Raw genomic sequence first — 57,671 nt, 5'->3', positions numbered from 1 at the left:
ACCCCTTCGGAGATCAGTGCGATGCTCGTCGGGGTGAAGCGGGATGAGTTCGACCCCCTGATCGTCTGAAATTGGCCGCTACAGGCTTGCGGCCGCCCTGGCGGGGTCTCAATCTGAGATCCTTACGTTAACAACGTCGGTTGGCCAGGGAGTTGCGGTTGTCAGGCGGTCAAGTCCTTTGGGCTGTCGGAGGCGGAGAGGACTCGGGTAGTCATCTGGCCGGCGCGGGAAGGGTGGTGGGTGCCCACCTGCGCCGGCTCCGCAAGGAGCGGGGGCTGCGCCTGGTGGACGTGGTGGAGGCGGGCCTGGTCGGTTCCGCTCCGACTCTCAGCCGTCTTGAGAACGGCGAATCTCCCCTGAAGCCGGACCGGCTGCTTTCCCTGGCGCGGTTCTACGGCGTCACTGATGCCGCGGAGCTGGAGTCTCTGGAGCGTCTGGCGAGCCGGTCGCAGGACACCCATTGGTGGGAGGAGTTCCGGGACGCGATCCCGGGCTGGCTGGAGCGGCTGATCAGTGTGGAGGCGTCGGCCCAGGAGATCCGCACCTACGAAGTGCAGTACGTCCCGGGTCTCCTGCAGAGGCCCGAGTACGCCCGGGCGCTGATGAAGCACGGCCTGCCGGACACTTCCGTCGAGGATGCCGAGAGGCAGCTCGCCAAGCGTGACCGTGCGGTGCGCGTGCGACAGACCAGACGGGATGTGCTGTCCGACGCCGGGGCGCCGGACTACTACGCCTTGGTGGACGAGGCTGTTCTGGCGCGGCCGGTAGGCGGGGCTTCTGTGATGCGCATGCAGTTGCGCGAGCTGTACAACCTGGAAGAGAACATGGACAAGATCCATATCCGGGTACTGCCGTTCAGTGCCGGTGACGAAGCGATGGCTCCCGCCCCGTCCATCACCTATCTGTCGTTCCCCGCGCACCGGGAGGTGGACATGGTCTACCTGGAGGTCCGCAACGGCGGCAGCTACCTCACCAACCCTGAGGACGTGGACAGGTACCGTCTGGTCCTGACGTCTTTGTGGTCCAGGGCTATGGACCGTACCCAGACGCTGGAGCTGCTGGACAGCTACATCGCCAAGCTCTCCGACTGAGAGCTGCTCGGGTTCATCTCTTGCGGGCGACGCCGCCGTAGACGGTCCAGGTCCGGTCGGCGGGCCGCAGGCTGAGGCCGGCCGCCGGCCGCCAGCGCGCAACGTCGCCAATCGGGCCCCCGAGGGGCTCGAGGCCGTCGAAGAACCGTGCGACGTCGGCGAAGGAACGGATCTGGGCCCACTGCTGCCCGGTGAGTTCCCGCATGAGCTCAGACGCTTCCTCGTTTGATGCGTGGTCCTCACCCGCGAGATGGCTCAGGACCAGCACGCTGCCCGAAGGGAGCTGGTTGATCAGTTCCCTCACATGCCGCCAGGGATTGCGCGTATCGGCGATGCAGTGGAGGACGGAAGTGAACAGCACCGCCACGGGTGCGGCTCGATCGAGCATCCCGGCCCGCTCGCTGCGGTCGAGGATGGTGCTGAAGTCGAGCAGATCGGCATCGAGAATCAGGGTGGAGTCCCCGTCGAGCATCATGCGCGCGTGGGCCAGGACGACGGGATCATTGTCGATGTAGACGACGCGGGCGTCTGTGCCCGCGCGGCGGGCGATCTGGTGGACATTCTCGCGGGTCGGCAGGCCACATCCATGGTCCAGGAACTGGCCGATCCCGCATTGAGCGCTCAGATATCGGACGGCCCGCTCAAGGAACTCACGGTTGATACGCGCCAGTTGAGGCGTGTTCGGCGCCAGGCCCATCAGGCGTCTGACGGCATCCCGGTCGGACTCGTAGTGGTCGTGTCCGCCGAGCAGGAAATTGTGGATGCGAGCATCTCTGGCCTGGGTTACATCAATCACCGTCGCGCGCCCCCGATTGCCATCACCCGTCACACACCTGTCCGGCAGATGTCTGCCCGGCAGGCTCAGGTCAAGGCCCCATGCTAGGAGTTACGCACCCCGCGATCCACCCCGAACCGTCAGATTCATATGCCTCTCAGGAGTGAAATAGCGGTTCGGTGCGCGGTGCGGCTGCGCGGGCGCACGATCAGCTCAGGACTTCGCGGGCCCTGGGCTCGAGGGCGGCTGTGCCGGCTCGCAGGGCCTGTTTCAGCAGCCATGTGAATTCTGCCGCCTTGCGGCCCATCACCTCGGCAGCCTGTTCGACCGGCAGCCCGAGCCGGTAGTGCAGGAGCACCGCGTCTGCCTGAGTCGCGGGCAGGACCCGGTAGGGGCCGGCCGATGCCGAGTCACGGCCCGCCCGGCTGGAGAGCAGGCGCCAGGCCAGGGCGGACGGTGAGGGACTTTGCAGGACCTCCATCCAGGTCATGGCCAGATCTCCCAGTACCGCGCCGACCAGGGCGTTCGCTGTGTGCGGGTCACCGGTGCGCACGATGGCGTAGCGGGTGTACGTGTCCATGTGGCGCATGCAGAACGCGGCGAACGCGGCCGGCAGGCCGATCTCCAGCGCTTGTTGGCTGCCCGTGAGGCCTGTCGCCGTGGTCTCGCGGGGCTGCGGGACTTTCACGTAGGTCCTGCCCGCCCCGGCTGGGTATGCGAGGGGGCGTGTGGAGTCGGGCCCGTGAAGGTCAGATGAGGTGTTCTGCACCGGTCACCTCCTGTGAGGAAAGGAAGGCGCTGGCGACCAGGAAGCTGCGGCGGACGTCCTCCCACAGGTCTTTGACTTGATCAGGGTCGCCTTTGAGTTCGTGCACGATCTTCCGTGTCGCCGCCCAGTCGGGCACCAGCCCATCGTCGAGTACGGCGGCGAGGGCGCCGTGGTCGTCCAGGATGCCGCCGGTGGCCTCTTGTCCGGCGGCCCACTGCAGGCCGCGCAGAGCATGGTGAAAGCGGGCCAGGGACGCGGCTGCGGAACGTCTGGGCGACCGCTGGATCTTGCGGGCCCATTCCCACAGGATGCGGAACTCCTCGGGCCGCCCGCCTGCCGCCGTGACCACGGTGAAGACCACAGGCCAGTCCGGCACGCGATGCCCGGTCACCAGCCGCAGGACGCACGCGGAGGACAGGTCCGCCTTTGTGGCCGTCTCCTGCACGGTGACGCCGCGGGTGCGTAGCAGGGCGGAGACGGCGGCGCCAAGGCGACCGCTGTCTGCGGCGGGCGCCGTCCTAGTCTCACTCTCTGCGGGTGCGGCGGTCTGCGCCTCGCAGAGGTGGTCCTGACCATTCGTCGCCGGCGGCGGTGTCCGGCTCCACATGGCCCGTGCGGCTGCTTCACCGACGTGCACCTGGCGGGCCACTTCGCTCCAGCCCATGCCTTTGGCGCGGGCGTCTTGAACAGCCGCACCCAGGTAGCGGGCGGCTTCTGCGCTCAGCGCCAGAGCCAGCCCGGCCAGTTCTTCAAAGTCGCTGCCCCGTCGCTCTGCTTCGGCCAGCTCTCCTGCCAGAGCCTGCAGGCTCAGCGCCACCCCGGCTCCCCGCCGCAGCGTGTGCGCCAGAGGCGCTTCCGTTGTGCGCCGGTGGCTGCGCACGCGCTGCGCACGGCGACGGCATGCGTCCTGGCAGTACCGCCGCGGCCTTCCCGGTCCTTTGAGCCGCCGGAAGCGGCGTCCGCACAGCGAGAAGGCGCACCGGCTGTACTCGTAGCGCTCGCCTTGTCCTGCGCGCGCCGAACTCTTCGTCATGTGTCTTGTCCGTCCGCTGCGTCTGTGGTGCCCCGGCCCGGGGGCAGGCATGAGCGCCCCCGGGCCCGGGCCGAACCGGCAGAGCGGGAAGGGACTTTGGGTAGGTGGGTCCTCTTCCCGCTTGTCTCAGCGGCGGCGGTAGCGCTGGTAGCTGATGACCGATCCGTCGATGGCCGTGCCGGCCACGACGGCCCACCACATCTCGTCCGGTACGACAGGGCCGTGGATGACCGTGAGCGCGGCGAGGGTGGTCATGGCGAAGGCGCTCCAGCGCAGATTTACGGCCAGGCAACTCAGCGAATGCGTTTCAGCCGTGAAAACGAGCGGAATGCTAGTTTCGGTTGAAGCCGGAAGCAGCCTGGCTAGCCTCTGGCGGATGTGAATCATGGCGTGCCCTCCTAGGGGTTCGATACAGGCATGGTTCTCGTCGGGGCCCCTCTTCCCAGGGGTCCCGACCCATGTCCGCGGAACGTTATAGGCCTGGCCGGAGCGAGTCACGCGCCGCATGAGCTGTGAAAACGGAATGCTGGTGCGCCTGTTGACGCCTGAAGGCGCCCGCGCGACGCGAGGGCGAACATTCCTGCGCAAAGCCTGGCGTATTTCTGTTCACATGTGCCCGGAAGGCTGTTCAGGGCCTTCCGTACTAGGCGGGCGGGCGCGTTCATCGGACTCTCGGAGGAGTAGCCCGATCGAGTGAACTGGAGCGCACGGTTTCCGGGCTCCATGAAAACGGACAAGGACACAGAAGCGCGTAATAGCACTCAAAATGATGGCGGGCTGGCCGGTACATGCGCGGCCGGGCTTCTCGGACACGATCGGAGTGCGGCCGGCCCGGAACAGGCCTGTCACCTCTCCTCCGTTACGACGATCTGGTGATCTTCGCCCGCGCGCCCGGTACCGTGATCGGCTGGCCGGGGCAGGCTCCCGCAGTTCGGTCGGCCAGAGCTTCGCGTGGACCGCTCCTACGACGACGGCCCGAATCCTGCCCGCCAGCGCGACAACGGCCGCGACCGGCAACCGTCAGGGCTGCAGGCGAGTCCTCTGGATTACTGGCATCCCGGTCAGCAGCGAGGAGCGCGCCGTGTCGAACGGACTCCCCCGTCCCTGCGCAGGCACCCGAGCGATGCCCGCCGCTCTGACCGCAAGGCCCCGCGTCCACGCAGCGAGCGGCCGCTGGGACATCGGCAGGCATGCGGTTCAACGACCTCACCGGTCGGACCGGCCGCGGGCACGCCCATCATCGCCGACTGTCCACAGAAGGCGATCAGCCCAGCATTCAAAGGACCGCATCCGTACCCGCAAGACCTCCACCGTGTGGGGACACCGCCTGTGCGGACGCGTGCGCTGAGGAAGCCCCCTCATGCCGGTCACGCAGCAAGGAGCGGCTTGTCCGCGGTGAAGTCTCGGCGGAACAGGTCCGGAGCCTTGGCTGCAGCCGGATCGGGGACGGTGGTGCGGCGCCGGCAGCGCAACCGGATCCCTTCGATCCCGAACGCCCCGCATGATCCTGGCGACCCGCTTGTGGTTGACCGCCTCGCCGCTCGTCTCACGGAGTTCGGTGGTGATTCCGGGGCTCCGTAGGTACCGTCCGATTCCTTGTGCACCGCATGTATCTGGGCGGCCGATTGCGCGTCGGCCGCCTGCCGGGCGGCCCGGTCGACAGGTGTCCGGCGCCAATAGTAGAAGCTCGAGCGGGAGGACAATGGACCAGCATGTCTCGGCTGCCTGTCGAAGGCGCGAACCGGGGCCGGGACTCCAGGGCGACTGCGTGCAGTGGACAGCGGTTCAGGGGTGTCCAGAATCTGGATGTTGTCGGATTCAACCATAAATGGAATCAGGACAGTTGGGGTCATTCAGGCTTCCGAATATGCTGCAAGCTCAAGCTTCGCTCAGAACATGCAGCTTGTTCTGTCGGCTACACCTCGTCAGCGCTAGCGTTCAGTGCGTCACCTGATACTCGCAAGAACGTTCGAATCTTGCGGCGCCCACCATCAAGCGTTGGGGGAAGTAATGAACGTGAAGTCGGGGCTTCGGTCCCTGGGGGCAAGGCGTGCTGTCGCAGCTGCCGCGGTCGCCATCGCGGCGGTCGGAGCGGTGCCCAGCGCCGCCTATGCACTGAACAACGTCCGCACATGGAACGCCTCGGCAACCCCGCTCGTCGTGAACGGGTATGGCAGCACGGGCAAGGCGTACGGGACCTGGAAGCTGTACAACGGCTCCAACGGCACCCGCTCGCACGCCTCCGCGAACACGAAGCTGTCCAACGCGGACAACCACAAGGTGTACATCGAGCTGAACACCCAGGTGAACGCCGGGTACTGCACGACGTACAGCAAGTTCCTGTCGTGCACCCAGCAGTACTGGTCGCACGCCAGTGACGAGTCGGACCACCACAGCAGCAAGTCGTACAAGTACAACCCGGCATCGACCGGCGTATCGGGCGACGCGGACTACGCCCGAGGCCGGGTGAAGGCGTTCCTCGACATTCCGTGGCGTGACGACCCGGAGACCGGCTGGTCCTACGCCGAAGGCGCGGACAACTACTGAGCTTCTTCGGCGGCCACCCTGGGGAGCGAACGCCGCTCTTCAATTGACCGGCCTCTGAGCTGCGACAGCAGTCGACGTGGCAAGGCGCAGCCGTCACCCGATCGTGGCCGTTCTGAAGAGGCTCACCGATCGAGCCTGAGTTAGCGTTCCGGGTTGCCGACGCTGCCAGCCTCGGCAACCCGGAGCACGGCCTCCCTGACCAAGAGAGCAACATCAGTGGATCATCTTCTGCGCTGCCACGAAGTCACCAAGGACCACGGGGGAAGCTTCCGGCTCGGGCCGGTGTCCTTGGAGATCGCCAGTGGTGTCACCTGCCTCGTGGGCCCCAACGGGGCTGGCAAGTCAACATTCTTCAGGCTCGCCGCCGGCCTGGAGAAGCCCACATCCGGAAGCCTCGCCCTCGACGGCGGCGGACCCGGCAGAGCGCCGATCGGGTACCTGCCGCAGGATCCGGAACTGCCGCGCGGCGCCACCTGTGAGGAGTTCCTGCACTACGTGGCATGGGTGCACAAGGTGCCCGCCGCTGAGAGGGCCGCAGCCGTATCCGATGCCCTTACTCTCACCAACCTGACAGATCGCCGCACCACCAAGGCCAGGACGCTCTCCGGCGGTATGACCCGCCGGCTGGGCATCGCGCAGGCCCTGATCCACGACCCCTCGCTGATACTGCTGGACGAACCCACGGTGGGGCTCGACCCCCGCCAGCGAATTTCTTTGCGCGAAACGATCGCCAAGGCCGCGCTCGGGCGCATCGTCATCGTCTCGACCCACCTGGTGGAAGACATCCGTGGCCTGGCCGATCGGGTCATCGTTCTCAGCGCAGGCCGTGTCGTCTTCGACGGAGACGTTCCCGCCCTGGAAGAGTGCGCCCAGCCCGACGCGCCCGGTGACACCGACCTCGAGCGGGCCCTCGCCACCCTGATGGGAGAAGCAGAGTGAACGTCCACTCCCTCAGGTACGCGGCCCGCACCCTCATCGGCCCCTGGGTCGCCCTGCCCGCAACGGTGCTGGAAGTGCTCAACTTCTTCCAGCGTGGCATGCCGTGGCGCGGCGAGACGCTGTGGACGGTGGACTGGTTCGCCATCTCGCTGTTCATCATCGGCCCGCTCATCGCCGGAGCAGCGGCCGTGGACGCCTCACGGCTGACCAGGCCAGGCAACATCCATCTTGTCGTGGGTGTCAGCCGACCGCACCGGCCCTACCTCCGCGCAGCTGCGTGGTGCGCCGGCCCCGTTGCCGCCGTTCATCTTCTCGCGATTCTGGCCGGCCTCGCCCTCGGAGGATTCTCCAGCAGCACCGCATGGTTCCTCATCCTCACCGCGATCCTCGTGCAGATCCTGGCCATTGGCTGGTACGTGGCCATTGGATCAGCGATCGGTCGCTTCGCCAGCCCGCTCATCGCAGGAGCCGGCGCCGCCCTCGGATCCTTCACCCTGATCTACCTGCTCGGTGAAGGCGGAAAAGAAGTCTTCGAACCCCTCGCTCTCGGAGGCGCCACCGTCTCCCGGCTCGGCTACGAATACGACCCTGGCTACCTGCTTGCCCAGGTGGCCGTCTTCGGCGGAACTGGCATTCTGCTGCTCATCCTGCCCATCCGGATGCGCTCAGGCGTCCGTGTCCCGACCGCGGTCGGCCTGTCCCTCGCGCTGGCGGTCGCTGGCGTCATCGCCGCAGGCCCGTACACATTCCCTTCCGACCGCCTCACCGCGAGCCCGAAGGCTCCGACCCGCTGCACCGGTGCAGAGCCGACCATCTGCCTCTACCCGGAGCACGAACGCTTCGAGGCACAACTCGTGGGCCACATCCAAACCCTCTCGGGCGCGGCCAAGGCCAAGGGATACCCATACTTCGTACCCAACCGGGTCGAAGAGATCAGCCGTACCTACCGCGTGAACGGCAAGGGCACTCTCGGCCTGGACATCCAGGCGGACGCCTACGCCACCGGCACGATCGATATCGCCGACGTAGCCGTCGAACTCGTGCGCCCCCTGCACTGCGAACAGCTCTACACCGGGGCGCCTCCCGGCGAGGCGTACTGGCAGCGCGAAATGTCCCTGCACGCGACACTGCTCAGCCTCGCTGGACTCAAGGTCAACGAGGAGGACTACCCCCAGCAGATCAAAATCCTCAGCCCCGAGCAGGTACGCGCCATCTTCGCCGACTACGACCGCTGCGACCTGGAGGGCGCGTGAGGTCCGGCCTTCACACCGCCCGGGCATGGATCGGCGTCCACTCCGCAACACCGGCCCTCCTACTCCTGGCGGCCAGCGCTGCTCTGTCACTCATCGGCGCCAAGGCCATGCTCGACAGCCTGGGCTTCATGGTCTTCGAGACGCCCGTCTCGCTGCTCCTGCTGATTCCCACGCTCGCCGGCGTGGCCGTAGCGGTGGGCACTGACAACACCGCCCGGATTCCTCTTCCAGAGCCTCCGCGGCTCATCGGTACCCGGCTTGCCTGGGTGTCGATTCTCACCATAGCTGCGGCCGTGGCAGCGAACCTGGGCCAGTTGATCGGCCCTGCCGTCCCGTGGCAGGCCGGGCTCCGCAACACCCTGGTGCATGTCTCATTGGCGGTAGTGACTTCCGCCGTGGGGTATATCTCCGTTGCCTGGCTTCCGCCAGTCGGCCTCACCCTGGCCAGCATGTTGTTCGGCTACCCGCCGTCTGAGCCCCGGTACTACTGGTGGGCGGTCATCATGGAAAAGGACGTGACGCCCGGCCAGTGGGCCGTCGTGATCGGAGCTTTCACGGTAGCGGCCAGCATCTACGCCCTAGCCCCTGCACGAAAGCTCCACCTAGGAAAGCACCCGTTCACCGCCACCCCCGAACGACAGACACCCCCGCTCGTCCGGACCAAACCGTGACCGGCCAGGATCCGTACCCCAGAAGGAGACACCCGTGGAACTCGTCATGTGGGTCGTAGGAGCATTCATCGTCGTGAGCTTGGTCGGCTTCATCCTCAGCCAGGTTTTCGTGGCGCTCAAAAGGAACCGCGCACGGCGTAACGGTTGACCTCGTTTGACGACCGGGGCTTTGCCGGCGATTTCCGGGTTCTGGCACACATTGAGCGACTCTGTCGGGGATCTTGAGGTTTCAGGGACAGGGCTGTTGGGGGTTCGGGACACTTTGGATGGTTCGTTGCAATCCTCTCTTCCTGGGGTGACCAGTGTCCGTTCGTCCCCTGTCCGGTGTGGTGGTGCCAGAGCTCACGGTTCGGATGGCGAGGGCCAGCAATCCTCGTGGGACTACGGCCATGTGGGTGCGTGACCAGCTCGACGGGCTCTGGGGCGACGAGGACTTCGTCTGCTGGTATCCGCGCGATGGCCGCCCTGGCCTCTCGCCGGCTCAGCTGGCGACCGTGTGCGTGCTGCAGTTCCTGCTCAACCTCTCGGACCGGCAAGCAGCCGAGGCCATCCGGTACCGCATCGACTTCACGTACGCCCTGGCCATGGAGCTGGACGATCCCGGCTTTCACCACAGCGTGCTGACCGACTTCCGGGACCGGCTGTCCCAGGACAACCGCGCGGACCAGCTGCTGTCCCTGGCCCCGGACCGGATGCGGCGGGCCGGTCTGGTCAAGGAACGCGGAAGACAACGAACCGACTCCACCCAGGTCCTTGCCGCAGCGCGGGAACTCACCCGCCTGGAACTCGTCCTCGAAGCGGTACGCGCCGCGCTGGAAGAAGCCGCCACTCGCGCCCCCGAGATCCTGGACGAGCTGGTGGCGTACGAGGCCGGGACAGACGCCCGTCGGCTCCTCGAATCACCTGCCACCCCACCAGCGCGGCCATCGGCAAGGCCGCGGGCCGGGACGGACTGAATCAGCGGCTTGCCGACTACTGAGGTTCCCCCGCAGCGCGGGAGTGGCTGACTAGCTGGTCAGAGCAGGTTGACGTGGTTTCAGGTTCACTTGTTCGGTCGCTGCCTGGTCGGCGTAGTGCTTCTCCTCGAACTCGATCGGGCTGAGGTATCCGAGCCGTTTCTGGATGCGGCGGGGATTGTAGAAGCCGTCGATGTACTCGAAGAGCGCGAGGTTCGCCTCGGCACGTGTGGCGAAGACGCGGCCGTGGATGCACTCGGTCTTGATGACCATCCACAGGTTTTCCGCCAGGGCATTGTCGACGAGTCGCCGACCGAGCCCATGGACGCCTGGATACCGGCCCTGACCAGGCGTGTTGTGAGCTTCACGGACGTGTATTGACAGCCGTGGTCCGCGTGGTGAATGAGTTCACCCGGCGCGACTTCGCGGCTGGCCAGGGCATACTCCAGCGAGGTCAGGACCAGGTCCGCGTCCGCACGGGCGGAGGTCTCCCAGTCCACCACCCGGCGGGAGAACGCGTCGCGGATCGCGGACAGCCACAACGGCCCCTCCTCGGTGGGGATCATGGTCAGGTCCGTGGCCCACAGCCGGTTCGGCCCGCTCGCGGTGAAGTCGCGCCCGACCAGGTCAGGGGCCAGATCGGCGTCCGAGTCACGCCGGGTGAAACCCTTGCCCTTCCGGGGGCTGATCCCGGCGAGGCCGGCCTGGCGCATGAGCCGCTCGACGCGCTTGCGGCCGACATGGACGCCCTCACGCTTGAGGACGGCGTGCACGCGGGGTGAGCCGTAGATCCCGCCGGACTCGTCGTGGACCTGCCGGATCCTGCTGGCCAGCTCGGCGTCCCGGCGGCGCCGTTCGCACGGCTCGGTCTCTGCCTGGCGCCACCGGTAGTAGGTGGAAGAGGGGATGTTCAGTTCCCGGAGTACGGGCTCGACCCCCAGATGCGGGTGCTCGTTAACGAGCGCCGTCACCTGGGCCGGGTCGGGTCGAGCTGCGCCGCGAAAAAAGCCGAGGCCGTCCGCAGGACCTCATTCGCCCGCTTGAGCTGTGCATTCTCCTTGCGCAGGGCGGCAAGCTCCTCCCGCTCTGCGGTGGTGAGCATGTCGTCGCGTTCGCCGGCGTCAGCCTCGGCCTGCCGGATCCAATTGCGCAGGGCCTCGTGGTGCACGCCGAGCTCCTCGGCCATACGGCGGATCACGGGCTTCGGCTCGGCGGTCCGGTACATCCGTACCACACGCTCACGCAACTCCAGCGGGTACTTCCTCGGCGCAGGCATCGTCTGGGCTCCTCTCATGAGACCCATCTGACCCTCTGTCACCCATCCCCGCATCTCGGGGGAACCTCAACGGCGCCTGGGATCTTGTGGTTGAACGGAGGATTGATCGTGTGGCGGGGCGGCGCGCTGAGGCCCACATCCAGGCTGGAGGCGGCGGCTACGAAGGCGAGGTTGATGTCGATGCCGACGACGTAGGGGTAGGCCGTGGCCTCGTGGTCGGTGGGGGGCCGGTTCCAGTCCCAGGCTTCCTCGTTCATCGCGTCTTCAGGCTGTCGGCCTTGGGCGAGGGGGTGGGCGTCGTGGGCCTCGGGTGGTGCCGGGTCGAGGGGTTTGACGAGTGCGTTGGCGTTCTCGGCGGAGACCCAGCGGCCGGCGGCGGGTGAGTAGTCCGCACGTGTGGCGGGGCGCAGTGCTGTCATGAGTTCCTGGCCGCACACGGCTGTGGAGCCGGTGGGTGTGATGACGCGGTCTGTGTAGGTGCCGAGGAGTGCGGCGAGCGGGCCGGGCCTCAGGTCGGGCAGGTTCCAGCCGTCGCGGTCGGACAGGGCTCCCCACCCGGTCAGGGCGAGTTGGACGCAGGATCGTTTGCCGTTCTCGACGGGCAGATAGACGCGTGCCCAGGGACCGAATCCGCTGCGGGTGAGGCGGAAGCCGGCGTCTCGCAGGCGTCTGATCTCAGGGTGGCTATCGGGCAGCCTCAGTTGGTTGCGGTTGTCCAGGGCGGGGGCAGGCCGAGGTACTGCATGGCCGGCGGTGTCAGGACGAGGAGGGGGTCGGCGTCGTTCCTGGCGTTCTTGTGCAGGCGGGCGCGTCCGATTCCTGCGTTGAGCGCCCAGTAAACCAGGTCGAGGAGATGGTCTGCGCCAGTGTCGGTGCCTGTCTGGTCGGCGAAGTGCGCGATGAGGCCTTCACCCTCCAGGTCGATGACGGCAAGCGGTCCGCGCGGGAACGAGGAGTGCGGTGCTGTGTCGCGTGAGGTGACCACGGGGCGGGGGCGGCTCGGGGGGCGGGAGGGTGGGGGCGGCGGTGCGCTGCTGATCGCGGTGGGCTGCTGGTGGGGTTGTTCGGTGATGGCCTGGAGGCCGCTGAGGAGGCGGGCGTAGGCGGCCCGCTGCATGCCGTGAGGTTCGCGGCTGCCTGATTCCCATTCCTCGACGTCGTGAGGATCGCACTGCAAGGCATCGGCCAAAACCTGCAGGGAGAGGTTGGCGCTGTTTCTGAGACGGGCGCGTTCGGGGTGGTCGGGCAGCGGGGTCCTGAGTGATTCGAGGAGAGCGTCGACGCGGGGAAACAGGGCGTCTTCGGAGTCGTTTTGCACAGCACCGGAATCTTGCAGGCGTGTCCACTTGGCATGCGAGTTCGCGCCATCGTGGAAACGCCTGACCGGTGCGGTGGGACAAGCATGTAAATGCACAGACCTGCACTGTCTCCGTGAGACTACCCAGCCCCAACTGTGCTTATTTTGACGGGATTTATTCTACACCCGTGAGGTCCTACCTCAGTGTTCGAGTATCGCGTGAAAGTTCGCGGTGCTGTGCGTGCACAACGGCACGGGAAGGGCGGGGATAAGTGTCGCGGGGTCTGCAGGTCGTCCGTCGTGACGAGCGGGGGCGGGAAGTCACGATGCCTGCCGCCTGGGCGGCAGGCATCGAGGTGGTGGGCGCAGAGCCGGTCTGGGTTCCTCTGCGGCATCCGTCCGAGCGGAGCATTGTGACGTACTGGTGGTCGGCGACGACGGGCAGACATGTGGGCTGCCGGTCGCTTGAGCGCCTGTCGGTGGCCATGCTGCTGGACTTCCATCCGACCGTGGCCGATTTCTCTGCCTGGACGGCCCGTCTGGAATGGCGCGAGCAGGGCCGCGTCCAGCGTTTCGTGCCAGACTTCTTCGTACGCACAGCAGCGGGTGAGACGGTGGTGGTGGCCTGTCCGCCGGCTAAGGGCCCCAGCGCGAGGTGGCAGCGGCAGCAGGATGTGCTCAAGGAGGCATGCTCCGAGGCGGGATGGCAGCTGGGGTCGCCTCGGCTGCCTCGGCCTGTGGCCATGGCCAACTTGCGCTGGATCTCCCGCTACCGGCATCCCCGCTACGCCGATGCGGCGATGGAGCGGGCGCTGCTCGATGCGTTCAAGGCACCAGCTGGGCTCCTGGAGGGAATTGAGAATGCGGGGCTGCCTCCCCTCCAGGCACTGCCTCGTCTGTATCACCTGATGTGGCGCCGTGAGCTGAGGATGGACTGGAGTATTTCTCTGGGGCCGGCCACGGTGGTCCGCCGTGGCGCGGGTGCCGTGACGTCGATGCGGCCGTTCCGGGTCGCAGAGCCGTCGTGATGGCGAAGGCGGCTACGGCCGAGCAGGTGTCGCGTGCGCATCATGGCCTGCTGTCGTGCGGGGACATGGTGCGCTGGCGGGGCGAGCGGTACTCGGTGGTGATGCTGGACGGGGTGATGGTGCATCTGGCGCCGCGGCCGGGAAGCGGCCTTCCTCTGGTGGCTCTTCCGGTCGGGCTTCTGGCTTCGGCCCGTGACTTCGCTGTCCTGGACGCCGAGGGCCGGCCGGTCACGCACGCTCCGATCGCCGACTTCGGTCTCATGGAGGGAATCAGTCCCCAGGCCGACCGTGAGGCCCGTATCTGGGAGCGGCACGTCATCGAGGTGGCGACCGGACTGCTGCCCGGGCAGGCCGAGGATGCCACGCCCCGGCCGGGCTACGCGCCAGGTGAGTTCACGCTGATCGAGCGGTACAAGACGAAGGCGGCCGAGCTCAACGCGGTGCTGGACTTCAACGTGTCGTGGCACACCGTTCAGCGCAAGCGACTGCAGTACGAGAAGAGCGGTGTGTGGGGGCTGGTCGACAAGCGGCGCACCCGGATGCCGTCCCTGTACGGGCGGTGCGATCCGCGCATGGTCGATGTGCTGCTGCAGCTGGTCCGGGAGCGGGAGGGCAAGGTTGCGATCACCGGGTCGGCGCTGTTCACGCTGGTGCGCCGCACGGTGCGCCGCGAGTACGGGCCCACGATGAAGGTGCCGCCGGACACCACGCTGTACAAGCTGCTGGACCGGCTCGGGATCAGGGTGACGGATTTGCGGTCTGCCTCGCGCCGGAAACCGGGGGCAGGCAACACGCCCGGGCCGCCGTTCGGGACGACGACCGCGGTGGCGCCGGGTGAGCTGGTGCAGATCGATTCCACGGACCTGGATGTGAAGGTCCTGGGCGATGACGGGCTGCCGACCTCGGTCGAGCTGACGGTGATGGTGGATGTCGCCACCCGCAGCATCCTGGCGGCGGTCCTGCGGCCCAAGACCTCCCGGCACCGGCGGGCACGCAAGGGCTCGCAGCGGCTGGGGCTGGTGGCCTCTCGCAAGAGTCCTGGGCGTGCCACGAAAGCGGTGGACGCCACGCTGCTGCTGGCGCAGGCCCTGGTTCCGCTGCCGATGCGGCCGGGTTTCTCCGCGGCCGCGCACGCGTCGGCGTCTGATCTTCCCTATGAGGAGCTGGTGGCCGCGGACGAACGCATGCTGCGGGCGGCGAGCCGGCCGGTGATCTTCCCGGATCTGATCGTGATCGACCACGGGTCGGTCTTCACGGGAACGGCGTTCTTCGACGCCTGCGCCTACCTGGGTATCTCGGTGCGTCCCGCCCGCGTCCGCACGCCGACCGACAAGGCGATCATCGAGCGGACGAACGGTTCCATCAAGTCGCTGTTCAGCCAGTACGTGAACACCTACACCGGCAACAGGCCCGGCTACCGGGCGAAGACCGTGGACGGCGAGACGCTGTTCACGCTCGCCCAGCTCGACGACCTCCTGCAGGAGTGGATCGTCCTGGGCTGGCAGAACCGTGTCCACGACGAGCTACGCAACCCCTACGACCCGAAGCTTCCTGCGCTCACCCCGAACCAGATGTACGCGGCCACGGTGCGGGCGGCCGGATATATCCCGGTCCCCCTGGGCCGGGACGACTATCTGAGGCTGCTGCCCACCGCCTGGGTCGGGGTCAGCGACGAGGGCATCCGGTTCATGAACCGCGTCTATGAGAACCCCGAGGGCGGGCTCGACCCGTACCGCAACCGCCGGTCGGGACTCGGCGGCAAACGCCGCGGCGGCTGGCAGCTGCGCTACAACCCCTATGCCCCCGAGCATGTGTGGCTGTACGACCACGAAAAGACGCAGTGGGTCGAGGCATCGTTCCGGCATCAGCATCTGATCGGCGCGCCGTGGACGCAGTACCTGTGGGACATCGCGACGACCGAGCACCTGGCGCGTGGGGGCCGCAAGGACGATGACGATGCCATCGCCCAGGCGCTGGCTGAGCTTCTGGAGCGTGCCGGGCAAGGCCCGCAGGAGATGACCGCGGCCGTAGTTCCGGACGGTTGGGGGCCGCAGTTCCCTCCGCCGGCCCCGGCGCCCGTGTTCGACCCCTACGCCGCGGCGGACACCTCCGCTGCGGGCCAGGATTGGGGGGAGCTGGATCTGCCCGACGACGGGATGTACGGGCTGCCCGGGCCGGCCGATCTGTCACGGCGCGCCCTGGACGGCGGTGACCCGCTGTTCTTGAGCACTGCCTCGCAAGGCAGCGCCTGGAGCGCCGAGGCGATGGCCGCTTTCAAGGACAGCTACTTCGACGGTCTGCCGCCGCTGGACCCCGACGGTGCCGCTCTCGCCAAGCCGTCCGATGAGCCTGGGCTGCCGGGTCCTGAAGGCGATCTGTTCGATCTTTCCGGCCCTGACCTGGAGAACTAATGATGAAGCGGCCGAGTATCGGTGACGAGGAACTGCGCGACCTGGTCGACGGGCCGGATCAGCTGCGCCCGCCCGCGCCGGAGTGGTGCGACACCCTGACGAACTGGCGCGCCTCGGTCGACCGCGTCCTTGATCCGCCGAATCTGGCCGACTGCGCTCCGCTGGGTACCGAGGTCAGCCCGGACGACCCCCGGCTGGTGTTCCACGGCAGCATGCGGCCGGTGGAGACCCCGGCCATCAAGACCGCCAGGCTGGTGGTAACGCGTCAGCTCTATGCCAATGCCAAGAGGACATCGGGTCGGCTCGGTGTCATCGTCCAGGGTCCGTCCGGTACCGGGAAGACCTCGCTGGTGCGGTACGTGGGCCGAGATCTGGAGGTGCGGCTGAACGAGCGCTACGGCCGTAACGACGACCGGATCCCGGTCGTCGCGCTCAGCGTGCCGGACAAGGGCCGCGGAGGAACACGGAACTGGAGCGGCGCCTTCGCCCGCTTCCTCGGGCTGGAAGGATCGCTGGGCAGCGATCCGACCGATTCGATCTGCTACGTGATGCGCCACTGCCACACCCAGCTCGTCCTCATCGACGGCATCCATCGGCTGCAGCACGGCGCCGATGTGAAGCAGACCTTCGCCTACCTCGAGTACATCAGCGATGAGACCGGGGCAACGTTCGTCTACTGCGGCCGCAACAGCCGCGCCATCGTCGACCCCTACCTGCGCGACAGCGAAACACCACGGGACAAGAACGAAGAACCCTGGGGCGACCACCCCGTCCTGATGACCAGCCGCCTGGGCTACGACAAGGAAGGCAAGGACCGCTTCCGCCGCATCGTCAACGAATTCGACAAGGACCTGCGGCTCTACCATCACCAAGCCGGGGACCTGACCGGCCTCTCCCCCGCCCTGCACCTGCGCAGCAAGGGCTACCTGCGGGCCCTGTCCCAGATCATCTGCCAGGCGGCCCAGCACGCCATGCTGTCCGGCGAGGAACGCATCAGCGAAGAGCTGCTCGACACCCTCACGGTCGGACGAGTCGTCCACATCTGACCACCCGCTCCGGTCCGGTCCCGCTGGTGGCGTGTCGGCGCCGGCGGGCCCGGACGGTGCCCGCCGGCACGGCACGCGGGCGGGCGCGCCGCCCGCGGATGAGAGGTCAGGACCGGCCGGGCGTTGTGCTGATGAGGTCCGCTGGGGGTGTGCGGCGGGCGCCCAGCTGCGGGTCCCACACCATGTGCACACGCTCCAGGGCCTGGCGTTCTTCCTCCGTCAGGCTCCCGGGATCTTTTCGGATCTTGTGGATCCAGGCGCCGAGGCGGACGGGGTGGTCGCTCCACAGGATCTCGACGTGTCTGGCCGGGACGCTGAGGTGCCCCTCGCGGGTGAAGTAGGCGACTGCCGCCTGGAGGTGCTCGCGGAACTCCTGGTCCCGTTCCGTGCCGCGGGGGCCGTGGTAGATGCTCGCGACGTAGGGACCGAGATGGATGGCGAGCAGGAGCTCTGCCTGGGCAGGGTGCAGGGTGTGGAAGTGGTTGCGCTGACGGCTGATCCACTGCCCCAGAGGAACGCCGTCGGGGGTTTTGTAGGCGTTGGGAACGTGCGCGTTGCCGTGCTGTTCGACGTGTGCTTTGGCGTGGGCGTAGAAGCGGCGCCAGGTGACGGTGAAGGGCGGGTTCCACCAGGGGTCGATATCGGTGAGGGCCTGCACTTGGGCGGGGGTGAGAATGCCGGCTTTGGCTTTGCGCCGGCATTCGGCGATCCAGCGGCCCACGCGGTGGCCGCCGTGCGTGGCGTCGTGGGGTGGTGCGAGGTGTCCGTGCTGGGTGGCCCAGGCCCGGGCGTGGTCCAGCATGCGGGGAAAGTCGCCTTCGGGCGGGAGCCACAGCATGCCGAGGTCGTCGAGTGCGGTTCGGTGTTCGGGACTGAGGCGGCCGATGGTGTGCCGGGTGCGCTGGTTGCCGATCCACTCCCCCAGCGCGAAGCCGTCCGGGCCTGTGTAGTGGGCGGGCACGTCCAGGTGGCCGTAGGTGCCGTGGTAGGAGATGGCGCTGGTGTAGGCCTGGTCCCAGTCGCCTGTTGGGGGAAGGGTGATCTCCAGGCCGAGAGCGTGGGCGATCTCCAGGGCGCGTTCGGGCAGGTGGTAGTGGACTTTACGCGTGGGACGGCTGGTGGAGCCGCTGGAGTGGGGCATGGCGACGCGGTCGAGGAAGGTGTCGTCGTGGGCGCGCAGGGCTTGGAGGATGTTCCACAGGCCGCCGAAGCTGGTGCCGGCCAGGACGTCGTGGGCGCTGGCCCCGTCGGGCAGGTAGACGGGGATGACGAGGGTGGCTTTCTTACCCTCGCCGGGCTGCTGGCGCAAGGCGCGGCCGATGGACTGGATGGCGTCGATGACGCTTTTGCGGGCGGCTGCGAAGACGACGGCGTCGATGGCGGGGATATCGACACCTTCGTTGAGGACACGGACGTTGCTGAGGACCGCGCGCCGGCTGGTTGCGTCGAAGTCCGTAAGCAGCCGTCGGCGTTGCCAGGGTTTTTGTGTGCTGTCGACGGCGTGGGACCACAGGTCGGGGATCGTCAGGTCGCCGGTCACCTGGCCGGCGGTGCCGGGAAGGGCTCTGGCGAAGGCGTGGGCGGCGGCGATGCGGTTGTGGAAGACCAGGACGCGCCGCAGGTCGTGGTCGGCGATGGCGCGCAGTACCGCGACGTGGAGGGCCGCGGTGCGCAGTCCGTTGTGGTGGCTGGTGCCGGCGGGCGGTGCGGTGAGGATGGTGCGCAGGTCGGTGTCTTCGATGACCGGCATGACGACGCGGTAGTCGGCGAGGATTTTGCGTTCGATGGCGTCGGCCAGGCCGAGGCGGTAGACGGTGGGGCCGAAGATGTCGACGCGGTCCATGGTGGCGTCGGGCATGGATTCGAACAGCGAGGAGAGGCCGCTCGCGGGTGCGGGGGTGCGGAAGATGCGCGGGGTGGCGGTCATGTAGAGGCGGAGCTTCGCCGGGATCTGCGCGTCGTCGTGGATGACGCCCCATCCTTCGTCGGAGCGTCGCGTGGCGCGGTGGGCCTCATCGATCACGACCAGGTCCCATGCCGGTATCCGGTGCCGCTCGTGGAGGTGCCGGATGCGGTGCAGGGAGCCGTAGGTGACGAAGACGGTCACCGCTGCGCGGGCCCGCTTCAACAGCTGGGCGGCAGCGTCCGGGTCGGTAGTCATGATCGCCTGCTCGCCGCTCAGGCCGCTCGTCGTCTGCCTCATCGACGAGACACCGATCGCCATGCCGCCCCGGCCCGCCTCGCGCCATCTTTGGATGGTCTGGGCGAGGAGTTCCAGGGTGGGGACGACCACCAGGACGTGGCCGTCCCCCGCGGTCTGGTCGGCGATGTGGGCGGCGGTGAGCGTTTTCCCCGTTCCGCAGGCCGACACCACGGTGGCGCGGCGCTCGCCGGATGCGAACGCGGCCAGGGCTGCGTCGGCGGCTTCGGTCTGGTGCGGACGCAGGCGCGGCAAATCGGGTGTCACGTGGGTTCCTCGGGATCGCTGCCGGACACCCTCGCTGGGACCCGGTGTGGTGCTGACAATGCACCGTATGAGGCGGGTCCAGCGGCAAGTCGGGGGCCTTGGGAATCCGGCCGGATATCGCTGGTGGCGTGGGGAGTCTGAGACATTCTGGGGTTGTCTCCGGCCGAACTGGAGCGGGTGAGGGGGGCTGAGGCGGGTGGCGAGGAAGAGCACGGCGCGCCGCAAGGTGTGGAGGGCACCGGAGCGGCTGCCGCGGCAGGCACGGCTGATCGCGGACGAGTCGACGGGGTCGTTTCTCGGCCGGCTCGCACAGCTCAACCACGTGCCGCTGGACGACCTGATGGGCCTCGTCGGCGAGGGCGGCAAGGCGATGCATCCGCGATACACCGAGGTGTACCTCAACCCGGGCGCGCTCGAGCGGCTGGCGGCACTGACCGCGCACCATCCGCAGGTCCTGCAGCGGGCGCTGCCCAGCCTCGCGCCCCATCGCCTGCTAGAGGCGGGGCCGGGGCCGGTGTGGAGGTGGCCGCAGTGGGAGGCTAGGGACGTCTTTCTCGTGCGGGCGTGCGATCTGTGTGCCGCGGCCAGGCGGCATCCGTCGGATGTGTACCTGGTGTCGGTGACCCGGTGGAGAGTGTGCGCCCGGCACCACCGGTGGCTGGACAACCTCCGTGAGGACGGTGCGACCTGGCTGCCGCTGCAACACGTGCCCGAGGTGGTCCGGGCGCACCGTGACCGGGCGGATCTGGAGCGCAGGCTCGGTGCCGGCGGGCGCGCCCTGTTCGCCGATGCCCTGCACATCACGGCGTTGTGGTGGAGCATCCCCGAGCTGAGCCCGCCGGCGTGGGAAGCGCGGGGGCGGCTCCTGGGCGAGGAGTCCGGCGGGGACCTTCGCCTGGCGCCGCTCGTGTCCTACCCCGAGACCATGCGACTGGCGTGGATGCTCACGGCCCGGGAACGCCGTCGCATGCGGGGCACCTGGAGTGTCGAACACGACAGGGCGTGGCTTGCTGCCGTGGGCGCCATGCTGGAGGAGTGGCAGATGCCCGCGGATCTCGCGCTGGCGCCTGTGGGGATCTGGATGCAGCATCACAGCATGCCCCCGCTGCACCGGAGCGTCAGCCGGCCGGTACAGGGCAAGTGGCGCCGACTGCCCGCGCCGCAGCCTCACGAGGACGCCGCATCAGACACTCACCTGGAACGGATCACGTGTCTGCCGTGGCGGTTCGGCGACGAGCCCCCGGAAGCGGACGAGACGATGGTCTGGTCCGTCGCGGGCCGAGCCTGATCATGCGGGTGCGGAAGGCCGGGGCACTGAGGGCGCGCGTTGAACCGGCTTTCACTCAGATCCCTGTTCAGGGTCGGGCGTGGCCCATCCCTGTTCAGGGTCGGGCGTGGCCCATCCCTGTTCAGGGTCGGGCGTGGCCCAGATCGACACCATGGGGATGGGGTCGTTCGGCTGGGCGCCAGGGCCCCAGCCGCCTACGACGGTGACGCCGGGCGTGCTGCTCTGCGGACCGGGAAAGTAGCCGCAGCGAAGTCCGAAGAAGACCGGGGTCGGCAAACCTGTCCGGTCGAACCGGATGAGAGGGCCCGTAGCCAGCCAGGGGTACTGGGCTCGCATGGCCTGCTCATCGGTGCCGGAGAACAGGGCGACGTTCAGCTTGGACGTACCGCCCTCTCCGGGAGCAGGCACGACGAGATCGAGATCGGGCGCCTGTGTGGAGGGAGCTTGGACAAGCGGCAGGCCTGAGAGGTCGAAGCAGGTGATGGAGGCGATGTGGCCGCCAGAGGGATCGTGAAGAGGGCGGCCCATCACGGCCGGGAGCCGGTTGTTCTTCGCGCGAGGCCCGATGCAGACGTGAGTCTGTCCACTGCCGTGCAGCGACATCTTCAATTCGCCGAACTTCGCGTCCCTGTGGCGCTCCGCCTCGACGTTGACGCTCTGGTCTGGAGCCACGGCCGGGGTGACGGAGCCGTATGCGGTCCATCCCTCGCCCACGTAGGGGCGTATGTAAAGACTCGCGTCGCCCGGGTTCGTCGGTGGCGCCCAGGACAAGTGAGCGACCTGAGCGAAGCCGCCGTCATGGGCCGCGATGATGCGTACGGTTTCGATGCCGTGGGCCGGGAGCTGGGCTGATGCGGTGGTCATGGGTGCACAACCTAATCCGTGGTTCGTGGGAGGTGGGGACCTGACGGATGTGGGTGTCACGGGCAGGGGGCCCGTGGCAGAGCCGGGGCTGGAATCGGTGGCTGGAAAAGGACTTGGGAGCCACAGGGGGCCGGGAAGCTGTGCGGTTGGCCGCTTGTGATCGGCTGTTGTCGGTGGGCTGGGATCATCACGTGCACAGGTGTAGGGAAGGAGCTGATGGCTTTGGCGGACGGTGTACGCCGGGCGAGCCGGTGGCAGGATGCGGTCCGGCTGCTGCTCCTGATCGATGCGTCGGCGAAGCCGGTGCCCGCAGGCCTGCCGGCTCCTGCCACCGCGGTGGGAGTGGTGCGGACGCAGGTCCGTCTGCAGAAGCTGGATTTCTGGCTGCGGTATCCGGACTATCTTGCCTTCGAGCTCATGAACGAGTACGAGGCACATCGAGACGACGGCGGTCTGCTGGATCTGGCTGAGGAGATCCTTGGCTCCGAGGAACCGGATCTTCGGCGGTTCCCCATGCTCCGGCACCGCTTCGGGGCATTCGAGGAACTGGACGAGGCATTGGCGCCTCTGGTGGAGAAGGGGCTCATCAGCAAGACCCAGATCCTGGGCACGAACCGTGTGGCGGAGCACGTGTACTTCCTGCTGCAGCGCGGACGCGAGGTGGCAGGTGATCTGACGGGCGAGGCTCCGGCACTGGAGTGGTACGTCACCCGCACCAAGCAGCTGGTCGCGCTGGTCGACGGGCTGGGGGGAACCCAGCTGAAAAACCGCCAGTACCTGCTGAAGGACTACGCCGACACCGTGATCGGCCGGCATATCGCCCCCATCACCGACCAGGCACGCAAGCGGCTGGCCCGCCTGCGTGCCGGGTCGCCTGCTGCCCTGCCCGCTGCGGACGAGGAGACCTCGTGATCATGTCTGGTTCCGATTCCGGCCCGCTGGCGCCGGGCCCTGGACAGCTGCTGGAAGAAGTGGCCGGCCTGGTCGGTCTGCGGCCCGAGCAGGTCGAGGAGGCGTTGCGCGAGGCGTCCATCACTTTGAAAGGCCCGGTGCCCGCCGACCGGCGTCTGACTGTGCTGCGGCTGCGGATGAGCGGACTGAAGCACTCGGGCGAGGGATTCGACTTCGAGCAGTCCTTCGGCCCGGGGGTGTGGGTCATCGCCCACCCCGCCAACAGTGCGGGCAAGACGAGCCTGCTGGAGTGCCTGGTGTGGCCGCTTCGCGGGACGCCTCGTGACCTTCCGCCCGATGTCCGGTCCTGGCTGCGGACACTGTCGGTCGACGTGATGGTCGCCGGCCGCCCCACACGGATCTCCCTTGAGTTCACGCCTGCGGCCCGTCCGGCAGCCACGTGCCGCATCTGGACGGCCGATGCCGAGGACGAGCTGCTGGACTCCGCCGATGAGGACCTGCGCCTGGTCGCCGAGGCGTCGGGACTGGAGGACATCGGCCGGGTCATCTCCGGTCATTTGATGGACGCGCTGCGCATGGACCACATCGCCATGTGGCAGGGCAAGGGCGGCGCTGACGGTGAGGGCGCCGCGCAGGTCCACGGCTGGGCTTCGTACTTCGGGGCGTGCTACCTCAATCCGGGTGGCGAGGAGATCCTCCTGGGCGACGTCAGCGCGGCCGGGTTGCCGGGCAGGCTGCTGGAGCTGTTCGTCGACGTCCCCTACAGCACTGCCCTCACCCAGCTGGCGGTCGCCGGCAAGCGGGAGACGAAACTGGTGCGCCAGCGGGAACGGCGCGCAGAGGGTGACGCGGTGGCGCGCAAGTCTGACCGGGACGCATGGCAGCGGGAGCTGACGATGCTGCAGAGCAGCATCGCGGAGCTGCGGGAGGAACAGGGGCGCGATGTGACACCTCTGCTGGCAGCCGCGGACCGAGCCGGTGAGCGGCTGCGGGACCGGGTGGAACAGCTGGACGGGCTTGAGCAGGCTCTGGCGGAGCTGACGGCTGGGCGGGTCCGGACGCAGCAGGCGTTGATGGACACGCAGGAGACGTGGCAGGCCCGCCGGGTGCTGGGGCGGCTGGATCCGGTGTGCTGCCCTCGCTGCGAGGAGCCGCTGGAGGCTGAGCGGCGGATCCAGGAACGGCAGAGTGCGTCGTGCGCGGTGTGCACGAGAACGCTGCCGGAGGTCGATGCGCAGACGGCGGAGGCGGCGCTGGAGCAGCTGCGGACGCAGCTGTCCGCGGCTGAGACGGCGGAGGGCAAGGCGCGGGATCTGCGGGATGCCGCCAAGGCGGAGGTCGAGCAGGCGAAGGCCGCGCAGAGGTCGGCTCATGCCGCTCTTCAGGATGTTCTCGCGGTGTCCGGGGTACACCACAAACTGCGGGAGCTGGAGCTTCGGGCAGCGGTGCTGCAGGGGCAGCTGGCCGCCACAGGCCTGCGGCCGAAAGCGGGGGCGGCGGACGGCGCGGATGCGGGTTCGGCGCTGGAGACGGCGCACGAGGTGGTGCGCCAGCATGTCGAGGCGGCGGCGCGACGGCTCTTCCCTGCGATGGATGCGCAGATCGTGGAGCTGGCGGCCCGGTTCGGTGTGCAGCACCTGGACAGTGTCCGGTTGAACCGGGCGGGGCACGTCAATGCCGTCAAGGCGGGTGTGAAGACAGCGTTCAAGCGGCTGAGCCGCGGGGATCGGCTGCGGATGCGGATTGCGACGGTCATCGCACTGCTGCGGGTGGGTGCCGCGCGGGGTGTCGCCACGCATCCTGGTCTGCTGTTGATCGACTCAGTGGCGGCCGAGGAGGTGACGGAGGTGCCGGCGCGCACGCTGATCGCCGAGCTGCAGGCTCTCTCAAAGGAGCTGCCTGGGCTGCAGGTGGTCCTGACGACGGCGCAGCCGGAGCTGGTGGAGGGCCTGGTGCCCCAAGAGCGCCTCATCACCAGCAGTAGGGAACATTTGTTCTAGCATGGCGGGTGGGTGAGCGATGCTGATGGCGGGGAGACGGAGGGTGTGGCGGTGAGTGACGTCGAGCAAGCCCTTCAGCAGTGGGCGGCCCAGGCCGATGAGGCTCAGCTGGACGCCGGCCCCACTCTCGCCGACCTCGGCGGCGCTCCCGCGGTGCTGCGGGAAGCGGACACACTTGCCCGCGGGCCGCAGCTGCCGTATCTGCTGCAGGCTTTGGCTCAGGGCGCGTCCGGTCTGCCCGGGCCGGAACGTGAGGCCCTGACCGCGGCAGCAGTGCGGGGGCTGAAGGAGCCGTACGCGGCGTGGGTCGTGTCAGAGGCGGTGGACGTGCTGTGCTCGTCGTCCGTGCTGCTGGACGCCATGGGCCGGCAGGCGGCACGGTCTTTGGCCGCACAGGCCGAGGACGCTCTGAGCGGTGACGTCGGGCCTGCGTTCGCGCAGCCGGCGATCGCGGGCCTTCTGCGCCTGTGCGTGGCCGACCAGGACAGTCCGCACCGTCTGCTTCTGCTGCTGACGGAGATCTCGGGCCAGGAGCCCGCAGAAGCCCTGGAGCGCCTGCCGTTGCTGATCGGGGTCGCACATGACCACTTCCCCGACGCCGGTCTCCTCGATGTCCTGTCCCTGCTGGAGAACCAGTCTTCGCTGTCTCCTGCCGCCCGGTCGGATGCGGGCTTCGAACTTGCGGTGGGTGAGCTGCGCCGGGCGCTGGGAGCGTCCGACCGTGCCGAGGCGGCCGAGGCGATGCGCCGGGCTCTGTTCCGGTTCACCGAGCTCGACCGTACGCAGGAGGCGCGCCTGGACGCCCGCGCGTATGCGGCCGCCGTGGAGTGTGTGTTGGCATTCTCTGCCAGCCTCGACAAGGATGCCGGACCTTCGCGGCTTGAGGTGGAGGCGGGGGCCGCTCGTCTGGAGACGGCTGTGGCGCAGTTGCAGGCGTGGCGCGGCCGCATGTATGAGCTTCCTTGGCTCAGCGCCCGGGGTCTGGCCCAGGGCGCCTGGGCCCGGCTGGTGCACGGTCTGCGGACTGCGGCCGGGCATCTGGACCAGCCCAGCTGGTACTCCCCCACCACCGCGCTGGGTGACCTTCTGGGGGTTTATGAGGCCAGTCGTTCCGTTCACAGCTGTATGGTCGGCCCGGCTCCTGACGGGGGCGGTCTCGCGCTGCTCATCCCGCCTGCGGTGGAGGCGCCGTTCATCCGAAGGGAAGGGCTGTTCCACCACCTCCAGCAGGCTCTCTCGATCGATCCGGCGTTCTCCGGTCATCCCGACGCCCAGGCGCTCCTCGCCGCGGCACAGCGGGGGCGCGCGCTCGCAACCGGCTCCGAAGGTGTGGTGCCGGGAAAAGCACTGCAAGGACGTCCTGGGCTCAGCACTCTTTTTGGCTCCGCACCGGTACCAGACGGGATTGATCCCACTCTCCTCGACCGTCTGGAAGGTCTGGTGCAGCAGGCGGCCCGCGGGTTCACCCCCACCGGTCATGCCCGGGTCGACGAGAAGATGGACTCTCTCCTCGAAGTCCTTCGCACCAGCCCGGCATGGAAAGCCCCGGACAGCACCTACTTCACCGTGCTGCTGGGGTACTTCCTGCGCTTCCTGCACGACCGGTTCGACGGGCAGGCCGACCTGTACGGCGACCGAACCGCCTACCTGGGACCGGCGCCGAACAAGCCTGACGGCTCTGCGGGGATGTGGCAGGAAAAGGCGGTGCAGGACGACATCCACCAGCACCTCAGCGGCCTGCTCACTCCGGGCACCGTCCAGCGAGAGGTCATTGACGTGGCCTCGGGGCGCACCGATGTCACCTACACCCCGGAGCCCGGGCGGCGTCTGGTCATCGAGGTGAAACGGCGCAAGACCAAAGCCGAGCGCAACGCCGTGGAGCGGGACTATCTCGCCCAGGCCGCCAACTACACGGTCACAGGGCCACCGTTCGGCATCCTGCTGGTCGGTGATCACAGCAGTCACGCGGCCGGATACTCCGACTTCGACGACCGGGTGTGGATAACCCGCTACGCCCGCAGCGCTACCGAGGTGCCCCGCCTCATCGTGGTCGGCGTCCTGCCCATCGGCCGTCCCACCCCCTCGGCGCTGCGGATGCCGGCCAGCTGATATCTGCCTGGGGGCGTTCCGGGCTGCGTTTGGGGAGCGGTGTGGCTAGGTGCTGGTGGTCTGCTCGGCTACCAGCTGGGTCAGCGCGCTGCACACCTGCTGGGCCTGTTCGGCGCCGAGCTTGTCCAAGAGGGTGCGTGCGACGGCGGCCGGGTCGTTGAGCGCGATGGTCGTCTGAGGCTTGCGCCATCCGGCCTCGACGGCTGCCGTGTAGGGCTTCATGCGGCCCTCTGTGACTTCCTGGAGCAGGTCGGGGCGTTCCCTGGCGAGCTTGCGCATGATGTTCTCGGCGCTGTTGCCGGTCGGGGCCTTCCTGCGGGCAGGCGGGAGCGGGAGCGTCTGGTCGGTGTGCTCGGCGGCGTCACAGAAACTCTGTACATTGTTCGCCTTTTTGGGGCGGCCCGGGCTGTTCGGGGGTGTCAGCTCGTAGAGGATCGCCAGGAGGTCGGGGCGGGGGCCGATCAGGCGCTCCACCACGCCGAGGTCGGCGCCGAGGCCCTGGAGAGGGAGGGTCTCGACGAACTCGGCGAACTCGTCGTCGTCGTAGGTGATGTGATCGCCGAGCCTGGTGACGAAGTCTTTCCATCCGCCTGTGGTGAGCAGTTGTTCCAGGAGCTTGGGGACGGTGCCGAGTGAGCTGGCGCCGGAGCGGAGCGAGGAGCCGAGGGACGCAACAAGCTGCCCGCGTTCTCTCAGCTCACCTGACCCGGTTTTTTCCGTGTCGTGTGCGGTCACGAGCTGCTTCCTTTCGGATCTCCGTGGCCAGGTGGTCGAGGATGCGTTTGAGCGTAGAGGTTGTGCAGTCCGGCCTGGCGCCGAAGCGTCGCATCAGATCGGTATTGATCGTTGTCTGTCGCCTTCCTCGTTCTTGCTTGCTGTCGTTTCCTGCGCGTCGGCTCTGCATGCGGGCCAGGCGGTCGACGTGCCGGTCGACTTCCGCCCGGACCATGTCCTTCTTCTTGTAGGCCGGCAGGACGGGTGTCGCGGTCGTGGCCGGTGCGCTCGTGTCTGGCGGCGCCGGCCGCTGCTTGACGAGGAGCTCGGCCATGTTGCGGGCGTAGGTGGTGGGGATGTTGTGGTCGATGCAGGCTTGATGGCCGGGGAGGTAGATCTCGGCTGATTGCCCGATGCCCCGGCGGTCGGACCGGTAGAACTCTGCGCCGCCTGCTTCCAGGATGACGGTGTCCCTTGAGGCCCGGTCGGTCTCGCAGGTGGGGTTGCCGTCGATGTCGAAGAGTTCGACCTGCTCGGCGACGGCTTGTGCGGCGGCTTCCTGGCGCTGTTCAGGGATGGATGCGGCGGTCTCACGGCCGGCGGGTCCGGTGTCGTCGTCGGCGTCCAGTTCGTCGTCGTCGAACCGGTCGAGCTGGTCGCGCAACTCCTGCTCGATCTCGGTGCTCAGTTCCATCAGAACGGATACGGCCGGGATGATGATGTGCGCGTCGTAGTGGGGCGGGCACTCGGCCCGGGTACGGACGAAGCGTCCGACGTACTGGCGGAAGAACAAGGGTGTCTTCCAGCGGCTGAGGTAGCAGCCGACCATCAGGCGAGGAACATCGACGCCTTCGGAGACCATGCGGATGGCCACGAGCCAGAGTTTCGATCCGTCGTGGCGGAACGCGTCGAGCTTGGCGACGGCATCCTCGTCCTCGCTGATGACCACGGTGGGTTCCTCGCCGCTGATCCGTGTCAGAAGCTTGGCGATCGCTTTGGCGGTTTCCCTGTTGTCGGTGACCACTAGGCCGCCGGCATCGGGCACATCCCGGCGGCGGTCGACGAGCAGCCGGTGGGCCTTCTCCAGGAGCATGGGCGTCCACTGCTGGGCGGGGTCGAACACGGCGTTGAACATCTTGCCGAGTTCGCGGCCCTTGCTGGTGTCCTTGAGGGACTTGGTGACCTCGGTGGCGTTGTCGAGGTAGCGGGCCTGGCCGTCGTAGGCGTGGATCTCCACGGCCCGGCAGACGCTGTCGGCGACCGCGTTGCCGTACTCGTAGGCGAAGTCGACCTGGACCCGGCCGGTCTCCTCGTCGTAGGAGCACCAGGGGATGCGGGCGTCGTCGGAGCGCCATGGTGTGCCGGTGAGCATGAGGATGTTCTCGGCGTGCGTGAGGGCGCGTTGGGTTCCGGCGCCCCAGGTCTTGTCGTCGCCGAGGTGGTGGACCTCGTCGAGGATGGCCAGGGTCGGCGCGGAGGTGATCGCGCGGGCGGCACGTTCGGCGCCCGCGGGGTTCATCTGGGCGTAGGTGGCGACGAAGCCGTCGGAGTCGTGGTCGTTGTAGTCGGAGGGGAACCTCACCGGCAGGAGTTCGAGGCCGAACACGGAGGCGACGTCGGCCCACTGCTGGCGCAGGGAGTCGCTGGGAACGTAGACGGCGACCCGGTAGATGACGCCCATCTGCTTGAGGGTGGCCGCCACGTACAGGGCGAAGATGGTCTTGCCGGCTCCGGGCGTGAGCATGGCCAGCCATTCACGCTTGTACTTGCGGTCGGCCATGTACTGGTCGAAGGCTTCCTGCTGACAGGTACGAAGCTGCGGCCAGGGCATCGCTGTACTCCCCCATGTTAGGACTGCGCGGCAAGCCAAGATCAGTACGCGTGGCGTACCCGCCGCATGCGGGGCTCGAGCACGACACGGCACCACAGGTCAGGTCCGGGGGCTGCCCGGCCCCGCTTCGTAGATCATCTTGAGGACGCCGGAGTGCTCCTAGCAACACCCAGCGTGACGGTTCCCCTGAACAGGGGGATATCGGAGCAACGTTGACGCATCGGCCCGTGGCTTCAGAACGACCATGGGCCAAACGGCAAGGAAGCGCCCTGCGATCCGCAAGCCGCCCAGAAACGCCCACACCTCAGGCCCCCTCCCCCTCCGAGGCGGACTTCCAGGACAGTCGGTAGCTGGGACAAAGCCCAGGTACGGCGCCTGGGTGCAGGCCGTGTCCACGGAGTACGAAGTGGTCGACGCGGGTCCGCGCACAGGATCGGTAGTCTGCGCTGCGTGATGAATGACGGTCTCGCACACACCGCTGCCCGGCTCTTCGACGCCTTCTGGAGTGCAGGAATCTCCAACCCTGGAGAGGCCGTTGAGCAGGTCTCACACCTTCTCTATCTCCGCGAGCTGGATCAACTGCAGCTGGCATGGGAGCAGGGTAGGACACCAGAAAGGGGGCCGATCTTCTCTGCGGACGAGCAGCATTTGCGCTGGTCGCATCTGATCCGTATGACACCCCAGCGCATGTTCGCCACAGTTGCCGACGAGGTGTTTCCCTGGCTGCGTCGCCAAACGTTCGACGGGGTGGCGTACTCACAGCACATCAGGGACGCCCGCTTCACCATCCCGAAGCCCAGCCTTCTGTCCAAGGCCGCCCACCTGCTGGAAGAGACGCTGTCGGCGGAGCCCCACCGCGCGGGTGAACTGTACGAATGCATCCTCGACCAGGTCAGCGGCGCAGGCCGCTACGGAGCGTTCCGTACCCCCCGCCAGCTGGTCGACCTGATGGTCGCGATGACCATGCCCGGTCCCGGCGACGAGGTATACGATCCCGCCTGCAAGGCGGGCGATTTCCTGTTCTCTGCCGCCCAGTACGTTCGGCAGCACGGTACTGAAGCTTCGACGCAGGGGGCCGCTGCGGCCCGAGGTGACAGGATCCACGGATTCGAGATCGACATCACCATGCTTCGCGTGAGCAGCATGCGGCTGATGCTCCAGGGTTTCGAGAGCACCGACCTGCGCTATCGGGACCTTCTACACAAGGGGGAAACTACAGGGGACGGGTGTGCCTCCCTCGTTCTGTCCACCCCTCCGTTCGCGGGGAGCGTCGATACCGGGGACGTCGCGCCGGGCCTGCTTGATGTGGTCCGTACGAAGAAGGCCGAGCTGCTCCATCTTGCCGCGGCCCTGACGTTGTTGAGGCCTCAGGGGCGCGCGGCCGTCATTGTTCCTCAGGGCGTTCTGTTCGGCTCAAGTAAGGCTCACATCGAACTGCGCCGTCGGCTGGTCGAGGAGCACGGCCTGGAAGCCGTGGTTCAGCTGCCCACCGGCACGTTTCATCCGTACGCCGGGGTCCAGACGTCGATCCTGTTCTTCACGAAGGATGCGGGTCCGGCTGAGGAAGTGTGGTTCTACGAGGTCAAGTCAGATGGATGGAGCCTGGACAGCCGGCGCACCCCGCTGTTGGCCGAGGACAAGCTCGGGCCCACTCCGGACAGCACGCTTGATGCTGCCGACCACACTCGCAACAATCTGCCGGACGTGTTGAAGCGCTGGTCTCAGCGCAGGAGCAGCGAGCGTCGCCGCTCCCGGTCCGAGCAGAGCTTCTGCGTCTCAAGGAAAGAGATCTCGGAACAAGGATATGAGCTGTCATTGGCACGTTTCCGGCAGATCCAGGTGGCTCAGCAGTCGGCTCAGGACGGCATCCGGCTGGGTGACTTCGCTCAGGTCTTCGGTGGATCTATCAGCACCTCCGACATCGACAAGGAGTCGAACACGGAGGCGGAAATACGCAGCCGGGTTCTGACCCCGTCTGCGCTGACCAGCACGCTGCCTGATGTGGCCGACCTCCCCGTCCGCCGGGACGCCCGCGACCCACGGCACCGGTTGCAGCAAGGCGACATCGTGGGGCGTGATCTGGCCGGCGCCCGTCACTGGACGATCCTGCCGGGTGAATACGACGGGGTGCAGCCAGGCCAAGGCCTGCTGGTCGTCCGCCTCACCGAAGAACTCCTGCCGCTGGAGTACGTGGCGGCTTACATGGCGAGCCCTCTGGCCGAAGAGCAGCTTCCGAAATACGGAACCATCCCGCGCGTCAGGGCTGCAGGAATGGCTGACATCTGGGTCCCCCGGTGCGACGGCACCGCGGCAGACATCCGCGCTTCCCTTTCCATGCTCGAGGAAGGCGAGCAGGAAGCCGCACGCATCCAGGGCGAGCTGCAGCGCATGCGCATGCGGATCTTCGAGAGCGGTACCAGCTCGTCCCGGCGCGGGCGTCTGGACGAGGCGGCTTCCATCAGCTCTTTGACCGCGCAGAGCCTGCGCCGGCAGAACGACCCCTACAAGCTCTTCCAGGAGTCGTACCCCTATGCCATAGCCCGAGCGGTGCGCAAGTTCCGGCACTCACGGTCTCTGGCGGAGAAGCACGAGGCGGCGATCCAGTGTGCCGAGTCGCTGATCCTGTCCCTGGGCATCATGTCGCTCGCGCTGGCGGCGGATCGCGGACGTGTGGACCTGTCTCAGATCGACCAGTGGAAAGAGTCCGTCGCACGCGGTGGTGTCTCCCTGGGTCACTGGGTGGGGACGTTCAAGGCCGTGGTCGAGGACTTCCGCCAACACGGTGATGCCGCCGCAGGGCTCGTCGAGGCGGCAGCCCGCAAAAAGGGCGGCAAGGGCCTCATCGCAGACCTCGACCAGCTGATCGCTCTTCGCAATAAGATCCGCCATGGAGCTGGGCCGCGGACCCGCGCCGAGTTCGAGAAGAGCCTGGAGAAGATCGAAAAGCTGATGCTCAGCAGCCTCTCGGGGTGCGCCTTCCTCGCGACCACCCGCTGGGTTCACGCGGAGCAGCTCCGCTGGCTGCCCGACACCGGAAAGTTCCGCGTCTCAGGCCCCTCCCTGATGGGAGACCATCCCGACTTCGCTCCCGTCGCCTTCGACACGGCACACCCGCTGGCCGACGACCGTCTCTACCTCGTCACGCCACAGGAGCAGCCCGTCCCCCTCACTCCCTTCTGCCTCCTGAGCGACTGCCCCACCTGCCTGGCACCCGAGCTGTACTACCCCGACCGTCTGAACAACTCCACCGCTCTCCTCAAGAGCCTGGACCGGGGCCACGAACTGGAAAGCGACACTGTTCTCAGCGCACTGCGCGCATGGGGTACGCCATGACCTTCGGCGAAGCGTCAGCGCTTCTTCCTTGACCGGCCGGGTCCGCTCTCCAGGCGGCGAGTGACGGCTTGGAGACCGGACCTGACGCCGCGTCGCAGACTGTCTCTGAGCATGGGGCAGTCAACGGACTCATGCTGCGGTCATCTGGCATGAGTATGTAGACCGTGCTGGCAGGGCTGCCGTCGCTTGATCCGCCCCTGTGTCGAACACCGCGCCAGTCCTTCTACGGTTCGAATGTCTCTGACACGCGTCCGATCAACATAGACATCTTGCGCCGGCAGCCGCCAAGAGCACCCCAGAGCTGCTGGATTGATCACTCAGCGCTGCCGGGGTACCCGGCGAGCTGATTCATTCTCCGCTCGAGCTCGTTCAAGGTAGAGCTGACGTAGGTGTGCTCAGTACCAGGAGGCACGATGCTGGTGATCTGATCCAGGAAATCCTCGACGAAAGCCCTGGGCAGGGACACGAGAGCTGTCCCTGAAGACGGGCTCAACCCGATGAAGATGCGGGCACCGCCTGGGGCACTGTCGTTGGGCCAGACCTTCACGTCCCCCTCGCCTGCAGCTGCTTGTGTACCTTCGCTCAGCAAGTCTCTGGCAAACGTCCAGGTGATGTCGGCATCCCCCTGCCTGAACACCGTCTCTACCGCGTAGGGATCCGCTTCCTTGTACCTGAAGCGCGTGAGCACAGGAAGTGTCTCTACGGATGTACCGAGGTGGAGCAGGCCGGTGACCGTCTCAGTCTCGACAGTTCGGGAACCGGTGGACGCATTTGTGGAGCGTGCCTGGCTTCGCCGGCTGACCAGAGAGCCTGTGTGCTTCTCTTTCACATCCTCTGGGGCAGGCCGGACAGGGGGCGGTGTCCACAGCGTCTCCGATTGCTCCTCAGATGTTCCGGTGCAGGGAAATTTCACGGCGGTGAACGGAAGCTCGGCAGTAGCTGCCCACAGAGACTCCACTGCGTGCGCATGCTTGTTGTCGTCCAGTCTGCGCCGCAAGTCGTGGGCAAGCAGCGCTCGTAGACGGCACACGTGCAGCAGATGCTCTGGATCCTGTCGGTGGTGCTGCGCGATGCGGTGATAGGTGGAAGGCAACCCGCCGAGGAAGAGGTCATTGGGCTGCGAGCTTCCGCTGAGCGTTGCCGCCCATGTCGCCAACGCACACCTCACCTGCTCCATGCGGCTGGTCAGCCGGGAAGGCTGCACGTGCCCGTCGAGCTGCGCATACGGATCCTCGTTCAGCCACCGGAACATGGCAAGGGCAGGAGGGCGCCTGCTCTGCAGCCATCGATCATCCTGGAGTGCGCACGCGTCGTCGACCCATCGTCTTGCGGCAGCGGCATCATCCGTCACAAGAAGAGGAAGGATCGCGGCATCGGATTCGCGTACCACGATGGTGAACCTCTGCGGCTTCGCAGTGCTGTGAATTCCTCTTCCGAGTTCCTCGATTGCTTCGCCAGAGCCATACGTCGCCGCCAGTTGATACATCGCGGCGTGGCAGGTTTCCATGAAAACGGGAAGTCCGGGTGCCATGAGGAACCCTTCCGTTTTAGGCCTGAGCGTGGTTCGAACATGCAGCTCGTGCATCCTGCAGCTGGGGGCGGCAGGCGCGTCGGATCGCCGCGCGAGGAGGTCGAGCAGGTCGTCCTGCTCCCGAGTGGACCACGGGTCCGACTCTGTCTCGGCGCACAGGTCAGCACGAAGAGCGGCGTACAGAAGGTCCCGAAGGCTGGAAGTCACACGAGGTCGTCGGGAAGCCACTGCTTCATCGCGTAGCGCGCTCACGGGCAGCCACGCGGAATGAATGAATTGAACACACGGGGCCGCCTTGCCGATGTCATGCATCTCCGACAGCACGGCAGGGGCGGTCGGCACCGGTTCCGGCTTGACGGTGCGCAGCGCCGGCACGAGGTGCCCGGGCGAGGGGTCTGCGGTACCGGGTGTGGTGTCGAGCGTGTTGGCGTGGGGCTGCGGGTGGCGGGCGGCGTGGTCGAACCGTCGGCGCGCGTCAGAAGGTGTGGTGCCGATCGCAGCGGTCACACGTGGGGATCCCAGGCTGGAGGCCTCCAGAAGGGCATCGAAGTCGTCGTAGGCCGTCTCGGTGACGTTGTCCATGGCTCCTTCACTCCAGGCACTCATCGCGCTCCGCCCTCTCCCAGTTCGTACGGGCGGACCTGCTTGGTGAGCTGGTCTCGTACTCGGCTGATGCGCCGTTCAAGCGCCTTTTCCGTCAGACCGACGCGATCCGCGGCCTGCCTCTGGGTGTATCCCAGGGCTCGCCATCCGAGCGCTTCGCGTACCTGGGAATTTTTCACCAGGGGCAGGAGGCGGTCGACGTAGTCGTGGGTCACCGCGGCGTGGACGGGGTCGGTGGCACGCTGGTCGGGAACGGCGAAGGGGTCGCTGACCCCTTCGCCCGTCGGGTGGTCGAGCTCAGCCTGCCCCCGCTGGTGACTGTCGAACCAGCGAATATAGACGCGGGGGAATGCGCGGATGACGGCGCCGAGGAAATAGGTGTCCAGGTTCGCTCCACCCTGGGGGGTCCAACGGCCCTCGATCAGGCCATAGGTGCGGAAGACCTTCAGGCCGCCGAGGACGCTGTCGACGGAGACACCGTGCCGGTCCTCCGCCGTCCACATGAGGGTGATCTTGTCAGCCGGTACGGGGCGTCCGACCTGACGGGCCTTGCGGAAAATCTCGCCGCTCCCGGCCCACTTGATCATGGTGTGGTAGCCGTACCCCGTCAGGCGGTCCACGAGCTTCTCATAGTTCTTGCCGGCGAAGCCTTCGGTGCGCAGTCTTTCGACGATCAGGCCGTCGACCTGCCGGCGGCGGAGCCGCTCCGCGGAACCCTCTTGGTCTTCGGGGGCCTGGTCGAGGAGGGCAAGGCCTTCCGGGGTGAGCTCGGCATCCTCAGCTTCGAGGGGGCACGAAGGGGTGCAGGCGCTGTTCTCGCCGCCCTCGAGCGCTTCCGGCACATCCGCTCCCTAGCATCCGCAGCAGTTCCGGCGGCCCCGTTGGGCAGCCCTGATCTACGTCATAGACGCCGTCGGCGGTTCTCCCCCCGGTCTCAGTTGAACTTTTTCTCGCTACAGCCAGTGATCCATGTCACAGGGGGTGAGGTGACGGGTCCTCGCCTATACCTCCATCACCAGACGCGCCCGTCAGCCACAGGCGCACCACCGGCCCTCACAAGGAGTTGACAGTGCCTCAGACCAACCCGCAGCCCCCGCTGCTCACCCAGCGCGCCGCGGTCATCCTCATGCTCGGCATCCTGTGCGCCGTCGCCGCGGCGGTGCTCACCGTCCTCGCCGGCGGCGCCCTGGCGAGCGGCTTCCTCGCCGGCGGCGGTGCGTTCGTCGCCGCCGTGCTGTTCTTCAACATGATCATCGCCGGCTAGCAGGAGCGTGAGCGCCTCCTTGGTTCCGTACGAGTTCGTGCGGAACCAAGGAGGCGCTCACCGTATCCGGGTTCTGAACTGCGCAGAAAGAGCCGATCCGAGCTCACGACTGCAGTCGGCCTTGTGGCCGGCAGCAGTCGCGGACCGCAGGTGGGCAGGCGCTGCCGTGCACACGGGTGCTTGCGCTCCCGGGCCGACTGAGGGAAGGCACCTTGTCTGTCAGCGGCCGGAGCTTCTCCCGTTGTTCGCCGGCAGGTCGTCAGGACGGGATCAGACGCCGAATCCAAGGTGGGATACGTAGCTGTACGCGCTGTGGTCTGATCCGAGGTCGCTAACGATCGACTGCCACAGGTCGTCGAGCGCGGCGTAGTCGTTGCTGTTCCAGGCATCCACGATCGCCGCCCACTGCCTCCGTACGGTGATGCGGCGCACGCGGAGCTCCCTGCGCCGGCTGGGCTCGACCTGTTCCTGGCCGACTGGGTGGATCTCGATGCGCGTACCGCGGCCGTCATCCCACAGGCGCCGCTTGTAGTACTCGGCCAGGCAGGTGCGGCGGCAGGTCCAGAACGCCCGGTCGATCTTCTTCAGATTGGCCGGCTGTGGGCGTTGCTGCCCGTTCTTCCATCGGGCGATGGTCCGGTCTGTGGCGGTGATCCCGGCTTGGCGTAACCACTGGTCGCCTCGGTTGTCCCAGGTGAGGTAGCGCAGCCTGATCGCCAGACCGCGAGAGGTGTTCACCGAAGGAAGCTGCCTGCCGGCCCGGTCGTCGAGCCCGCGTGCCAGTGCCTCGCCGCCGGACATGCCGCGGGCTCCGTACAGGCCCAGATCGCCCCAGCGTTCCTCCGGCGTGAGCGGTGCCGAGCGGGAGTCGTTCTCCATCGTGTCTTCGGCGTCCTTTCAATAGACGGGCCTTACAGGCTTGCCGTGGGGTGAGCAGCTCGACGATCACATCAGGACAGTTCCTGGAGCGGCAGAGAAGTCGGGTGGCTTCGGGTCCCCGCGCAGCTGATCTGCCCGATGCCTCGTGATCGTGGCCGGGAGCGAGAACATCAGGTGCACAGAACGATGCCGTCGACATCGGCCGCAGGCTGACGGGACACGGGGGCGTGACGTCGTTGGGCTTCGTGTGGCTGGGCAGTGGTGGCTGGTCAGTATTTGATGAAGGTCAAAGTCTGTGCATCAAGGTTGAGCTCAAGGCTGCCGCCGCCGTGTTTACGTAGCTGTCGCCACGCGTCGTAACCAGTCATGATGGCTTTCTCCCAGTCTGCGGTGCGCAACACGTTGACCTCCAGGTGGGCTGTCATGTGGTCGATGGTTGTGAGTAGTTCGTGGTCGACGTGGCGGACGTCTTCGAAGTAGCGGTGGCGGCTGGCATAGGAGAACACCAGGGCGCTGATGCCTTCCTCGATGGCGATGGCGCGGCCGCCGTCTTCGGCTTCGTCGACGCCGGGGCGGCTGCGGCGCTTGCGGTCGAGGAGGAAGCGGGTGACGGGTGACCAGCCGAGGACTGCTGCGTGCCCCAGGTGGAAGGCATCGTGGAAGCGGTAGTCGTCCTCGATGTGGCTGGCGCTGGTGAGTGGGTCGCCGGCGTTTTCTCCGTCCTCCCGGGTGACGACGATGACTGTTCGCCCGCCAGGCTGCGGGGTGGGCGTGAAGGTGACGGTGGTCTTGCGGGGCAGCTGTTCGTGGGCGGGGTAGTCGGCGTCGAAACGTAGGCGTTCGTGTGCAGGTGTGGCACGCCAGCGGTCCTTTGCCTTCTCCAGGCTGGCTGCGGCAATGTCTTCGAGGTTGAGGTCAAGCCGGTGAGCCAGGGCGGCGATGTACCAGAGGACGTCGCCGAGTTCTTCGCGCAGTTGCTGCTTGGACGGTGTGGCATCAGCGCCGTCGCGCAGGCGCTTCTTGTAGGCGGTGATGACGGAGCCAGCCTCTCCGGTCAGTCCGAGGAGGGGCACAAGGACAGGATCGGTGCCGGCGGCGGGGGGCTGCAGCGTCTTGAGCGCGGCTTCCTGATAGCGGGCGAGATGCACACACACTCCCTTGATGGATCTTCAGGCAAGGCTGTCGGATTTCCCGACAACGCTCTACAGTAGGTCATGCCGGGCCATTCGTCCGGGAGTTGCGCGAAGGGGCTGGATTCAGATCATGCCGCCGCACACCGTCCAGGAGATCGTCGACATCACCATCAGCCTCCTGGCGCAGCACCAGGACCGGTCTGCCGATGAGATCTACGAGGAACTCGCTGCACTTGGGCAGGAGTTGCCGATCGATTCGGTTCTGGTGATGGAGATCTTGACGCGGATCGAGCAGCGTTTCGACGTCTCTATTCCGGCCGATGCCGAGGCGGGGCGTTCGCTGCGATCGGTCTGGGCGTTCGCGGAGACCGTGTACGACACCATGCAGGCAAAGGAGCAGGAAGAATGATCGACAGGGCACAGACCGGCGGCGGGAACGAAGCGGAACAGCGCGCCTTGCTCGGTCGGCGGCTGAAGGACACGCGCGAGTACCTAGGCCTCTCTCAGCAACAGGTGGCCGAACGGACCGGCATCGTCCGGTCGGCCATCAGCGACATCGAGCGTGGTATGCGCCGGGTCGAGGTGATGGAGCTGCAGAAGCTCGCGCGCCTGTACCGGCTGTCCGTGTCCTACTTTCTCGACGAGGACGAGGCTGCCGACGCCGGAGAGCACGCGTTCGCTGGTCTGCCCCGCACCAAGCAGCCACTGAGCGAGGGCGACCGCATCGAAGTCGCGAAGTTCATCCAGTATCTGCAGGCCAGACGGGAAGCCGAGGAGCAGGACGGCCAGGCTCCGCGGCGGCGGCCCGGCCGGGCGCGGTGAGCTGGAACAACGCCCATGGCACGGCGATGATCGCGGCGGCCCAGGCGCACGAGGACCTTGCGATCACCCATGACGACGGATACGTCGATGTCTTCGGCGCGCTGCGCACCGAGGGCGTTGAAGTGATGGGGCAGCCGCTTGGCGGGCTGCTGGGCCTGTACGTGGGACCGGAGGACAACGGGCCGGCCTGTCTGCTCAACACTGGTTTGGAAGAGGTGAGCATGCGCCACACTGCCGCTCACGAGCTGGGGCATCACCGGCTCGGCCACAAGACCAGTTACGACCATCAGCAGGCGCACGGCCGGTGGGGTGAGGGGTGGCCGCAGCATGAACGGGACGCCGAGGCGTTCGCATCCTGGTTTCTGATGCCCAGGCCCGCCGCGCGGACTGCGCTGGCCCGATGCGGGCTGGTTCGGCCCGATTCCCCGCGCGATGTGTACCGGATGGCTCGCTGGACGGGAACGCCCTACGCCACCACCGTGCGGCATCTGGTGCGGCTGAAGATGATCGACCGGTCGACGGAGGTCCTCTGGCTCAAGCACTCTCCCGGCACTCTGAAGAGCGAACTCACCGGCGGGATGTCTGCCGGGCCCCGCAATCACGTGCATGTACTCACTGGTGCCGCGCACCGGGCCACGGTGCATGCGGAGGCCGGCGACTGTCTCCTCCTGCAGATCCCCGGCGGTCGCTTCGACCATGTGCCGGCAGGCCTGAGCTCCGCAGCACCCGAGTTCGGTGGCCAGATGTCGCTTCTGGACAGTCCGCACGAGCCGACTCACGCACAGGCCGTCTGGGTGGGTGAGGACCTGGCTGACGACTGCACCCTCACTGCAGAGGTGCCCGGCACTACGGGCCTGTTCCGTGTCACGGTCCGGCGCACACCGGACCGCAAAGGCACCGACCACTACCGCGACTGAAACGCCGCATTCCCTGATGGACCTTCCTCCCCCACGCCCGAGTCCGCGCACCTGGCCGCACAAGGAGTGATCCGTTGCAGACGTTCACCGTCGACGCCCCCGACATCTCGCGCGCATGGCTGGAAGCCTGCGAGCAGCTCGCGAAGCTCCCCGGAACCAGGGCCTTCCATACGGTGGTCCGCATGGCGCAGCCGCTGCGGGAGGATCCGCAGCTGCGCGGCGAACTTGACCGGCTGCGCTCGGCTCGCACCGCGCCGCTCTACCCGATCGACGCCGTCGTCAACACTCTTTTCCCTGTGGGGCTCGCGAAGACCTGCCAGAACCACGAAGAACTCGCCCAGCGCTACCAGACCTTGTACCCGAGGCTGCGCAAAGTCCGGCGCAACGCGCACGGAACCTATTTCGGCCGCCTCATCGCCTACCCAGGCGCCGGCACCAAGACCGAACCCGTAGACCAGATCGCCCGAGTCATCAGCCGCATGAACAAGCTGCGTACCAGCGCCAAGTGGAGCGCGGTGTACGAGGCCGGCACCGCGCACGTCCTGGATTGCGAGGCACCCGACGAGGAGGAGCCCGGCACGGCCGAGGGCACGGAGACCGTGGTTCGCGCTGCAGCACTGGACACCCAGCCGCGGGACTTCCCCTGCCTGAGTCACTGCTCGTTCCAGTTCGACGCCGCTGCGGGGTCCGTGCATCTTGCCGCCTACTACCGCAGCCATTACATGTTCGATCGCGCTTACGGCAACTATCTGGCACTGGGGCACCTGTGCGCTTGGGTGGCCCAGCAGGCGGGCCTGAAGCCCGGCACTCTCACCGTCATGGCCGGCAGCGCGCGGCTGGACTGTACGAAAAACGAGCTCAGCCGTATCCGGAATGCTGTGGACCACCCTCCCCTGTTCGGCCTCGGGGAGTGTTAGTCCTGCCTCCTCTCCTCAGGCCGTAGCGCGAGCTTTCCCGCGGCGCTCGTTGCCGGTGCGGATCCGCGTACACGATGCTTGCCGGATCGGGGAAAGTCACACTGCTCCAGGACCGTCGAGCATCGTGACGTGCGTCTTGCTCCTACGCCCATTTCGCGGGTTCGCCCAGGCTGCGGGTGTGCAGAGGGCTCCGCCACCCTCCCTCGCGAGAAGAAGGGCGGCGAAGCCTGTGCCGGACGAGGTCAGGCGTTCAGGCCCCACTTGGGTGGGAACCATGCACTGACCGGCTTGGAATCAAGGCGGTACGACTGCTTGATGCGGCTGCGCCCGCTGATGCCGGCAATCTCGGGGTGCGCGACCCTGGCGTACTTGTCGACTTCACAGAAAAGGTTCTGGCAGTCGATCAGCTGCAGGGGGCGCCCCTTGAGCCCGTGGAAGGGAAGTCCGAGGCGCGTGAAGTGCTGCTGCTGCGTATCGGCCATGTAGCGGATGACTTGGGCCTCGATGCCGTCGGCCGTGCGCCCGAAGCACTTGCGGATGCCGTCGCGGGCGCCGGGGCCGGGCATGACGAAATCCATCTCGGAGAACGGCATCTGAGAGGCGTAGTTCAGGTCGATGGCGAACTGATATGCGAGGAAAGGCCCGAGCGCCGGGTAGCTGAGCAGCACCTCGTACGCTTCGCGCATGGTGCTGGCGTCCATGACACGGGCAGGCGCGCCCGTGGTCATCATCATCTCCAGCAGCCGCAGGTGATTGCGGTGCTTGCGCTCCTCCCCCAGCTGCGGCGGCGGGACAATGTAGGCAGCCGAGTACAGCTTCTCACCCTCGGCGAACGCCGCGGAAAGGATCTTGTCGTAGGCGCGGTGATCGTAGGCGTCCCAGCGGACCTCTCCGAGTTCGCTGTTCAGCAGCTGCCAGGTCGACTCCTTGTTGAAGATCTTGAACAGCAGAGTCCGAAAGAAGACCTCGTCCCACTCCTGGGAACCCTGGTAGATCACCCTGGAGATAAGGCTCTGGCTGACACGGTCGGCCGCGCGGTAGCAGTTGGTGAAGCGGTACTGCCTCAGGATCGGATCCCGTGTCCACGGCTGGGGCCGGCCCGCCAGACGGGCCTCGTAAACAGCCTGCCGCGCTGAGGCAAATCGCCAGTAGGTGTCGAAGACCGGCGTCGGCTGCAGCGTCCGGCCTGCCACTCGCACCACCCCAGGAGCGGTGCCGACGGGGCGGGGCGTATGACGGTCTTGCAGCAGCATCACCATGGGGCACAATATATATTCGATATGTGTCGGCTGTCACTGAGGAGGACCGTTGGACTTGCTGTGTCAGCAGCAGCGCCATGTGACATCGGTGAGCTGGCCCGTCGACGTCGATACCCGGGTCAACGTCCTCGTCCGTGCGGCCGCCGCAGTCGGCGAACGCACGTCCCGCGCGGAGCTGTTGGCTGCTCTGGTGTCGGCAGTCGAGGTTGACCCCCAGCATCTCGCCGATCTTCTGCACAGGTACCGCCGCCTGCCTTCGGACACATTCGCCAGCGACAAGGATCGCGACGACCTGCCCGCGGTCCGCCCACCCGGCCCGCGCCGCACGGCTCGGCCTTCCTAACGAGCACCGGGGATCGAAGTCACATCATTGAGCCAACAGCCGTGCCACCTACAGGTGGCAGGCAGGTCCGTTTCTGACACAGGTCGCCGGGCGCGCCCTCGGGAGCGGCGGATCCTATAGGCGCAGGACCGGGGGACCTCCTGGAGTACGACGGGCGAGTGCGTCGCGGCGATGGCGACACCGTTGCGATCGGTCACTGGACAATGAAACGCACTGGGGCCTCCGGGATCACGGCGCTGCTCGGCCCCGAAAGCCTAGGCCGCTCCTCCCGCGACGAGCACGGGAGCTCCACCGGGACGCCCAAGACGACGCCTGAACTGCATGACATGTACACGCCATTGCTGGCACTTCGCGGATCGCCCGACTCAATAGACTTACCGATGTAGTTGCCACATCTCCCAATAAATCTAACGCGCCCCAGTTCAGCAGCATGATCCATTCGAGTCTAGTCATGAATGGGCAGCTCAGAGGCCCCCTCAATTCCCCTCCATCAATCTGCAGCACACCAGGTCAACGCACCTGAGATGTTGCAACTAGAGAGGTAACTGACACCCGCGTACGCGGGGAGCAGTTTCGGGGTGTCCGTGCGGGGCGCGGAGCGGGAGGACCATCCCCGCGTACGCGGGGAGCAGGACGTTCGGTATCTGAACGAGCTCGACGCGCTGGGACCATCCCCGCGTACGCGGGGAGCAGTTCGTCGTCGTGCGGGCCACGGGGCCGGTGGGCGGACCATCCCCGCGGGCGCGGGGAGCAGGCCTGGCCGAGCATCCCGGCCATGAAGGACAGGGGACCATCCCCGCGGGCGCGGGGAGCAGGCGCCAACTCAACCGGACCGAGTCAATATGAAGGGACCATCCCCGCGGGCGCGGGGAGCAGGTCTGGCTACGGGACCCGCACCCCACCGATCCGGGACCATCCCCGCGGGCGCGGGGAGCAGCGGATGGAGGCCGCGCGGGAGGCCGGACGGCCGGGACCATCCCCGCGGGCGCGGGGAGCAGACTTCCTGACCAGCAGTTCTACCCGACACCGGCCCACTCCCAAGCAACATTCACCGAAACAGACAAAACACCCACGCCCCAGGCGCTGAACAGCGCCCCAAGCGACCGACACCCGAACACTCCGCGCGTTCGGGAAACAGCACCGGCCGGAGAACGCCTTCCAGGTGTCGGCGGCAACATCCCCGCGAGCACGGGAAGCAGGTGAGGAAGAGGCGCGCAACCGGGGCCGGCACCGGACCATCCCGGGAAGCAGGGATGCCGACCGCCGCGCTTTCCACACGACGGACCTTCCCCGCGGGCGCGGGGGGCAGATCGTCTCCGTCACCGCCCGAGGGCCATCCCCGCGTGCACGAGGAGCAACTCCAGGACGCGGTCCTGCGCGACCCCCAAGCGGGGCCATCCCCGCGTGCACGGGGAGCAGGGGATGACGGGCAGGTCACGGGCGAGGGCGTAGGGGCCATCCCCGCGTGCGCGGGGAGCAGGTGTGCGGATCGCGCGCGGGCGCCGCACCTACGGGACCATCCCCGCGTACGCGGGGAGCAGTACTCGACAGTGACTGTCAAGTGACTTGATGGAGGACCATCCCCGCGTACGCGGGGAGCAGTGGGAGCCGGCGTCGGCGATGACCTCGGTGGGGGACCATCCCGCGCGTGCCGGGAGCAGGGGCCGCCGAACGGAGTGCTCGACGGCCTGGGGGAACAACCCCGCGGGCGCGGGGAGCAGGCGGATGCTCCACCCCGTCTCCGGGGCGGGCCCATCCCCGCGCGTGCGGGGAGCAGTGGGCGGTCGCGTACTCCGGCAGGGGCCGGGCGGGCCCATCCCCGCTCGGGCGGGGAGCAGGTCTGGGCAACCAGGAGGTCGAAGATCGTCTGGGGGCCATCCCCGCGCGTGCGGGCAGCAGGGCTTCCGGCGAAGGTGCGGGGGCGCGGCCACGGGGCCATGCCCGCGCGGGCGGGGAGCAGTTCGAGTCCGGACTCGAGGATGCCGGGGTCGCGGGGCCATCCCCGCGCGGGCGGGGAGCAGACCGGGTCGGTCGGGCCGAACGGGCGGACCTTGGGGCCATCCCCGCGCGTGCGGGGAACAGGACAACCCGGCCCTGATCAACAACCTGGCGATGGGACCATCCCCGCGCGTACGGGGAGCAGATCTCCCCCTCGGGAACGTAGAAGCCGCGGTAGGGGCCATCCCCGCAGACGCGGGGAGCGGGGGTGGGGACGGTCGAGCGTCACCACGTCGCCGGGGCCATCCCCGCGTGCGCGGGGAGCAGGACCGCACGAGGACCCCGGTGCGGCGGGCCCGGGGGCCATCCCCGCGTGTGCGGGGAGCAGCTCGGCCTCGAGATCGACGCCGACCACGTCGCGGGGCCATCCCCGCGTGCGCGGGGAGCAGACTTCCTGACCTGCAAATCTGCACGCTGCCGACCCGCTCCCAAGCAACTTTCACCGAAACAGACATACCACCCAGAACCCCTCCCCCGTAACCCCGAACAGCGACCCAAGCGACCGAACTCCAGAACAACCCGCACGAGCAGACAGCAGACGGCTCGCCCGGCAGCCGGCCGTCGAGGGGGCCGGCCCCGCGAACGCGGGGAACAGGCCACGGACGGGGAACGGGTAACCGGCGTGGTCGGACCATCCCCGCGCGAGCGGAGAGCAGCGCAGGACCACCTTGATGTCGACGTCGGCGTGAGGGTCATCCCCGCACGTACGGGGAGCAGCTGATGCCGTTGGCGTACGACAGGCCCTTGGGTCCATCCCCGCACGCGCAGGGAGCAGACTTTCTGACCAGCGGTTCTACCTGGCGTCGGCCTCCTCCCCAGCGACTTTCACCGAAACAGACAAACCATTTCCAGGGGCCACCCATGGTGAGCCTCGTGGTGAGGAAACCCGAGCATGGTGAGTTCGATGGTGAGCATGGTGGTGAGTACCCCCGAGCAAGGTGAGCTCGGGGACGAGCGACCACAGATGAACCCCTCCCGCACTCACCACACCCACCGGCCCCAGCATCCCCAGAGGGCCCCACCCCCGCGCGAGCGGGTACACCGTCCACGTCGCGGTCCGAGGTCCATCCCCGCACGAGCGGGGAGCAGGAGGACATCCTGGAGGACCAGGCGCGCGCCAAGGGGCCATGCCCGCGCGTCCGGGGAGCAGAGGTCCGGGAAGGTGAAAGCACCTCGGGGGTTGGGACCATCCCTGCGCGTGCGGGGAGCAGCGGTCCGCCGCATCGCTCCACGCGGACGCCGGTGGACCATCCCCGCGCGCGCGGAGAGCAGCGCCACCAGGTCGTCGAAGACCTGGGGGGAAGCGGGTCCATACCCGCGTGCGCGGGGAGCAGTCTCCGGGTCAGCACCGCTGGTTCCCCGACTGGAGACCACCCCGCAGGCAGGCGCAAGGAGCTGCTGATGCCGCTGCCGGCGCCCGTCTCAATGTCCTTGGCGTCATACCCCCTGCACGGGAACCGGGCCGCGGCTAGACGGTTCAGCATCGCAGCCATCGGCGGCACAAGCCCCAGTCGGCCACTGATTCGAACTTTCGGTTCTCGAGCGATTCTGGAAGTGCCCGTTGTCAGTCCCCGGATCGATGATCACGGCATGAGTCTGACTAGCGAACTCAGCAATCCCCACTCGACAGTGTCGCGTTTCATGAACGCGCACCTGCCCGCCACCGCACAGGTGACCGCGGACCTTCGCGGCCGGCTACCGCTGCGTCCCGTGACCATCAAGCCGCAGAGCGCTCACCGGTTCGACTACCGCAGCCTGGGCCGCGCCATCGACCGTCGCCTGCGCGTGGCATTCGGCTCCCCCCTCGACGAAGCGCTGAAGGCAGGGGTCCTGTACGCCCCCATCGATGTGGCGGAGGCGTCCACGCCCGCGGCAGGCGCCGCCGTCCGCGCCGTGGGGGCGGCCCTGCTGGACGAACTGCAGACACTGGCCTCGGCCGCGAACGGCTTCACGGCCCTTGAGCGGCAGGAGGAGGAGAGGCTGGCCCGCCTGTGCTTCGTCGCATCACACTTCGAGGAGGTGTATCGGGCCGGACTCAGGCCAGGCAACCCCCTCACGAACGTGAAGCCCGGGGCGATCCTCGATGACCTGCTCGGCGAGGTCCCCTCCTACGTGCCCGAGGACATCGGGCAGCAGATGAAACTGGCCGAAGCCGAGGAAGCACTGGGATGGGCAGCCACCCTGACGGCAGATCAGCGTATCTGTGCCCCGGTCTTCTCAGGCAGCCTGGATGTCAAAGGCGCTGACGCCGACTACATCCTCGACGGCCGCCTCATCGACTGCAAAGCCACCATCCGTCCCGACCGCATCGGCGAAAAGAAGGAAATCCACCAGCTCGCCGGCTACCTGCTCCTCGACTACGAAGACACCTACGCACTGAACCGGGTCGGGCTCTACCTCGCCCGGCAGGGACGACTCCTCACGTGGACCACCGAGGAATTCCTCCGCCTCCTCGGCGCCCGCCGGCCCATCCCCAAGCTGCGTGCAGCCTTCCGCAAGGCACTCACAAACCCGCAGCCGCCCCCGCCCCCAAACCCCACCAGCACCACACAGACCACCCTCTTCGACTGACACACACCCACAACACCAGAGCAGCGCGGAAGGCGGGAACGACACCCCCGCCTCCCCCGCCCTCAGACCCCCCGTACACCCAGGCGACCGGGCCCACCCCCACCTGTGCAAGGAACAGGCAGGCATGGCACCGGCATGTGTCGAACCGGATGGGCCCATCCCCGCGCGTACGGGAAGCAGCAAAGTACGACGACAGGCTCCACGACATGGCGGGGGCCATCCGTCCCCCGCGCGGGCGGGAAGGGGGGATGCAAAGCCGACGCGTAAGCCGGAAGAAAGGGCCATCCCCGCGCGGGCGGGGAGCAGGGTGCAATCGTCCTCTTCCTCGCCGGCGACCTGGGTCCATCCCCGTAGACACGGGAAGCAGCCCCGTTCCTGTTCGACGAGCCGGCCGACCCTTGGACCAGGAGCAGAGGCCGGGCAGGGGCATCAATCACGCGGTCCCGGGACCATCCCCGCGGAGGCGGGGAGCAGACAGTGGCGAGGTTGTTCATCTTGCGGTGCATGGGTCCATCCCCGGGTGCGCGGGGCAGTTGGGTCCTGGTCGTCGGACGCAGGGCTCGGGCCTGCGGCAGCGGGGGCGGGTTCAGGCCCAGAATGCGTCGGTGACGGTGATCTGGGGCTCGGCATGGCGTCGGATGAAGGTGTAGACGAGCCAGCCCCGGCCACCGGCGACATCCGCGATGTGCGGCCCGCCCGGGCGGGTGGAGGCCAGCGGCCGGACGGTGATCCAGTGCGGGAGCGCGGCGTCGGCATCGATACCGCGGAAATAGGGATCCGGGGCGGTGATCAGTTCGGCACGGGCGGCAAGGAACAACTGCCGGCCATCAGCGGGCATGGAGTCCAACGTCCGGCGGGCCTCAACCGTCCAGTCCATCTGCCACGGCGGGACCGGCGGGTCGTGCGTCACTCCCCCGGCTCCGCCTCTGCCGCCGCACGCCGCAGACGGCTGTACTCGGCCAGCAGGGCCGCCGACTCCCGAGGATCCTCAGCCTTCCCCGCACGGGCCTCGAGATCGTTCAGATGCGCCTCCAGAAGAGGGTCGCGGGCGATCGCGTACTCCGTCCACCACAACCGCATGAACGCCGGCACAGGAGTCAGACTGAAAGCATCCCCGATCGCACGCCGCCAGTGAGACTCGAAATCCGGCAGCAGATGCGGAGCATGCTCCGAGATCGCCAGACGCAGAGCCTGAGGACTACGTTCCGGCATCGGCGGAATCCGACGCGGGTCCTCCCCGCCGGGACCGTCGAAATGAACGGGTTGCGCTGTCATGACGAAAAAATCTCCCAGATCCGCACAGCCGACCCTACTCAGGCCACATCCCGGCCACCGGCCGCGCCCGAGGCCTGCTCCACCAACCACTGGTAGTGCTCGAACCACTCGGCCGGCACCAGATATGCCAGCGTCCTGCCCTTCCGCGTGATCGCCGCAGCCTCACCCGCGATCCGCGTACGGTCCAAAATCTCCCCCATACCCTTACGCAGATCAATCGTCGAATACACCCTCGGCTCCATACCCACCACCCTAACCCCCAACTATCACAGTTGCCATACTTCCGGGCCCCCTCCCAACCCCGCACGGGCGGGGAGCAGAACGCCTCGGGCGGCCGCGCCGGTATCGCCACGGGGCTACCCCCGCGGGCGCGGGGAGCAACCCGCATTGTGCAGGGCCGTGCAACGCGTTGGTGGGGCCATCCCCGCGCGCGCGGGGAGCAGGCGTCCCGCTGCCCCTCCGAGGGAAGGATGTTGGGTCCATCCCCGCACGAGCAGGGAACAGTTTGCACGGGCCTTCTTGTGCAAAAGGTAGCCGGGACTATCCCCACACGAGCGGGCAGCAGGCGAAGGTGCCGTCACCCTGCACCCTCACCGCGGGGCCATTCCGCGCGAGCGGGGAGCACAGGATCCCCATGTGCTCCGGGGAGAACACGCCGGGGCCATCCCCGCGCGAGCGGGGAGCACCATCAGCTCGACGATGTTGGGGTCAAGGGGCCAGGGTCCATCCCCGCGGGCGCGGGGAGCACTCTTCCTGACCAGCAGTTCTACCCGACGCCGCCCCGCTCCCAAGCAACTTTCATCGAAACAGAAAAAACACCCACGCCCATCTCCCGCCCGAGACCAGCCCGCCACGCCTCCACCGGCGACATCAAGGGCGACGTCCGCGGCAAGGGACCATCCCCGCGTGCGCGGGGAGCAGTCCACCGGCTCGAGGGTTTCGGTGACCGCCTCGGGACCATCCCCGCGTACACGGGGAGCCGTGAGCACGAGGATCCCCACACGAGCGGGGAGCAGATGAAGCCTGAGCAGTCCCATGACGGGTTGCCGGGTCCATCCCCGCGCGAGCGGGGAGCAGCAGCGTGACCTGCCGTTCTACCCGACGACCGCACGCTCCCAAGCAACTTTCACCGAACAGACAAAACGCCTCAGAGGCCTGGAGAACCGCCCATGGTGAGCACCGTGGGGAGCAACCCCGGGCATGGTGAGCACGATGGTGAGTAACCAAGCTGACCGCTCCCCCACTCACCACACCCACCGACAGCGACTCAAGCGACCGAAGAACCAACACCACCCCACCAGGCCCCGGCTCCAGCACCCATACCCAAAGAGCACGGTGCAGCCGAGACCATCCCCGCGCGAGCGGGGAGCAGTCGGCGCCGGCCCCGTGGCCCTTCTTCACCCCGAGGCCATCCCCGCGCATGCGGGGAGCAGGGGCGGGATCACCCGCAGGTCCCATCCGGCCCGGGGCCATCCCCACGCGGGCGGGGAGCAGATGGTCCTGGACCACGTGCCCATCGGCATGGGGGGCCATCCCCGCGCGGGCAGGGAGCAGCAGGTGCTGTCCCTCAACGGTTGTACCGCCGTGGGGCCATCCCCACGGGCGCGGAAAGCAGTAGCGCCACGCCTGCTTGCCGAAGTTCGTCTTGGGGCCATCCCCGCGGGCGCGGGGAGCAGTCCGGCGGACTCCGGGTCAGCCGATCGAGTTCGGGGCCATCCCCGCGGGCACGGGGAACAGTTGCCCTGGTTCAGGTCCTGGAACGGAGCCGCAGGTCCATCCCCGCCCGGGCAGGGAACAGTTCCGCACCGCGGTCAACGCGGACCGGGTGATGGGACCGTCCCCACACAAGCACGGAGAAAGACAACCAGTCCCAGCCGCTCTACCGCGACCCGGGACCACCCCCCACGCACGCGGGAAGCAGGGGCGAGGCCCTGGAAACTGGCGCCGACGTCGGGACCACCCCCGCGCGCGCGGGGAGCAGTGCGGGAGGGGGCGGGGCCCGCGGTGCGTCGCGGGACCATCCCGCGCGGGCGGGGAACAGGCGCCCGCGGGCTCCAGCTTCTTGGTGACCGGAAGACCATCCCGCGCGGGCGGGGAACAGGACGCGGACGCGAGCATGACGGCCACGACCTTGGGACCATCCCCACGCGGGCGGGGAGCAGCGCTCACCGGCCGGCGAGCAGGTCACCTCCTCGGGACCATCCCCGCGTGTGCGGGGAGCAGTTCACCGGGGTCGGTGTGGGGGTGGGGTCCGGAGAACCAGCCATGGTGAGCCCCGTGGTGAGCAGCCCCGGGCATGGTGAGTTCGTTGGTAAGCACGGTGGTGAGTACCGCCGAGCTCGGTGACGAGCGACCATGACGACCTCTCCCCCACTCACCACACCCCCGACCGCAGCACCGACAACCCCCGGCCGCAAAAAGCAGAAGCCGGAGACAGCTGGCGGACGCGTCCATCCCCGCGCGGGCGGGGAGCAGTCCCGGTCGAGGAGGCTGAGGTCGTAGCGCGCGGGGCCATCCCCGCGCGGGCGGGGAGCAGGCAGCCGTTCCGGCGTCCCATCCGGGGCCCGGGGGGCCATCCCCGCGCGGGCGGGGAGCGGGACGGGTGCACGATGCTGCTGGGGCCGTCGTCGGGGCCATCCCCGCGCGGGCGGGGAGCGGACTTCCTGACCTGCAGTTCTACCCGACGCCGCCCCTCTCCCAAGCAACTTTCACCGAAACAGACAAAGCGGCCCCAGGGGTCCAGAGAACCACCCATGGTGAGCACCCTGGCGAGCAATCCCGGACATGGTGAGTTCGGTGGTGAGCCCCATGGTGAGCACCACCCCCGAGCGTGGTGACCTCGGTGACGATCGACCACTGTGACCTCTCCCCCATTCACCACACCCACCGACCACAACCGCTGCCGAGCAGGAGGGTCCATCCCCTCAGGCGCGGGGAGCGGATCGGTGTCCACTCCGTCTTCGGGGCGTTCCTGGGCCCGCCCTGCAGGGGGCGGGGAGCAGGTCTCGGAGGAGATCCGGATGCTGTAGCCAGGAGGAGCATCCCTGCGCGAGTGGGGCACTGGCGCCACCTCTCCATGGGGTGCCGGTCGGGGCCATCCCCGCGCGTGGCAGTGACAGCCGGAGGGCTCAGGGCGGGAAAGAGAGCGGTCCGTTCAGCCACTCGATCCCACCACAAACCGCAAGAAGTGTACACTTCTGTCATGAGTGAGACTCTGCCGATCACCGAAGCGCGAGCGAAGTTCGGCTCGCTGGTCCGCCGGGCGTCCCACGCCCGCGAACGCATCACCATCACCGACCACGGCCAGCCCGCAGCCGTACTCATCAACCCCCAGGAGCTCGCCGACCTCGAGGACGAGCTCGCCCTGGCCCGCTACCGGCAACGGCAGTCCGACGGCGCCGCCACGGCCGTCCCGCATGACGACGTCCGCGCCCGGCTCGGCCTGCAGAGCGCGTGACCTACACGATCGTGTGGGACGAGGCCGCCATCAACGCGGCGGCCCACTTCCTCAAAGACGACCCCGAAGGCCTCCGGCAACTCATGGACGCCGTCGACCTCCTCACCGACCAGCCCCGCCCCGAAGGCACAACCCCCTACGGCTCCCCCGACCTACGCCGCATGCACGCCGGCCGCTACCGAGTCCTCTACGAAATCACCGACACCACCGTCACCATCGTGATCATCCACATCGGCCGCCTCGGCTGACACACCCAACACACCAAAAGCCGCACCCGCACCGACAGAACCATCCCGCAAACGCGGGAAGCAACCGGCGCCATGAAAACGCCGCCCACGGGCGGAGACAGATCAAGACGTGGAGCCCCTGCAACCGACAGCGGGACCCCCACGGACACGGAGCGCAAGGGGCCGACGTCGCATCGCGCGCTCGCCCGCCGGTAAGGGGAGCAGGGGCAGATCGCAATCGGAGGCGTTCAGCACGGCGGGACCATCCCCGCGGGCGCGGGGAGCAGGCCACGTAGATCAGTACCGGCTGCGCTCGGGGGGGGGGGACCATCCCCGCGCGTGCGGGGAGCAGCTTGACGTTCCGTCGAGTGCGGAGGTCCGGAGGAGCCATCCCCGCGTGAGCGGGGAGCAGGACATGGTGAGGCTGTTGTCCCGGGCGCGCCGGGGTCCATCCCCGCGCGTGCGGGGAGCAGACCTTGTACGGGCCGGCGAACATCGCAGCCTCGGGGCCATCCCGGCGCGTGCGGGGAACAGAACTCGTTCGGCTCGTTCGTCCGGTCGTAGGCGGGACCATCCCCGCACGAGCGGGGAGCAGGTTCATCCTGCTGCCTGCCACAGTCCGTTCTCGGGACCATCCCCGCCGGCGCGGGGAGCACCCGGTGACGGGGCGACGGGGTGCATCACCGGTTGCATCACCGGTCGGGTCCATCCCCGCGGGCGCGGGGAGCAGCGGTTCATCGAGGAACACGGACAGGCTCTGCGGGGACCATCCCCGCGGGCGCGGGGAGCAGGGTCTCCTCGAACGCGCGGCCCCAGAGGGCGGGGGACCATCCCCACGCGGGCGGGGAGCAGCCACCCGGCCGCGCGAACCACAGCGCCAACGTGGGTCCATCCCCGCGTGTGCGGGGAGCAGCCGGTCCGTCGCTCGCTCGCCAGTCCTGTGGTGGGTCCATCCCCGCGTGTGCGGGGAGCAGCTTTTGCATGCCTGCCAACAGGCCGCGCCGTCGGGTCCATCCCCGCGTGTGCGGGGAGCAGCTTCGCCTCACTTTGGGGCAAAGTCTGGGGGAGGGTCCATCCCCGCGTGTGCGGGGAGCAGCCTTCCTGACCAGCAGTTCTACCCGACGCCAGCACGCCCCCAAGCAACTTTCACCGAAACGGACAAAACACCCACCGCCCCTCCTCCGCCGGACGCCGTCGAGGCGGGGCCGCCATCCCCGCGCGGGCGGGGAGCAAGGCACCTGTGAGCTGCCGCAGGTCCGTGCCGTGGGTCCATCCCCGCGGACGCGGGGAGCAGAGGCGCGGCAGATCACCCAGGCCTGCGGCCAGGGGCCATCCCCGCGGCGCAGAGAGCAGCCGGCCAGCCGCATCAGCGCGGAGCTACCCGTGGTCCCCGCGCGAGCGGGGAGCAGGTGCCGTCCAGGAGAACGTACGCGCGGGTGCCGGGTCCATCCCTGCGGGCACAGGGAACAGCACATCTCGTGCGGCCCGTGGAGGGGCCCATCTCCGCGCGAGCGGGCAGCGGAAATCGCTTGGCGCGATTGGCAGCCTCCGCGAGGGACCGTCCCCGTACAGGTGGGGAGCAACAGGCTCAGGACGCCGAAGTCTTGCGGTGGAGGGGGCTGTCCCGCAGTCACCCCTTCGCGGTGCGATTTGGAGTAGCCACGCTCGCGCGGCGTTCTGGGCTAGAAACTCGGCTGGGGTCTCAAGCGGGGTGGCTCGCGTCGGTGTGGCTCCGCGCTCGTTTCATCAGCGGCGGCTGGGCAACCGCGCACGCCTTCCGCTCCACGAGGGGCTTTCTGCGCGACGCGGTTGCCGGACGGCCAGATCTCCCTGGCACGTTATCCCCACGGTGGTGGGGCCGAAGGCCAGAATCTATGAACTCTTGGCCCATCCCCGGCCGGGCCGGAGGTGAGCAACGTTAGTGGCAGGAACGTTCGCCCGTGATCGCGCTCTGGGTTGTCTCACCTGGACAGCCCAGTCGTTTTGTCGAGAACGAGACCGAGGGGGCCGCTGACGCATGTGCCGTCGGCTGGGTCGAACAGGGCGACGCGCATGTGCCTCAACGCGGGCGCGGTGTGCGCCGGCCATGTTTCCGGAGCAGGGAGGTGGGTCTTCTCTCGGGTGAACCAATGGGCCGGGATGGACAGTGTGTTGAGGAGCAGGTCCTTTTGCTGCTGCCTGCGTGCGACGCTGTCGGGGGTGTGGCGTGCCAGGTCGGCGCGGAGATGTCCGTCGGGGTCGTAGGTGAGGGTTCCGTCCGTCTGGCGGTAGAGGGCGACGGCGTTCACAGACGGGTCACCGAGCCGGGAGACTGCCTTGATTCCGTTGACTCCGCCGTCGTCGCCATCGCCATGAGCATCCCCGGAAACGAGTCCGGCGACCTCCATCGATGCTCCTCTGCGGGTGAAGGGCTCCAGGGCATGTGCGCCGCATCGGCTCTCTTCGTCGGCGAGGGCGAGCTGCCACCTTTGCCACGTCCGGTCGAGGGTTTCTCCCAGGATTCCGGTCGCTGTCTGTCGGGGTCCGTACACGGCTTCGATCAGGTCGGTGGTGTGGGTGGGTGTGGTGATGCGGACGGTGCCGTCTGCGCGGGTGCGCAGGTTCAGGGCGTTCCAGGTGGCGAGGAGGGTGTAGGGGGCGTAGACGTATCCGTCGAGGTTGCCTGCGGGTCGGCCCTGAAGGCGGTTGGGTGTGTCCAGTAAACGGCTGATCCAGTTTCTGTAGTGGTCAGTTGGCGGCCGGGGTGAGCCGGCCTTCGAAGGCGATCTGGAAGGCGTTCAGGGGTGCCTTCCAGCGCATGGTCCACCGCTTTCGGCCCTTGCCGGTCGGGTCCAGAGACATGAGGGCCATGTAGACGCACTTCATGGCCGCGGCCTCGTTGGGGAAGTGTCCGCGCGCCCGGACGGCCTTGCGGATGCGGGCATTGACGGACTCGATGGCGTTCGTCGAGCAGATGACCTTGCGGATCTCGACATCGAAGGAGAGGAAGGGTACGAACTCGGCCCAGGCGTTCTCCCAGAGCCGGATGACCGCCGGGTACTTCTTGCCCCAGGCTTCCTGGAACTCGCCGAACCGCTCGGACGCGGCGGCCTCGTTCGGGGCCGTGTAGACGGGCTTGAGCGCCTTGGCGATCTTGTCCCAGTCCTGGCGGGCCGCGTGCCGGAAGCTGTTCCGCAGCAGGTGAACGACACAGGTCTGGACAATCGTTCGAGGCCAGACGGCTTCCACCGCCTCGGGCAGGCCCTTCAGCCCGTCACAGACCAGCATCAGGACATCGTCGACGCCCCGGTTCTTCAGGTCCGTGAACACGCTCAGCCAGTACTTCGCGCCCTCGCCGCCGTCACCGGCCCAGATCCCCAGGATGTCGCGGTGGCCCTCGGCGGTCACGGCCATGACGACGTAGATGGGGCGGTTCGCGACCTGCCCGTCCCTGATCTTCACGTTGATCGCGTCCACGAACAGCACCGGATAGACGCGGTCCAGCGGGCGGTTGGACCATTCCGCCATCCCGTCCATCACCTTGTCCGTGATCGTGGAGATCGTGGCCTTGGACACGCTCGCGCCATAGACCTCGGCCAGGTGCGCGGAGATCTCCCCGTGCGTCAGCCCCTTCGCGGACAGCGACAGCACCATCTCGTCCACTCCGGACAGGCGCCGCTGCCTCTTCTTCACGATGGCCGGCTCCAACGTGCCCGCCACATCCCGGGGGATCCTGACCTCGACCGGGCCGACATCCGTCAGCACCGTCTTCGCCCGCGTTCCGTTGCGGCTGTTGCCGCTGCCCCGACCTTCGGCGTCGTGCTTGTCGTAGCCGAGGTGATCGGTGATCTCGCCTTCCAGGGCGGACTCCAGGACCCGCTTGGTCAGCTGCTGGAGCAGCCCGCCTTCCCCGGTCAGCTGCAGACCTTCGCTGCGGGCCCGGTCCACGAGCATCGCGACCAACTGCTCGTCACTCGCCGGCACGGCCGCCGCCGGCTCGCTGCCCGGTATCTGCTCGATGGTCGTGTCGCTCATCTGGCGTCTCCTTGATCATCGGATCCGCCGATCATTGAACACTCCCGGGACGAACGGACACTGATCACCTCAGGAGGACGGAACTACGCAGGACCGTCCGAAGTGTTCCAAGCGCCAACAGCCCTCGTCCCGAGAACTCCAAGATCCCCGACAGAGTCGCTCAGTAACGTCGCATCAACGTTGCGGTCAAGAACCCCAGAAGCCCCACCGAACCCGCTCGGCAGGGCTTCATCTACGGTATTAGACCTCCCGGATAGTCGAACCTATCGAGTGCCGGAAAGACTCAAGCGAGAACCGATATAGGGATAGTCTCTCTTCGCATCGTTCACTGTGAGTCGGTTACAGATCATACGGGTAGAGCTGAATTTCGGGAACGCGGAAGGAGATGACGCTCTCCGCGAGAAGCTCCGACCTTCGATTCGTGATTTCAATCAGAAGGATGTCCGATCCCACTCTGATCTCTACAACCGAATCTTCACCATCGTCGAATCTGACAACTGATCCTACAATGAGGGTCGCAGACTCTACCCCGGTGACCTCCGACAGAGAAGTGATACCCGAGGGGACCGCATCCCACTCTGCTACCTCCTCCGGAACTTCGATTTCTATATCGAAATTTCCCAGGCCAGCAGGTTTCGTCCCCATCCATCGCCCAGACGCAACGCCAGACTCGCAACTGAAGCGAACGATTCCCCGCGAAGGATCCAAGACCTGCAGAACTTCTACTCTCATTGCTTCGCCCCCAATGGCACTCGCTGCATCGTGTTGCCGACAGTCCACGTGTTTGTCTCGGAGTCCCAATCCCATGTCTCCATGTGGAAGTGGAACTTCGTAGGCTTACTGTTCATCTCGTGATCCCCCATCCGGATGCTACGGCGTCCATCGGCAGAAACAAGGCGGTTGGGATCCACCTTCCCGGTTCGCGGGTGAATATTAGTGTACGGGCCAGGACCCAAGAAATCAGTCCACGCGTCGTAGGCCTGTGAGGCCTTTAGGGGCTTGGCGGCAACGACTTCCGGAAGGTTCACGACTGTTTCTTCGATTACCTCGCCCCGCCCCGCGCGGGTGGCTGCCACTGCACCGACCGCGCTGCCGACGGCGGCTCCGCTGCCAGCGGCGGGGCCTGATGCGGCTTCGGCGATACCTTCGGCGCATACGACCCAAGCCGCCAGGCAAGCAGGGCCCGCTACGGCGGCCACAGGTGCAACCGCGACACCGATGGCAATGGCTACTGCGCCTCCGAGAAGGACCTTCTGCCAGGTGGCGAGCGGACCGCGGTCGATGCCCAGAGATACGCGTGGGTTGTAGTTGGGGTTGCTCCCCATCGCGTACCCGGTGAAGGGTGCGGCTTCCTTTCTGATCGGGATCGGGTCGGGGCCCTTGGTGAAGTGCTCGACCTTGATGGTCTTGCCGATGGTCACCGTCGTCCGCAGGGTGACGGAGGAACCGTCCTTGAATGTGATCTTCTTGTCGTTGTGCTGTGTGTAGGTCCAGTTGCCGGGCCCGCCGCTCCAGCTCGCCTTGTTCTTGCTGAGGTACGCGCTGTCGGACGGTCCGCCGGCCTCGGTGATGATCTCCTTGAGGCCTGTGGGGTCGGAGAACGTCGTGGGCGCGTTCCGGGAGTACGTGTAGCCGTTGACCGACTCATGGGTGTCCGGCGCGAGAATCGGATCCACGGAGATGAATCGGCCGATGACCGGGTCGTACTCGCGGGCGCCGATGTGGGTGAGGTCGGTTTCCTCGTCCTGGGGTTTGCCTAAGGGTTGTCCCGTTAAGGATCTTGGAGTCGCCGGACGTAGCGGCTCACCGTGCCGCGTGTGACCTATCCGGCGAGGGCGAGGTTGTGTAGAC

The 57,671-nt window shown here is 67.5% G+C and carries 47 protein-coding genes, 1 pseudogene and 1 CRISPR repeat array (1 of these 49 running past the window's edge); of the genes and pseudogenes, 24 read left to right on the top strand and 24 right to left on the bottom strand.

Features of this window, described 5'->3' with window-relative positions; translation table 11 throughout:
- Window positions 1-69, top strand: the final stretch of a protein-coding gene (locus ACIGHB_RS31155; protein WP_399917751.1) for a DUF397 domain-containing protein. 171 nt of this gene lie to the left of the window's left edge; the window shows 69 of its 240 coding nt (coding positions 172-240); its start codon lies off the left edge, out of view; its stop codon occupies window positions 67-69.
- Between the two features lie 167 nt (window positions 70-236).
- Entirely contained in the window at window positions 237-1,091 is an 855-nt protein-coding gene (locus ACIGHB_RS31150; protein WP_399917748.1) for a helix-turn-helix domain-containing protein, read from the top strand.
- Window positions 1,092-1,104: 13 nt separating this feature from the next.
- Here the strand turns inward: ACIGHB_RS31150 and ACIGHB_RS31145 are convergent, their stop codons facing one another.
- The 4 genes from ACIGHB_RS31145 to ACIGHB_RS31130 form a co-directional block, all read right to left on the bottom strand.
- Entirely contained in the window at window positions 1,105-1,920 is an 816-nt protein-coding gene (locus ACIGHB_RS31145) for an SAM-dependent methyltransferase (protein ID WP_399917746.1), read from the bottom strand.
- A gap of 154 nt (window positions 1,921-2,074) precedes the next feature.
- Entirely contained in the window at window positions 2,075-2,554 is a 480-nt protein-coding gene (locus tag ACIGHB_RS31140; protein ID WP_399917745.1) for a hypothetical protein, read from the bottom strand.
- A gap of 61 nt (window positions 2,555-2,615) precedes the next feature.
- The gene (locus ACIGHB_RS31135) at window positions 2,616-3,452 is read right to left on the bottom strand and encodes a hypothetical protein (RefSeq protein WP_399917742.1); all 837 of its coding nucleotides are present in this window, start codon (window positions 3,450-3,452) and stop codon (window positions 2,616-2,618) included.
- Between the two features lie 342 nt (window positions 3,453-3,794).
- Window positions 3,795-3,923: a hypothetical protein gene (locus tag ACIGHB_RS31130; protein ID WP_399917740.1), complete on the bottom strand. Its 129-nt coding sequence runs from the start codon at window positions 3,921-3,923 to the stop codon at window positions 3,795-3,797.
- 1,905 nt (window positions 3,924-5,828) lie between these two features.
- On the opposite strand from ACIGHB_RS31130, the gene ACIGHB_RS31125 reads away from it, so the two are divergent.
- From ACIGHB_RS31125 to ACIGHB_RS31105, 5 genes are all read left to right on the top strand, one after another.
- The gene (locus ACIGHB_RS31125) at window positions 5,829-6,215 is read left to right on the top strand and encodes a hypothetical protein (RefSeq protein WP_399917737.1); all 387 of its coding nucleotides are present in this window, start codon (window positions 5,829-5,831) and stop codon (window positions 6,213-6,215) included.
- A gap of 216 nt (window positions 6,216-6,431) precedes the next feature.
- The gene (locus ACIGHB_RS31120; RefSeq protein WP_399917735.1) at window positions 6,432-7,154 is read left to right on the top strand and encodes an ATP-binding cassette domain-containing protein; all 723 of its coding nucleotides are present in this window, start codon (window positions 6,432-6,434) and stop codon (window positions 7,152-7,154) included.
- Window positions 7,151-8,407 carry a hypothetical protein gene (locus ACIGHB_RS31115; RefSeq protein ID WP_399917733.1) on the top strand — a complete coding sequence of 419 codons (1,257 nt, stop codon included), beginning with the start codon at window positions 7,151-7,153 and terminating at the stop codon, window positions 8,405-8,407. The genes ACIGHB_RS31120 and ACIGHB_RS31115 overlap by 4 nt, the downstream gene beginning before the upstream one ends.
- Window positions 8,408-8,514: 107 nt before the next feature.
- The gene (locus ACIGHB_RS31110; protein WP_399917731.1) at window positions 8,515-9,078 is read left to right on the top strand and encodes a hypothetical protein; all 564 of its coding nucleotides are present in this window, start codon (window positions 8,515-8,517) and stop codon (window positions 9,076-9,078) included.
- A 395-nt stretch (window positions 9,079-9,473) separates the two neighbouring features.
- The gene (locus tag ACIGHB_RS31105) at window positions 9,474-10,034 is read left to right on the top strand and encodes a transposase (RefSeq protein WP_399917729.1); all 561 of its coding nucleotides are present in this window, start codon (window positions 9,474-9,476) and stop codon (window positions 10,032-10,034) included.
- A gap of 51 nt (window positions 10,035-10,085) precedes the next feature.
- On the opposite strand, the gene ACIGHB_RS31100 is transcribed toward ACIGHB_RS31105, so the two are convergent.
- The 5 genes and pseudogenes from ACIGHB_RS31100 to ACIGHB_RS31080 form a co-directional block, all read right to left on the bottom strand.
- Window positions 10,086-10,307 (bottom strand): IS3 family transposase, encoded by a 222-nt coding sequence (locus ACIGHB_RS31100; RefSeq protein ID WP_399917726.1) that lies wholly within the window; start codon window positions 10,305-10,307, stop codon window positions 10,086-10,088.
- Window positions 10,308-10,351: 44 nt separating this feature from the next.
- A pseudogene (locus ACIGHB_RS31095) lies at window positions 10,352-11,005 on the bottom strand (IS3 family transposase); the annotation flags it as partial.
- On the bottom strand, window positions 11,002-11,310 hold the full coding sequence (locus ACIGHB_RS31090) for a transposase (protein WP_399917724.1): 309 nt from the start codon (window positions 11,308-11,310) through the stop codon (window positions 11,002-11,004). The pseudogene ACIGHB_RS31095 and the gene ACIGHB_RS31090, both read right to left, overlap by 4 nt.
- A gap of 38 nt (window positions 11,311-11,348) precedes the next feature.
- Window positions 11,349-11,729 carry a hypothetical protein gene (locus tag ACIGHB_RS31085; RefSeq protein ID WP_399917722.1) on the bottom strand — a complete coding sequence of 127 codons (381 nt, stop codon included), beginning with the start codon at window positions 11,727-11,729 and terminating at the stop codon, window positions 11,349-11,351.
- A 278-nt stretch (window positions 11,730-12,007) separates the two neighbouring features.
- Window positions 12,008-12,628 carry a multiprotein-bridging factor 1 family protein gene (locus ACIGHB_RS31080; protein ID WP_399917720.1) on the bottom strand — a complete coding sequence of 207 codons (621 nt, stop codon included), beginning with the start codon at window positions 12,626-12,628 and terminating at the stop codon, window positions 12,008-12,010.
- Window positions 12,629-12,933: 305 nt separating this feature from the next.
- Between ACIGHB_RS31080 and ACIGHB_RS31075 the strand changes: the two genes are divergently transcribed.
- From ACIGHB_RS31075 to ACIGHB_RS31065, 3 genes are read left to right on the top strand one after another with little or no spacing between them, the layout of a single operon-like run.
- The gene (locus ACIGHB_RS31075) at window positions 12,934-13,635 is read left to right on the top strand and encodes a TnsA-like heteromeric transposase endonuclease subunit (RefSeq protein ID WP_399917718.1); all 702 of its coding nucleotides are present in this window, start codon (window positions 12,934-12,936) and stop codon (window positions 13,633-13,635) included.
- Window positions 13,635-16,046, top strand: a complete 2,412-nt coding sequence (locus tag ACIGHB_RS31070; RefSeq protein ID WP_399917716.1) for a hypothetical protein — start codon at window positions 13,635-13,637, stop codon at window positions 16,044-16,046. The genes ACIGHB_RS31075 and ACIGHB_RS31070 overlap by 1 nt, the downstream gene beginning before the upstream one ends.
- Window positions 16,046-17,092: an AAA family ATPase gene (locus tag ACIGHB_RS31065; protein WP_399917714.1), complete on the top strand. Its 1,047-nt coding sequence runs from the start codon at window positions 16,046-16,048 to the stop codon at window positions 17,090-17,092. The genes ACIGHB_RS31070 and ACIGHB_RS31065 overlap by 1 nt, the downstream gene beginning before the upstream one ends.
- Before the next feature lie 106 nt (window positions 17,093-17,198).
- Here the strand turns inward: ACIGHB_RS31065 and ACIGHB_RS31060 are convergent, their stop codons facing one another.
- Window positions 17,199-19,559: a Helicase associated domain protein gene (locus ACIGHB_RS31060; protein WP_399917712.1), complete on the bottom strand. Its 2,361-nt coding sequence runs from the start codon at window positions 19,557-19,559 to the stop codon at window positions 17,199-17,201.
- Between the two features lie 196 nt (window positions 19,560-19,755).
- On the opposite strand from ACIGHB_RS31060, the gene ACIGHB_RS31055 reads away from it, so the two are divergent.
- Window positions 19,756-20,847 (top strand): TniQ family protein, encoded by a 1,092-nt coding sequence (locus tag ACIGHB_RS31055; protein WP_399917710.1) that lies wholly within the window; start codon window positions 19,756-19,758, stop codon window positions 20,845-20,847.
- Between the two features lie 51 nt (window positions 20,848-20,898).
- Here ACIGHB_RS31055 and ACIGHB_RS31050 read toward each other — a convergent pair whose 3' ends face one another.
- Window positions 20,899-21,711: a hypothetical protein gene (locus tag ACIGHB_RS31050; protein WP_399917708.1), complete on the bottom strand. Its 813-nt coding sequence runs from the start codon at window positions 21,709-21,711 to the stop codon at window positions 20,899-20,901.
- Between the two features lie 216 nt (window positions 21,712-21,927).
- Here ACIGHB_RS31050 and ACIGHB_RS31045 point away from each other — a divergent pair, with 216 nt between their 5' ends.
- From ACIGHB_RS31045 to ACIGHB_RS31035, 3 genes are read left to right on the top strand one after another with little or no spacing between them, the layout of a single operon-like run.
- Window positions 21,928-22,623: a hypothetical protein gene (locus ACIGHB_RS31045; protein ID WP_399917706.1), complete on the top strand. Its 696-nt coding sequence runs from the start codon at window positions 21,928-21,930 to the stop codon at window positions 22,621-22,623.
- The gene (locus tag ACIGHB_RS31040) at window positions 22,620-24,623 is read left to right on the top strand and encodes a hypothetical protein (protein WP_399917704.1); all 2,004 of its coding nucleotides are present in this window, start codon (window positions 22,620-22,622) and stop codon (window positions 24,621-24,623) included. Before ACIGHB_RS31045 ends, ACIGHB_RS31040 begins: the two co-directional genes overlap by 4 nt.
- A 51-nt stretch (window positions 24,624-24,674) precedes the next feature.
- On the top strand, window positions 24,675-26,732 hold the full coding sequence (locus tag ACIGHB_RS31035) for a hypothetical protein (RefSeq protein WP_399917702.1): 2,058 nt from the start codon (window positions 24,675-24,677) through the stop codon (window positions 26,730-26,732).
- A 45-nt stretch (window positions 26,733-26,777) separates the two neighbouring features.
- On the opposite strand, the gene ACIGHB_RS31030 is transcribed toward ACIGHB_RS31035, so the two are convergent.
- Entirely contained in the window at window positions 26,778-27,467 is a 690-nt protein-coding gene (locus ACIGHB_RS31030; protein WP_399917700.1) for a hypothetical protein, read from the bottom strand.
- A complete protein-coding gene (locus ACIGHB_RS31025) occupies window positions 27,430-29,277 on the bottom strand; it encodes a DEAD/DEAH box helicase (protein WP_399917698.1) in 1,848 nt (615 codons plus the stop codon). The genes ACIGHB_RS31030 and ACIGHB_RS31025 overlap by 38 nt, the downstream gene beginning before the upstream one ends.
- 453 nt (window positions 29,278-29,730) lie before the next feature.
- Here ACIGHB_RS31025 and ACIGHB_RS31020 point away from each other — a divergent pair, with 453 nt between their 5' ends.
- A complete protein-coding gene (locus tag ACIGHB_RS31020) occupies window positions 29,731-32,610 on the top strand; it encodes an N-6 DNA methylase (RefSeq protein WP_399917868.1) in 2,880 nt (959 codons plus the stop codon).
- Between the two features lie 313 nt (window positions 32,611-32,923).
- Here the strand turns inward: ACIGHB_RS31020 and ACIGHB_RS31015 are convergent, their stop codons facing one another.
- Together ACIGHB_RS31015 and ACIGHB_RS31010 are read right to left on the bottom strand one after the other, a co-directional pair.
- Window positions 32,924-34,723 carry an SsgA family sporulation/cell division regulator gene (locus ACIGHB_RS31015; RefSeq protein ID WP_399917696.1) on the bottom strand — a complete coding sequence of 600 codons (1,800 nt, stop codon included), beginning with the start codon at window positions 34,721-34,723 and terminating at the stop codon, window positions 32,924-32,926.
- Window positions 34,724-34,743: 20 nt separating this feature from the next.
- A complete protein-coding gene (locus ACIGHB_RS31010) occupies window positions 34,744-35,586 on the bottom strand; it encodes an RNA polymerase sigma factor (RefSeq protein WP_399917693.1) in 843 nt (280 codons plus the stop codon).
- 227 nt (window positions 35,587-35,813) lie between these two features.
- Here ACIGHB_RS31010 and ACIGHB_RS31005 point away from each other — a divergent pair, with 227 nt between their 5' ends.
- Window positions 35,814-36,008 carry a hypothetical protein gene (locus ACIGHB_RS31005; protein WP_399917691.1) on the top strand — a complete coding sequence of 65 codons (195 nt, stop codon included), beginning with the start codon at window positions 35,814-35,816 and terminating at the stop codon, window positions 36,006-36,008.
- Window positions 36,009-36,278: 270 nt separating this feature from the next.
- Here ACIGHB_RS31005 and ACIGHB_RS31000 read toward each other — a convergent pair whose 3' ends face one another.
- Both ACIGHB_RS31000 and ACIGHB_RS30995 read right to left on the bottom strand, forming a co-directional pair.
- On the bottom strand, window positions 36,279-36,887 hold the full coding sequence (locus tag ACIGHB_RS31000; protein WP_399917689.1) for a transcriptional regulator: 609 nt from the start codon (window positions 36,885-36,887) through the stop codon (window positions 36,279-36,281).
- Between the two features lie 269 nt (window positions 36,888-37,156).
- Window positions 37,157-38,035 (bottom strand): nucleoside triphosphate pyrophosphohydrolase family protein, encoded by an 879-nt coding sequence (locus tag ACIGHB_RS30995; protein WP_399917687.1) that lies wholly within the window; start codon window positions 38,033-38,035, stop codon window positions 37,157-37,159.
- Window positions 38,036-38,048: 13 nt separating this feature from the next.
- Here ACIGHB_RS30995 and ACIGHB_RS30990 point away from each other — a divergent pair, with 13 nt between their 5' ends.
- The 4 genes from ACIGHB_RS30990 to ACIGHB_RS30975 all read left to right on the top strand — a co-directional run bounded on the left by ACIGHB_RS30990 (window position 38,049) and on the right by ACIGHB_RS30975 (window position 40,676).
- The gene (locus ACIGHB_RS30990) at window positions 38,049-38,429 is read left to right on the top strand and encodes an acyl carrier protein (protein ID WP_399917685.1); all 381 of its coding nucleotides are present in this window, start codon (window positions 38,049-38,051) and stop codon (window positions 38,427-38,429) included.
- Window positions 38,426-38,842, top strand: a complete 417-nt coding sequence (locus tag ACIGHB_RS30985; protein ID WP_388883661.1) for a helix-turn-helix domain-containing protein — start codon at window positions 38,426-38,428, stop codon at window positions 38,840-38,842. The genes ACIGHB_RS30990 and ACIGHB_RS30985 overlap by 4 nt, the downstream gene beginning before the upstream one ends.
- A complete protein-coding gene (locus ACIGHB_RS30980) occupies window positions 38,839-39,759 on the top strand; it encodes an ImmA/IrrE family metallo-endopeptidase (protein ID WP_399917683.1) in 921 nt (306 codons plus the stop codon). Before ACIGHB_RS30985 ends, ACIGHB_RS30980 begins: the two co-directional genes overlap by 4 nt.
- A gap of 74 nt (window positions 39,760-39,833) precedes the next feature.
- On the top strand, window positions 39,834-40,676 hold the full coding sequence (locus ACIGHB_RS30975; protein WP_399917681.1) for a hypothetical protein: 843 nt from the start codon (window positions 39,834-39,836) through the stop codon (window positions 40,674-40,676).
- 242 nt (window positions 40,677-40,918) lie between these two features.
- On the opposite strand, the gene ACIGHB_RS30970 is transcribed toward ACIGHB_RS30975, so the two are convergent.
- Window positions 40,919-41,935 carry a nucleotide kinase domain-containing protein gene (locus tag ACIGHB_RS30970; RefSeq protein WP_399917678.1) on the bottom strand — a complete coding sequence of 339 codons (1,017 nt, stop codon included), beginning with the start codon at window positions 41,933-41,935 and terminating at the stop codon, window positions 40,919-40,921.
- Window positions 41,936-41,984: 49 nt separating this feature from the next.
- Between ACIGHB_RS30970 and ACIGHB_RS30965 the strand changes: the two genes are divergently transcribed.
- Together ACIGHB_RS30965 and ACIGHB_RS30960 are read left to right on the top strand one after the other, a co-directional pair.
- Window positions 41,985-42,278 carry a hypothetical protein gene (locus tag ACIGHB_RS30965; protein ID WP_388883653.1) on the top strand — a complete coding sequence of 98 codons (294 nt, stop codon included), beginning with the start codon at window positions 41,985-41,987 and terminating at the stop codon, window positions 42,276-42,278.
- Between the two features lie 543 nt (window positions 42,279-42,821).
- A CRISPR array of direct repeats spans window positions 42,822-43,276; the repeat unit is 28 nt; unit sequence GGACCATCCCCGCGGGCGCGGGGAGCAG.
- Window positions 43,277-45,866: 2,590 nt separating this feature from the next.
- The gene (locus tag ACIGHB_RS30960; RefSeq protein ID WP_399917676.1) at window positions 45,867-46,847 is read left to right on the top strand and encodes a hypothetical protein; all 981 of its coding nucleotides are present in this window, start codon (window positions 45,867-45,869) and stop codon (window positions 46,845-46,847) included.
- A gap of 586 nt (window positions 46,848-47,433) precedes the next feature.
- Here the strand turns inward: ACIGHB_RS30960 and ACIGHB_RS30955 are convergent.
- The 3 genes from ACIGHB_RS30955 to ACIGHB_RS30945 are packed head-to-tail and all read right to left on the bottom strand — an operon-like array spanning window position 47,434 to window position 48,352.
- Window positions 47,434-47,757, bottom strand: coding sequence for a hypothetical protein (locus tag ACIGHB_RS30955; RefSeq protein ID WP_399917674.1), 324 nt, complete (start codon window positions 47,755-47,757; stop codon window positions 47,434-47,436).
- A complete protein-coding gene (locus ACIGHB_RS30950) occupies window positions 47,754-48,122 on the bottom strand; it encodes a hypothetical protein (RefSeq protein WP_399917672.1) in 369 nt (122 codons plus the stop codon). The genes ACIGHB_RS30955 and ACIGHB_RS30950 overlap by 4 nt, the downstream gene beginning before the upstream one ends.
- Before the next feature lie 38 nt (window positions 48,123-48,160).
- A complete protein-coding gene (locus ACIGHB_RS30945) occupies window positions 48,161-48,352 on the bottom strand; it encodes a type II toxin-antitoxin system Phd/YefM family antitoxin (RefSeq protein WP_399917670.1) in 192 nt (63 codons plus the stop codon).
- 2,972 nt (window positions 48,353-51,324) lie between these two features.
- On the opposite strand from ACIGHB_RS30945, the gene ACIGHB_RS30940 reads away from it, so the two are divergent.
- Together ACIGHB_RS30940 and ACIGHB_RS30935 are read left to right on the top strand one after the other, a co-directional pair.
- Window positions 51,325-51,579: a type II toxin-antitoxin system Phd/YefM family antitoxin gene (locus tag ACIGHB_RS30940; RefSeq protein ID WP_392335872.1), complete on the top strand. Its 255-nt coding sequence runs from the start codon at window positions 51,325-51,327 to the stop codon at window positions 51,577-51,579.
- Window positions 51,576-51,827, top strand: a complete 252-nt coding sequence (locus ACIGHB_RS30935) for a type II toxin-antitoxin system RelE/ParE family toxin (protein ID WP_399917667.1) — start codon at window positions 51,576-51,578, stop codon at window positions 51,825-51,827. The genes ACIGHB_RS30940 and ACIGHB_RS30935 overlap by 4 nt, the downstream gene beginning before the upstream one ends.
- 1,940 nt (window positions 51,828-53,767) lie before the next feature.
- Here ACIGHB_RS30935 and ACIGHB_RS30930 read toward each other — a convergent pair.
- From ACIGHB_RS30930 to ACIGHB_RS30920, 3 genes are all read right to left on the bottom strand, one after another.
- Window positions 53,768-54,193 carry a hypothetical protein gene (locus ACIGHB_RS30930; protein ID WP_399917665.1) on the bottom strand — a complete coding sequence of 142 codons (426 nt, stop codon included), beginning with the start codon at window positions 54,191-54,193 and terminating at the stop codon, window positions 53,768-53,770.
- A gap of 340 nt (window positions 54,194-54,533) precedes the next feature.
- Window positions 54,534-55,820, bottom strand: coding sequence for an IS256 family transposase (locus ACIGHB_RS30925; RefSeq protein WP_399917663.1), 1,287 nt, complete (start codon window positions 55,818-55,820; stop codon window positions 54,534-54,536).
- A gap of 728 nt (window positions 55,821-56,548) precedes the next feature.
- A partial coding sequence (locus tag ACIGHB_RS30920) for an RHS repeat-associated core domain-containing protein (protein WP_399917661.1) occupies window positions 56,549-57,671 on the bottom strand: 1,123 nt, incomplete at its 5' end.

The organism is Streptomyces sp. NPDC085460, assembly GCF_044541975.1.
Lineage (GTDB): Bacteria > Actinomycetota > Actinomycetes > Streptomycetales > Streptomycetaceae > Streptomyces.
Note: the sequence above shows the minus strand (reverse complement) of the source record. Positions and strands in the feature narration are given on the sequence as shown.

What these genes read in the sequence shown, in the direction of transcription:
- ACIGHB_RS31130 (WP_399917740.1), bottom strand. Translation starts at nt 3,923, where the DNA reads ATGACCACCCTCGCCGCGCTCACGGTCATCCACGGCCCTGTCGTACCG.
- ACIGHB_RS31110 (WP_399917731.1), top strand. Translation starts at nt 8,515, where the DNA reads ATGCTCGACAGCCTGGGCTTCATGGTCTTCGAGACGCCCGTCTCGCTG.
- ACIGHB_RS31100 (WP_399917726.1), bottom strand. Translation starts at nt 10,307, where the DNA reads ATGGTCATCAAGACCGAGTGCATCCACGGCCGCGTCTTCGCCACACGT.
- ACIGHB_RS31090 (WP_399917724.1), bottom strand. Translation starts at nt 11,310, where the DNA reads ATGCCTGCGCCGAGGAAGTACCCGCTGGAGTTGCGTGAGCGTGTGGTA.
- ACIGHB_RS31085 (WP_399917722.1), bottom strand. Translation starts at nt 11,729, where the DNA reads ATGACAGCACTGCGCCCCGCCACACGTGCGGACTACTCACCCGCCGCC.
- ACIGHB_RS31075 (WP_399917718.1), top strand. Translation starts at nt 12,934, where the DNA reads ATGCCTGCCGCCTGGGCGGCAGGCATCGAGGTGGTGGGCGCAGAGCCG.
- ACIGHB_RS31070 (WP_399917716.1), top strand. Translation starts at nt 13,635, where the DNA reads ATGGCGAAGGCGGCTACGGCCGAGCAGGTGTCGCGTGCGCATCATGGC.
- ACIGHB_RS31065 (WP_399917714.1), top strand. Translation starts at nt 16,046, where the DNA reads ATGATGAAGCGGCCGAGTATCGGTGACGAGGAACTGCGCGACCTGGTC.
- ACIGHB_RS31050 (WP_399917708.1), bottom strand. Translation starts at nt 21,711, where the DNA reads ATGACCACCGCATCAGCCCAGCTCCCGGCCCACGGCATCGAAACCGTA.
- ACIGHB_RS31045 (WP_399917706.1), top strand. Translation starts at nt 21,928, where the DNA reads ATGGCTTTGGCGGACGGTGTACGCCGGGCGAGCCGGTGGCAGGATGCG.
- ACIGHB_RS31025 (WP_399917698.1), bottom strand. Translation starts at nt 29,277, where the DNA reads ATGCCCTGGCCGCAGCTTCGTACCTGTCAGCAGGAAGCCTTCGACCAG.
- ACIGHB_RS31020 (WP_399917868.1), top strand. Translation starts at nt 29,731, where the DNA reads ATGAATGACGGTCTCGCACACACCGCTGCCCGGCTCTTCGACGCCTTC.
- ACIGHB_RS31015 (WP_399917696.1), bottom strand. Translation starts at nt 34,723, where the DNA reads ATGGACAACGTCACCGAGACGGCCTACGACGACTTCGATGCCCTTCTG.
- ACIGHB_RS31000 (WP_399917689.1), bottom strand. Translation starts at nt 36,887, where the DNA reads ATGGAGAACGACTCCCGCTCGGCACCGCTCACGCCGGAGGAACGCTGG.
- ACIGHB_RS30990 (WP_399917685.1), top strand. Translation starts at nt 38,049, where the DNA reads ATGGATCTTCAGGCAAGGCTGTCGGATTTCCCGACAACGCTCTACAGT.
- ACIGHB_RS30985 (WP_388883661.1), top strand. Translation starts at nt 38,426, where the DNA reads ATGATCGACAGGGCACAGACCGGCGGCGGGAACGAAGCGGAACAGCGC.
- ACIGHB_RS30970 (WP_399917678.1), bottom strand. Translation starts at nt 41,935, where the DNA reads ATGGTGATGCTGCTGCAAGACCGTCATACGCCCCGCCCCGTCGGCACC.
- ACIGHB_RS30960 (WP_399917676.1), top strand. Translation starts at nt 45,867, where the DNA reads ATGAGTCTGACTAGCGAACTCAGCAATCCCCACTCGACAGTGTCGCGT.
- ACIGHB_RS30950 (WP_399917672.1), bottom strand. Translation starts at nt 48,122, where the DNA reads ATGACAGCGCAACCCGTTCATTTCGACGGTCCCGGCGGGGAGGACCCG.
- ACIGHB_RS30940 (WP_392335872.1), top strand. Translation starts at nt 51,325, where the DNA reads ATGAGTGAGACTCTGCCGATCACCGAAGCGCGAGCGAAGTTCGGCTCG.
- ACIGHB_RS30930 (WP_399917665.1), bottom strand. Translation starts at nt 54,193, where the DNA reads ATGGAGGTCGCCGGACTCGTTTCCGGGGATGCTCATGGCGATGGCGAC.
- ACIGHB_RS30925 (WP_399917663.1), bottom strand. Translation starts at nt 55,820, where the DNA reads ATGAGCGACACGACCATCGAGCAGATACCGGGCAGCGAGCCGGCGGCG.